This is a genomic window from Paraburkholderia sp. SIMBA_054 (assembly GCF_046534875.1).
Classification (GTDB): Bacteria; Pseudomonadota; Gammaproteobacteria; order Burkholderiales; family Burkholderiaceae; genus Paraburkholderia; species Paraburkholderia hospita.
Window position 1 is genome coordinate 1 of record NZ_JAWRXV010000083.1, and the last position, 41,515, is coordinate 41,515.

The window sequence follows — 41,515 nt, forward strand, 5'->3', positions numbered from 1 at the left end:
GTAATAGCGTGTGCCGCCCGCCGTCTTGCGAGCGGGCACCAGTTCGCCAGTCTCCTCCCACTTCCGCAGGGTGGAGATTGCGACGCCCAACATCGCCGCCGCTTCGCCAATCTTTACAAGTCTCCTTTCAATAACAACAGATTCTAGTAGATTCTGTTAGAAAACGCGACTCTGCCCCACACCCCGTCGTGCGAAGGCACGTTCGGGCGGGCCGCCGGGCAGCCGCTGCCACTCCAGGCCGGGGCTTCTGCCGCCGTGGCAGCGCGCCGGCCGGCTCGGTTGCCTCGGTTGCCTATTCGACCCGGTTCCAATAAACTAACGCGCTCACCCCTGCGTGACTGGCGATAGAACCCCATGCTGTCAAGCCTGACGGGTTCAAGGTGGAGCGTCCCACCGTGAAGCGCAGGGTGCCGTTTTGCCGTTCGCCTGGGCAGCCATGTTTCGCGCGCGCCGTCGTTTTGCGCTGCCGGTGGTTGTCCTGACTCGCGTGTGCGGCACCTCCTTCATACGCCGCGTCAAGGCTCCCACCATCAGCGGTGGCCAGCAGTGCTGCGTACCCAATACGCTCCCGGCACACGACCTGCGCACGATCCGGTCAACCTGAACACACTTAACGGAACCAGCATGTTTGACAAAGCCCAAAGCACTATCGCCAATGTCGATCCGGAAATCTGGAAGGCAATCCAGGACGAAGACCGCCGTCAGGAAGCGCACATCGAACTGATCGCGTCGGAAAACTACACGAGCCCGGCCGTGATGGCCGCGCAGGGCTCGCAGCTCACCAACAAGTACGCCGAAGGCTACCCGGGCAAGCGCTACTACGGCGGCTGCGAATACGTCGACGTCGTCGAGCAGCTCGCGATCGACCGCGTGAAGCAGCTGTTCGGCGCCGAAGCCGCGAATGTCCAGCCGAACTCGGGCTCGCAGGCGAACCAGGGCGTGTTCTTCGCGATGCTCAAGCCGGGCGACACGATCATGGGCATGAGCCTCGCGCACGGCGGCCACCTGACGCACGGCTCGCCCGTCAACATGTCGGGCAAATGGTTCAACGTCGTCAGCTACGGTCTGAACGAGGCTGAGGACATCGACTACGACGCCGCTGAGAAGCTGGCTCAGGAGCACAAGCCGAAGATCATCATCGCGGGTGCATCGGCGTTTGCGCTGCGTATCGACTTCGAGCGCCTGTCGAAGATCGCCAAGTCGGTTGGCGCGTACCTGATGGTCGATATGGCGCACTACGCCGGTCTGATCGCAGCGGGCGTGTACCCGAACCCGGTGCCGTTCGCCGACTTCGTCACGACGACCACGCACAAGAGCCTGCGCGGCCCGCGCGGCGGCGTGATCCTGATGAAGGCCGAGTTCGAGAAGCAGATCAACTCGGCCATTTTCCCGGGCATCCAGGGCGGGCCGCTGATGCACGTGATCGCGGGAAAGGCGGTCGCGTTCAAGGAAGCGCTGGCGCCGGAATTCAAGGAGTACCAGCAACACGTGGTCGACAACGCGCGCGTGCTGGCTGAAACGCTCGTCAAGCGCGGCCTGCGCATCGTGTCGGGCCGTACGGAAAGCCACGTGATGCTGGTCGACCTGCGCGCGAAGAAGATCACGGGCAAGGCGGCGGAAGCGGCACTCGGCGCGGCGCACATCACCGTGAACAAGAACGCGATTCCGAACGACCCGGAAAAGCCGTTCGTGACGAGCGGCATCCGCCTCGGTTCGCCTGCCATGACGACGCGCGGCTTCGGCACGAAGGAAGCCGAGCAGGTCGGCAACCTGATCGCCGACGTGCTGGACAACCCGGAAGACACGGCCACGATCGAGCGCGTGCGCGCGCAGGTCGCCGAGTTGACCCAACGCTTTCCGGTCTACCGCTAAGCCACTATGCGCTGCCCCTTCTGCCGGCATGACGATACACAGGTCGTCGACTCGCGTGTGTCCGAGGACGGCGCCGCGATCCGGCGCCGCCGACGCTGCCCGGCCTGCGACAAGCGTTTCACGACGTACGAGCGGGTCGAGCTGGCGTTGCCGTCGGTCGTCAAGAAGGATGGCAGCCGCACGGAGTTCGATCGCCGCAAGATCGTCGCGAGCATGCAACTGGCGCTGCGCAAGCGTCCAGTTGCTGCCGACGCCATCGACGCCGCCGCGTCGCGTATCGAGTATCAGTTGCTCGGCAGCGGCGAGCGCGAAGTGCGCAGCGAGCGTCTGGGCGAGCTCGTGATGAACGAGCTGCGCGCGCTCGACACCATTGCGTACGTGCGCTTTGCTTCCGTGTACCGGCGTTTCGAAGACGTCTCCGAGTTCGAGGACGTCATTGAAGAGTTTCGCCGGATGAACGCTCCCGCCGCGCCCGCGAAGCCTTCCCGCAAGCGGTGATTTGTCGCGCATCCGCATTTTCTCTCCCTGAACTCGTCGCGGTGGCTGTCGCGGCCGTCACTGTCCTTGGTCTGATCGCCGTGCAGTTGTCGATTGCGCGCGACGCGCGTGCAACGTCTTATCGCGAGCAGGCTACGCTCGTCGCCGACGCGATCGCCGAGGCGGCGCGCGTGCCCAATCCCAAACGACGCGGCGATGGGCCAATGGAAAGCGCGTGCCGCGAATCTGTTGCCGAAGGGTGATGCGGGCACCAGTGGCGGCGGCGCCGATCTTTCCTGCCGGTGCGACATGGGCCTCGCGGGATTACATGCCGCGCAACACGTCGAATCCGGGCGACATGATCGACATGCCTGCATCGTGCGGCGATGCGGATGTGCCGCAAGGCGTTCAATGCGTCGTGATGGCGTTTTCCCGATGAAGTCGTTTCTCTCTTCACGCGTGCACGCAGTCGGCGCGTGGGCTTCGGTCATACGCTCCTCGAAATGACGATATCGATGGCGCTCCGCCTGATCGTGACCGCGGGCGCGGTGTCACTTTACCGCTCGCAGCGAATCGCTTTCACGCAGGCCGCCGACACAGCGCAGATCGACGATGCGGGCATGACCGCGTTGACGTTGATCGGCGAGCATCTGCAGATGGCGTCGTTCCCGCCGGCATGCCTCGCACATTTACCGCGCGGCCGGGGCTGTTCGGCTGCACGGGCGGAAGGCCGATCGGCGCCGACGACAGCCTGCCCTGTGAATCGCTTGCAACCCATTCGGACGGCGTCGCGGTGCGCTACGTGGCCGATAACATTTCGACGTGGTATCCACCGCAGGTCTCGCGACCGACTGTCTCGGGCAGGGCGTCACGAAGACGGATGCCGATGCGCCGGGCGTCACGTTCATACTCGACGCAAGAGGTTCGAACTCGAACAGAAACGCAACGGGCGCTGACCCCGACGATTGCTGGAGCGCGCGTTAGATGATGAAGCGGGATGCGACTCGCGCCCGATCAGGGCGGACTCATATCGGCATCGCCGGACGTGGCAGACCCGGCAGCCGACGTCCCGGACTTGCGCGATTCGCGCTTCACCTGCTGATAGATGCGAAACGCTTCCCACGCGGCGAGGCCGACGCTGCCCCATTTGAGCACGGGCTTCGCGGTCGCGAACACGGTGGCGCGGATCGGTTTCGCGAGCACCAGCGAGGCGATCGAACTGATCAGCGGGTATTCCTTGAGCAGCGCGCCGATCCCCGCCGACACGCCGCGCCGGCGTCCCCAAGGCATCGCGCTTGCGAAGCCCGGCACGATGAACTTGAGCCAGCTGAAATGCGTGACGGCGTTGCGCAGATCGAGCGTCGCCTGCGCGAGTTCCATGCGTTCGACGTCCGCGCGCACGATCAGCAGTTCCTTGCGCAGCGCGCGCAGATGTGGCGCGCTCAAGTCTTTGGCGATCGGGCGGCGGCTGCGGAATGCATTCTCGGAATGGACCTGACTCATGGTTGATCGATGGCAATGGACAGCGAAAAGAGCTGCGCTGCGTTCAGCGTTTGCGGAAAATCTCGCGGTCTTTCTCGAATTCGTTGAGCGTGGCTTCGAAGATCATCGGCGAGTTGTGCAAGCCGCTGCGCGCCCGCAGCGCACAGCCGATCGCCGCGATGGCATAGACAATCGTGATGCCCGCGAGCGACTGCCACCGGTAAGTGTCCCAGAAGGCAATCGCGATCAGCGCAGTCAGCGCGATCAGCGCCATCGTTGCGAGCATCATCGCGGCCAGGCCCATGAACAGCACCATCAGCAGCCGGTCTTTTTCTTCGGCCAGCTCGATGCCGATCAGTTCGAGCCGCGTCTGCAGGATCGAAAAGAACGAACTGAGAATGCGCCGCAATGGCCCGCGGTCCCCGCTCTGCGTTTGTGTATCGATCATGGCTTCAGCGTATTGCGCGCGAGGATGCGCGAAGAAGGTGCGGACAGGGCGCGTGCGCCCGTCCGCCTGTCAGCGAAGCGCACCGGCCGCTCGACTTCGCAGCCGGCTGCTTCACGCGCGCTTTTCACACGCGTTACTTGCGGTTGATCAGCAGGCCCACCAGCACGCCGACGCCGGCTGCAATGCCAATCGATGCCCACGGATGTTCGTGGACATAGTCGTCGGTGGCGCGCGCGGCCTTCTTGCCTTTCTCGACGACCACGACCTGCACGTCGGCTGCCTTTTCCTTCGCCTGCTTGAGACGCGAGAGCGCCGTCTCGCGCAGTTCAGAAGCGCGTTCGCCTGTGGCGCTCGCGGCCTGCTTCAGCAGATCTTCCGCGTCTGCGAGTACGGTTTTGATATCCGACATCAATCTCTCCTTGTTGACTTCCGACATTGACTGCTCCCTTCGTGCACGCTACGCGTGAATCGTAAACCATCGAAACGGCCGCTGGCGAGCCAGCAGACCTTACGACTGACCGTGCGTCTTGGGCTTTGCGTGAAGCGCGCAATACCCGAACGCCGTTGCATGAAGCGTTCCCGAACGTCACAGGCGTTTCATATTGCCCGCTTCGGACGGTCCCGCTCAACGTGCAGAACACGCCATCGTTTGATGGAGTTGATCTGTCCCGCTAAGTTTCGTACATCCGGAAGAAAATTACAAAACCTGATAAGCGTCGCAGCCAATGTTCGTTAGAAGTGCACGTCCTGATCCCTTATGCTCTAATTTGTACCCCTCGTCCGGCCGGACGGGCAATCATTCGAACAACTTCAAGGAACTGCACTATGAGTCTACGTCTTGGCGATGTCGCACCTGATTTCGAGCAGGAGTCGAGCATTGGCCGCATCAGGTTCCACGAATGGCTCGGCGACAGCTGGGGCGTCCTGTTTTCGCACCCCGCCGACTTCACGCCCGTCTGCACGACGGAACTCGGCCTGACCGCGAAGCTCGCGAGCGAATTCGACAAGCGCAGCGTGAAGACGATCGCATTGTCTGTCGACAGCAAGGAATCGCACAGCGAGTGGATCAAGGACATCAACGAGACGCAGGCCGCGAGCGTCGGCTTCCCGATTCTCGCCGACGGCGACCGCAAGGTGTCGGAACTGTATGACATGATTCATCCGAACGCGAACGCCACGCTGACGGTCCGGTCGCTCTTCATCATCGACCCGCAGAAGAAGGTGCGTCTGATCATCACGTACCCGGCCAGCACCGGCCGTAACTTCGATGAAGTGCTGCGCGTGATCGACTCGCTGCAACTGACGGACAACTATCAGGTCGCGACGCCGGGCAACTGGAAGCATGGCGACGACGTCGTGATCGTGCCGTCGCTGAAGGACGAGGAAGAGATCAAGCGCAAGTTCCCGAAGGGCTACAAGGCGCTGCGTCCGTATCTGCGGATGACGCCGCAGCCGAACAAGTAAGCTTCCGCTTCTTGCACGGTTCAAAACAAAAAGCCCGCGTTCTTCACGGGCTGCCCGTTCCACAAAGGTGTTGAAAACGGGCAGTGTCTCACTCTCGCTCGCGCGATAGTCATGCGCCGCGAGGGCATTTCCCGACTCGCAAGCCGAACGGAATTATCCCTTGCAATTCAATATCGAGGTATAAGTTTGACGGACAGATCTTTATACCTTAGTATAAAATTATAGGGTATAATGGGTCTCCTTAGCCATGGCCAGTTTCCACAACGACGCACTGCAGACGTTGTATTCCTCTGTTACCGAGCGCGCCAGCACGCAATCACACATCCCGCTGCATTCTCCGGGCTCCGCTGCGCAGAAGACCGTCGACGGGAAAACGTACATCTACTGGCGGGTTTATCTGGCGTCAGGAAAGCATAAGGAAACCTCACTGGGCCGCGCGGGAGAACCTGCCACCGACGCTGCGCTCGAGGCGAAACTGCTGGAGAGCACGGAGATGCGCGTGCTTGCCACCGACGTCCAGATTCTGCGCAAAGCAGGTTTTGCTGCTGCCGACAATTCTTCGGCGCTAACCGTCGCAACGCTCTTTAACGCCGGCATCTTCAGCCACGGCGGACTGCTCGTCGGCTCCCACGCATTCGGCGCGCTCCTGAACAGCCTCGGTGTTCGTCTGCCTGCAAACTACAGGACCGAGGATATCGACATCGGCAGCGCGGGGACAATTTCGGTGGCCATCCCGGACGACCGTAGCTTTCTCGACATCCTGCGTGACAGCAGTATTCCCTTTCTCGAGGTGCCGGAGCTGGACTCACGAAAGCCCTCAACCTCGTTCAAGGCTCGAGGACAGCCCCTCAAGGTGGATCTGCTCGTGCCGGGTACCGAGGCGTACGAGACGAAAGCCTTGCCCCAGTTGCGCGCACACGCAACGGGACTTCCGTACTTCAAGTATCTGGTATCAAACCCGGCGCGCGGTTTTGTCCTCGGCAAGGAACACGTCGTCCCAGTGATGCTGCCGGACCCCGCGAGGTTTGCTCTTCACAAGCTAATCGTCAGTACGCTTCGCGACCCGTCGCATGCGCTCAAAGCCGATAAGGACCGACGGCAGGCCGCGGTGTTAATTGACGCGCTGACAGACAAGTTTCCAGACTGGTTGACGACAGCTGCCAACGAGCTGGAGGAGAGCGCGCGTCCCCGGGTTGCCATGGCGGCCACCCGGGTCCTGAGTCTCGCCCCCAGCTTGTCGGAGCGCACCCGAGATTTTCTGACTGATTTGGGCGCCCGCGCTTAGCTTGGGTGATTCCAGATGAACAAAGAGTGAGAGGCATGCGCGGCAAACCTGCTTTCGGCGACGCCTCGCCCTCCGGCAGCCGCGTCACCCTCATCTGGAGATTCTTGTTGCACAGAAAAATCCCGCCAACGTTATGCGGCGGGATTTCCAGTCAATCAACATCCCTTTTACCAACACCTTTGTGGAACGGGTAGCTTCAACGGGAACGCGGGCTTTTTGCACGTGCAGCCTGCCGGAACGCTTTGCGACGAATCGCGGAGCGTCAGAAGAACGCCTGAATGCCCGTCTGCGCGCGTCCGAGAATCAGCGCGTGAATATCGTGCGTGCCTTCGTACGTGTTCACGACTTCCAGATTCACCAGATGCCGCGCGACGCCGAACTCGTCCGAGATGCCGTTGCCGCCCAGCATGTCGCGCGCCATGCGCGCGATGTCGAGCGATTTGCCGCATGAATTGCGCTTCATGATCGACGTGATTTCGACGGCAGCCGTGCCTTCGTCCTTCATGCGGCCAAGGCGCAGCACGCCTTGCAGGCCGAGCGTGATTTCCGTCTGCATGTCGGCGAGCTTCTTCTGGATCAGCTGGTTCGCGGCGAGCGGCCGGCCGAACTGCTTGCGATCGAGCGTGTACTGACGCGCGGTGTGCCAGCAGTCTTCCGCCGCGCCGAGCGCGCCCCACGCAATGCCATAGCGCGCCGAATTCAGACAGGTGAACGGTCCGCGCAAGCCCTTCACACCGGGCATCAGATTCTCTTCCGGCACGAACACTTCATCGAGAACGATCTCACCCGTGATCGACGCACGCAGGCCGACCTTGCCGTGGATCGCAGGCGCGCTCAAGCCCTTCCAGCCTTTCTCAAGGATGAAGCCGCGAATCTCATCCTTGCCGTCGGTTTCGAGCTGCGCCCAGACGACGAACACATCCGCGATCGGCGAATTCGTGATCCACATCTTCGAGCCGGACAGCGAGTAGCCGCCATCGACTTTCTTCGCCCGCGTGACCATGCTGCCCGGATCGGAGCCGTGGTTCGGCTCGGTCAGGCCGAAGCAGCCGATCCATTCGCCCGTCGCGAGCTTCGGCAGATATTTGTCCTTCTGCGCGTCGGAGCCGAATTCGAAGATGGGGACCATGACCAGCGACGACTGCACCGACATCATCGACCGGTAGCCTGAATCCACGCGTTCCACCTCGCGCGCGATCAACCCGTAGCTCACGTAGTTGAGGCCGGGGCCGCCGTATTGCTCGGGAATGGTCGGGCCGAGCAGGCCCAGTTCGCCCATCTCGCGGAAGATCGTGGCGTCCGTTTTCTCGTTGCGGAACGCTTCGAGCACGCGCGGCGCGAGCTTGTCCTGCGCGTAGGCGTGCGCGGCGTCGCGCACCATGCGTTCTTCTTCCGTGAGCTGCTGGTTGAGGAGCAGCGGGTCTTCCCAATTGAATTGCGCGGCGGCTGCCATGACGTATCTCCTGAATCGATCAGAGCGGAGCACCGAAACGCCGCATTCTGATCTCATGCTTGACTTGAGTTCCGCTCTGCGAAACAATGTTTTGCAAAACGACGACTGAGTTTAGCACCCGATGTCGAAACCTGCATCCATAACATCCCCAACTTCCGCTTCGACGCGCATTGCCGATCCCGTCGACGAACGCAAGTTCGTCGTCGCATTGGCGCGCGGCTTCGATCTGCTGCGCGCGTTCCGTCCGGGCGAGACACTGCTGGGCAATCGCGACTTCGTCGAGCGCACGGGTTTGCCGAAGGCGACGGTGAACCGGCTCGCCTACACGCTGACCGTGCTCGGCTATCTGCGCTTCGACGAAGCGCTCGGCAAGTACGCACTCGATGCCGGTGTGCTGTCGCTCGGCTTCGCATTGCTGTCGGGCACCGACACGCTCGAGCTCGCGCGTCCGCATATGCGCGACTTCGCGCGCGAGGTGGGCGCGGCTGTCTCGCTCGGTTGCCGGGACGGTCTGGACATGATCTACCTGGAGACGATCCGCAGCGAGACGGCGCTCACGCTCGGGCTCGCATCCGGTTCGAAGCTGTCGATGCTGACGAGTTCAATGGGCCGCGCGTATCTCGCCGTGCAGTCCGCCGACTCGCGCGCCGCGCTGCTCGCCGAACTGGAGCGCGCAGCGGGCGACGAAGGCGCGCAACTGGTCGCCCAGGCGCAAGAGGAAATCGACACGTTCGCGCGAGAGGGCTGCTGCTATTCGTTTCGCGACTGGCACGACGACGTCAATGCCGTGGCCGTACCGTTCAGTGACCCGCGCGATGGGCGGCTGCTGGTGCTGAGCTGTAGCGGCCCGGCGTCGTCGATGGGGGAGAGCGTGTTTCGGGAGATGGTCGCGCCGCGTCTGAAAGCATTGGCGCGCCGTCTGGGGCCGGCCCCAGAACAAGCTTAAGCCGTCCCGTTGTCGTGCACGACGAACAACGGCCCCTGCACGAACCGCACATCGTATTGCTGCAACAGATCGAACTGCGCTTCAGTCGCCACGCGATTGAAGATCAACGGAATTTTTAGCCGATTCGCATAGCTGACCAGCGGCTTCACCATCGAATCGCGCAACGCCGAAGCGGCATCCATCTTGATAAAGTCCAGCCTCGCCATGTCCGACACGGACAGGATCTGCCCCGCGTTCGGCAGATTGCCGGCGACCTTGAATCCGTAGTGTTGATAACTCTTGGTCAGATAGCCAAGAAACGTCTTATGCGCGACCGCCGCAGCCGGCAGCTCGATCACGACTCGCGACGGATTTAACCCAAACGACATCAGCACAGCCGAGAAATGCCGGCCGTGGTCGTAGCGCACGCTTTTCAGCAACCGTTCGTGCACGCGCAGGAACAGCAGGCCGTGCCGCTGCGGGCCGAAGAAGTTGACGGCGTGCATCGCGCGTGACATCCGGTCCAGCGCGACCAGTTGCTGGTCGTCGGGTACATGGTCGAACGGGTCGAAGCTGTCGAGCGGCGTGCCGTCGGCCAGTTGCGTGACGGCCTGGACCCCGAGTTCGTCGCCGAAACGGTCCGCGCTATCGGGCGACGAAGACAGCGACTGCGCGAGCGCATGCACCGAGATGTCGAAGATCGGTTCATAGCTGCTGCCGAGCTCGACGTCGCCGTAGGTCGCGATGGCTTCGCCGCTGCGTGGGCCTGTGCCCATTCTCAGATGCTCGCCGAGAAACGGGTGAGTGGAAGCGCGGTCGACGAGTTCGGGAATGGTCAGCGGGATCATGAATACGTGGGGAGCGGACTTGGATCGCGGCGGGGCGCCGCACGCTTCGATGGTAGCAGCGGCGACCGCTCTTTCATGCACCAAATACTGATATGGATTTCGCCATTCGTGTGGCGATCGATGTCTGATCGAGGGTTTACGTTAATTTCACTAATCGGAATCTGTTTTACTATTCGTAAATCCGTGCTGTAGCCTTTTTACCCCGTTCCGCAGGAAGCGAAAGATGAGCGAGTCCCACCGTTCTGCCGATGTGATCGAAGTCGAGCGCGCGCTGGCCGATGCGCATCGGCCGACGTTTCAGTTGATGCTGCTCGTACTGTGCGGGCTGTGCCTCGTCATCGACGGCTTCGATGCGCAAGCCATGGGCTACGTCGCGCCGAGCGTGATCGGCGAATGGCATGTATCGAAGGCCGCGCTCGGGCCGGTGTTCAGCGCGAGCCTGTTCGGCATGCTGCTGGGCGCGCTCGGGCTGTCGGTGCTGGCGGACCGGATCGGACGGCGCCCGGTGCTGATAGGCTCGACCTTCTTCTTCGCGCTGTCGATGCTCGCGACGCCGTTCGTCTCGACCATTCCCGCGCTGATCACGCTGCGTTTCATCACGGGGCTGGGCCTCGGCTGCATCATGCCGAATGCGATGGCGCTGGTCGGCGAGTTCTCGACGCCCGCGCACCGCGTCAAGCGGATGATGCTGGTGTCGTGCGGCTTCACGCTCGGCGCGGCCATCGGCGGCTTCATCAGCGCGGCGCTGATTCCCGCGTACGGCTGGCGCGCGGTATTCTGGGTCGGCGGCGCGGTGCCGCTCGTGCTCGGCGTGGCGATGCTCGCCGCGCTGCCCGAGTCGCTGCAATTTCTCGTGCTGAAGGGCCGCAATGAACGCGCGCGGCAGTGGCTGGCCAAGTTCGATCCGTCGCTTGGCGTCGGCCCTCACACGCGCCTCGTCGTGCAGGAAAAGGCCGGCGGCGGCGCACCCGTCGCGGAACTGTTCCGTGCGGGCCGCGCGCCCGTCACGCTGATCCTCTGGGGCATCAGCTTCATGAACCTGATCGATCTGTACTTCCTGTCGAACTGGCTGCCAACCGTGATGCGCGACGCCGGCTATTCGCCGTCCACAGCCGTCATCGTCGGCACCGTGCTGCAGACGGGCGGCGTGGTCGGCACGCTGCTGCTCGGCTGGTTTATCGAACGTTTCGGCTTTGTGCGCGTGCTGTTCGCGTGCTTCGCGCTCGGCGCGCTGAGCGTCGGTGCGATCGGCGCGGTGTCGCATGCACTCGCGTTGCTGCTCGTTGTGGTCTTCGCGGGCGGCTTCTGTATCGTCGGCGGGCAGCCGGCCGTCAATGCGCTCGCCGGACACTTCTATCCCACCACGCTGCGTTCGACGGGCATCGGCTGGAGCCTCGGCATCGGCCGGATCGGCTCGGTGATCGGGCCGCTCGTCGGCGGACAACTGATTGCGCTGAACTGGAGCAACGCGCAGCTGTTTCACGCGGCCGCCTTGCCCGTGCTGTGTTCCGCATTGCTGGTGCTGACGCTCGCCGCCGCCACGCGTCGGCGCGGCGGCCTGGCCAAAGCGCAGACTGCTTGAGATTCATTGGAGACTTTGCATGGAATCATCCACACGACGCGAAATCCAGCCGGGCTATCAGTCCGGCTTCGCTAACGAATTCGCTACCGAGGCCTTGCCCGGCGCGCTGCCGCAAGGCCGCAACTCGCCGCAGCGCGCGCCCTATGGCCTGTACGCGGAGCAGCTGTCGGGCACCGCGTTCACGGCGCCGCGCGGCCATAACCGCCGCTCGTGGCTGTATCGCATTCGTCCCGCTGCCGTGCATCAGCCGTTCACGGCGCTGCCGTCGCACCGGCTCGTCGCGAATTTCGCCGACGTGCCGCCCACCCCGCCCAACCAGCTGCGCTGGGACCCGCTGCCGATGCCGACCGAGCCGACCGATTTCATCGACGGCTGGGTGACGATGGCGGGCAACGGCTCGGCGGAAGCGATGAGCGGCTGCGCGATTCACGTGTACGCGGCCAACCAGTCGATGCAGGACCGCTACTTCTACAACGCCGACGGCGAACTGCTGATCGTGCCGCAAGCCGGGCGTCTCGCCATCTTCACGGAGATGGGCAAGCTCGACGTCGAGCCGTTCGAAATTGCGGTGATTCCTCGCGGCGTGCGTTTTTCGGTGGCGCTGCCGGACGGCCGCGCGAGCGGCTATATCTGCGAGAACTTCGGCGCGCAGTTGCGCCTGCCGGATCTCGGGCCGATCGGCTCGAACGGTCTCGCGAATCCGCGTGACTTTCTCACGCCGCACGCCGCCTATGAAGACCGCGAAGATGACTTCGAACTGGTCGCCAAGCTGAACGGCCACCTGTGGCGCGCGGACATCGGCCATTCGCCGCTCGACGTGGTCGCGTGGCACGGCAATTACGTGCCGTACAAATACGATCTGCGCCACTTCAACACGATCGGCTCGATCAGCTTCGATCACCCGGACCCGTCGATCTTCCTCGTGCTGCAATCGCTGAGCGACACGCCGGGCGTCGATACGATCGACTTCGTGATCTTCCCGCCGCGCTGGCTGGCCGCCGAAGATACGTTCCGCCCGCCGTGGTTCCATCGCAATGTCGCGAGCGAGTTCATGGGCCTCGTGCACGGCGTGTATGACGCGAAAGCGGAAGGCTTCATGCCGGGCGGCGCGAGCATCCACAACTGCATGTCGGGCCACGGTCCGGACGCCGACACGTTCGAGAAGGCGTCGAACATCGACACCAGCAAGCCGAACAAGGTCGACAACACCATGGCCTTCATGTTCGAGACGCGCACGCTGATCAAGCCGACCCGCTTCGCGCTCGAAACGGCGCAGCTTCAGGCGCATTACTACGAGTGCTGGCAAGGTCTCAAGAAACACTTCAATCCGGAGCAACGATGAACGCATCGAGCGATCTTCAGGCGACGCTCGACGCGTCGCGCAAAAGTTGGGTCGAGTCAGCGAACGATCCGTCCTGCGATTTTCCGATCCAGAACCTGCCGTTCGGCATCTTTAGCGATGGGCTGAATGCCACGCGCCGCGCGGGCGTCGCGATCGGCGACTGCATCGTCGATCTGGCCGCGCTCGAAAGCGCAGGCCTGCTGACGGTGCCGTCGTCGGGCGCGGGCGACAGCGTGTTCGTGCGCGAGGCGCTGAACGATTTCATCGCGCTTGGCCGTGATACCTGGCGCAGTGTGCGCGTCCAGTTGAGCAAGCTGCTGTCGCGCGATCACGCGACGCTGCACGACGACACCGAACTGCGAAGCCGCGCGCTAATTCGCCAGACCGACGCGACGCTGCATCTGCCCGTGCAGATTCCGGGCTATACGGATTTCTATTCGTCGAAGGAACATGCGACGAACGTCGGCTCGATGTTCCGCGATCCGAAGAACGCGTTGCTGCCGAACTGGCTGGAGATTCCGATTGGGTACAACGGACGTGCTTCGTCGGTGGTGGTGAGCGGCACGCCTGTGCGCCGCCCGAACGGCCAGTTGAAGCTGCCCGATCAGGAGCGCCCCGTGTTCGGCGCGTGCCGCAAGCTCGATATCGAACTGGAGACAGGTTTTATCGTCGGTCGCGGTAATGCGCTTGGCGAGTCTATCGCGTGCGGTGAAGCGGAAGATCACATCTTCGGCATGGTGCTGCTGAACGACTGGAGTGCGCGCGACATCCAGCAATGGGAATACGTGCCGCTCGGGCCGTTCAACGCGAAGACTTTCGGGACGACCATCTCGCCGTGGATCGTCACACTCGACGCGCTCGAACCGTTTCGCGTCGCGCAGCCCGTGCAGGACCCGCAGCCGCTCGAGTATCTGCGCCACGCCGGCGAACACGCCTTCGACATTTCGCTCGAAGTGCTGCTCAGACCGCACGGCGCGAAAGAAGCGACCACCATCGCGCGCACGAACTTCCGTCACATGTACTGGACGATGGCGCAGCAACTCGCGCATCACACGGTGTCGGGCTGCAATACGCGCGTCGGCGATCTCATGGGTTCGGGGACGATCAGCGGACCGACCGACGATTCGTTCGGCAGCTTGCTCGAACTGACATGGAATGGCAAGAATCCGCTGCGACTGAAGGAAGGCGGCACACGCGGATTCATCGAAGACGGCGACCAACTGACGCTCGCGGGATGGTGCCAGGGCGACGGCTATCGCGTCGGCTTCGGCACGTGCGTCGGCGAGATTCTTCCGGCGCACAAGTAACGCTGTAGCGGCGCGTCACACTCGATGCGCATTCAACCAGGAATCCGCGCGGCGTCACGCCTGCGTGGATTCTGGCGTGATCTTCACGACGCCGCGTTCACCACGCCGCGCCGCTTCTCCCACAACGCCGCCGCGAGAAACGCCAGCGCGCTCGCGAGCACCACGCCGATCATCGCGTCATTGCCGACGCTCTTCATCAGCGCGCCCGCAATCAGCGGCCCGCCGAAGCTAGCGATACTCCACGACGCGCCGACCAGCGAACTCGCCGACACCAGCGCCACACCGCGAAAGCGCTCGCCACACGCGACGAGCGACAGCGTATAGATCGCGCCCGCCGCCGCGCCGAGCACGTAGAGCAGCGGCCAGCACAGCCACGGCGACTGCACGGCCCACGGCAACAATGGCAGCAGCACGACGACCAGCACCGCGCAGCCGATATGCACGCGCTCGCGCCCGAGCCGGTCCGCGAGCCAGCCGATTGGAAACTGCATGGTCGTGTCGCCGAGCAGCAGCGCGGATGCGAACAGCACGGCCACTTCGCTCGGAATGCCATGCGCCATCGCGAAGAGCGGCATCAGCGACAGCGCGATCGTATCGAACAGCGCGAAAAAGCCCGTGCCGATCACGAGCGCGGGCATCTGCGGCAACACGTGTCGCCAGCTACCGTGCGGCTCGTGTTCGTCTGACGCGTGCGGCGCCGAGCGGATCATCGACAGCACGGGCAGGGCGATCAGAAAGATCGCGCCGCAGATCAGAAAGCGCCATTGCTCGAACTGCGCGATCTGACTGACGAGCACGGGGCCCGCCATCTGGAACAGCGTGAAGTTCGTCGCGTAGATCGCGACGACGCGGCCACGCGACGCATCGTCGGCAAGCTGGTTGACCCACGCTTCGCCGATCGTGAACAGCAGCATCAGCGCCGCGCCGCACATCGCGCGCAGCACGGCCCAGACGAACAGATTGGCGGTGAGTTGCATCAGCGCGGTGGCGATCGCGACGATCAGCACCGAGCCGATGATCGCCTGACGGCCGCCGCAGCGCGCGGCGAGCCAGCCAGCGATGGGCACGACGAGCAGGCCGCCGCCCGCCTGCGCGGCCGTCAGCAGGCCGACGACATCGGTGCCGTAGCCCGCTTGCGTCAGCGCGAGGGCGGTGAGGGGAAGTGTCGCGCCGCTGCCGAGGCCGACCACGGCCACGCTCAGGATCAGCGCCAGGAAATCACGGGAGAAGACGACTTTCATATCGGGCGAGATGCTACACCGCCCGCATGTCACGCGCACCCTGTGATGGCAGGGTGTGCGCCTCGAATATGTCGCGAAGTCGGCTCAGCCCGCCACGGGCAAGCGCCGGTCGAGCGACACCGACCACCACGTCAGCGCGACGGCGCCTGCTGCCGTCGCGACGCCGACCCACGGCAACGACGTGAGCGGCGCGCCTGCGCCGATTGCCATGCCGCCGAGCCACGCGCCCGTCGCGTTGCCGAGGTTGAAGGCGCCTTGATTCAGCGTCGAAGCCAGGTTCGGCGCGCTGCTCGCGCGATCGACGATCAGCATCTGCAGCGGCGGCACGATCGCGAACGCGAGCACGCCCCACAGGAAAATCGTCAGCATCGCGGGGATTTCGCTGTGCATCGTCATCGCGAAGACGGACAGGATCGCGACGATCGCCAGCAGGAACGACAGCAGCGACTGCACCGGGCGCCAGTCGGCGAGCTTGCCGCCAATCGTGCTGCCGACCGTCAACCCGAGGCCGAACAGCAGCAGCACCATCGTCACTGCATGCGGCGTGAAGCCCGTCACGTCTTCGAGAATCGGCGTGATGTAGGTGAAGGTCGAGAACAGGCTCGCCGACGCCAGCACGCTCGTGCCGAGCACCATCAGCACCTGCGGGTTTTTCAGCACGGTGAATTCGTGGACGAGGCTCGCCTTCTGCATTTCAATTTTCGACGGCAGGCACACTGCGAGCGCGATGGCCGCGATCACGCCGATGCCTGTCACGGCCCAGAACGTCGCGCGCCAGCCGACCGCCTGGCCGAGCGCCGTGCCGAGGGGCACGCCGAGCACGTTGGCGAGCGTGAGGCCCGTGAACATCAGCGCGATGGCCTGCGCGCGGCGGTTCGGCGCCACGAGGCCAGCCGCGACGACCGAGCCGATGCCGAAGAACGCGCCGTGGCAGAACGCGGTGACGATGCGTGCGGCCATCAGCACCGCGTAGCCCGGCGCGATTGCACACAGCAGATTGCCGAGAATGAAGATGCCGATCAGGCTCATCAGCGCTTTCTTGCGCGGCATGTTGGCGACCGCGATCGCAACGATCGGTGCGCCGATGGTCACGCCCAGCGCATACGCCGACACGAGCATGCCCGCCGCCGGAATCGACACGCTCAGATCGCGCGCGACGTCGGGCAGCAACCCCATGATGACGAACTCGGTGGTACCGATTCCGAACGCGGCAACGGCTAGTGCAAGCAGGGGCAAAGGCATGATGGGACTTTCACGGGAGGGTCGCGGCGGCGGACGGGAGGGCCGTTCGCGTTGCCGTCGCGCGTATTCGGGACGAGTGCGCGTGCGCCGGCAAAGGGTAAATCAGTAGGGGATTGTACCTAAGCCAATTCGGCTGTGCGGTCTGCTTCGCGCACTGTTGTATTTCGTCGATTGCGGCGCGAATCCGGCGCGATTTCGCTGCGAGAACCCCTTATTTCAAGGGGCTTTTTCCTCTAGCGCGCCGCCGTGACGGCCCGCGCCCGCGGTGAACGCGGCCGCTCCTGCAACGCCTTGCGAGAACACGGCCGCGTAGCCGCCCGCACCTTCGCGGCGCAGCGCATCGGGCAGATCGTCGAGCGGCGAGTTTTCATGGACGGAGCGGCGGTCCGCCAACAGCGCCGCCTGCGGGAGCGCGGCCAGTTCGGCGGCGAGCTGCTCGGCGGCGGCGCGCGCGGCGCCCTTCGGCACGACGCGGTTGGCAAGGCCGAACGCGAGCGCTTCGTCGGCCGTGACGGCACGGCCCGTCAGGATCAGATCGAGCGCGCGCGACTGGCCGATCAGACGCGGCAGCCGGATCGTGCCGCCATCGATCAGCGGAATGCCCACACGCCGGCAGAACACGCCCAGTACGGCATCCGCTTCGACCACACGCAGATCGCACATCGCCGCGAGTTCCAGGCCGCCCGCCACCGCATGGCCCGCGATCGCCGCGATCACGGGCTTGGTGAACATCATGCGCGTCGGTCCCATTGGACCGGGGCCGCTGCCGTCGGCGTGCAATTCGTTGCGCCGTTCGTCGTCTTGTAAAGCAGTGAGGTCCGCGCCGGCGCAGAAGGTGCCGCCCGCGCCCGTCAGCACGGCGGCGCGCCACGCGTCGTTCGCCTCGAAGCGGCGGAACGCGGCGGCGAGCGCTTCGGCCGTCGGACGGTCGACGGCATTGCGGCGCGCGGGGCGGTCGATGACGATCGTTGCGACGGCATCGACCGGGAGCGCGACTTGCTGTTTCTGTGCAGTTGGGTTTTTTTGTGTAGTTTCGATTCGCACGAATTCGCCGAACTGTTCGCTAGCCATCGTTCTCTCCGTTTCGGGCCGCATTGCAAGACCTAGACTGGATGAAGAGCATTGAAAAAACCGGTTGCGCGTGCGGCGACACCCTAAAGAACCGCGCAAAACGACCGCTAAAGCAGTAGCAAAAGCCTGCGCGACGATGCGCGGCGCACGGGCGGCGATGCAGCGCGAATCGCTTGCCGCCAAGTCACGTGGTTTTAACAATCGACTCGTAGCTTAGGCGAATTTTGAACAGCCAGGGCGCACGCACGCACCGGCGCATGGAGTACGCCCGATGTCCACACTGATGCAACTACCGACTCCGTCTCCCGCGGCAGCGCCGTCGTCCGGCAGCGAGCCTGTCTGGATCGTGCCGCTTCAGGAGCATCCGCCGTACGGTCACGTACGCCTGAAGCGCGTCTTCACAACGGACGGCACGCGCCATCAGGTCGTGCTCGTCGATGCGCGCAAGCTCATTGCGTGCGCCGATCGCGACGACACCGACTACGTGCTGCCTCCCGTGCAGGAATGGCACCCCGGGAAGCTGCGCGGCATCCGCGAGTTTCTCGATCCGTCGAACGCGCGCATTCCGCAGATGCCCTACGTGACGATCTCGACGCGCCGCGCGCCGGGGCTGCTCGGCTGGCTCCGGCTGGAACATGAAGGCGTAGTTGCATTCCGCAACGGGCAGCATCGCGCGCGCTACATGATGGCGGCGGGCGCCGTGTGGTTTCCGGTGGAAGTGCACGAGCGCGAGGCCGCGCTCTTGCGCCAATACTGCGGCGCGTCCGACGACGCGCGCACGGCATTGCGGCCCACCTCGGCCAACAATGTGGCTGGCGCGCCGCGCGCCTGAGCGGAGCGCGCTCGCCGTCATCGACGGCTGACGGGCGAAGCGTCGATGCGCTTCGCGGCCGCGCCGCATTCAGGCGAGTATTCAGCCGTTCGCCGGCGGCGCCTCGACGACATTGCGCGGCGTGCCGTCGCGCCACGCTTCGACATTGCCTAACGTCGTCTGCGCGATTTCCGTCATCGCCTCGCGGGTAAAAAAAGCCTGGTGCGCGGTGACGATCACGTTGGGGAACATCAACAGACGCGCGAGCACGTCGTCCTGTAGCGGCAGATTCGAGTGGTCCTCGAAAAAGATCCCGCCTTCCTCCTCGTACACGTCGAGCCCGAGATGCCCCAGCTGGCCGCTCTTGAGCGCGCCGACCAGCGCGTTGCTTTCGACCAGCCCGCCGCGTCCCGTATTGATCAGCATCGCGCCGCGCTTCATCTTCGCGAGTGCGTGGCGATCGATCATGTGATACGTCGACGGCAACAGCGGACAATGCAGGCTCACGATGTCCGAGTCCGCGAGCAGCGTGTCGAGCGGCACGTAGCGCCCGCCGAGCGCCATCAGTTCGGTGGCGGGCGGGCCGGGATCGTGTGCGAGCACCTGCATGCCGAAGCCCGCCATGATGCGTGCGAAGCAGCGGCCGATGATGCCCGTGCCGATCACGCCGACCGTCTTGCCGTGCAGGTCGAAACCGAGCAGCCCGTTAAGCGAGAAGTCGCCTTCGCGAGTGCGGGCCACGGCGCGCGCGAGCTTGCGGTTCAGCGCCAGGATCATCCCGACCGCGTGCTCGGCGACCGCGTGCGGCGAATAGGCGGGCACGCGCACGACGCTGATACCGAGCCGCTGCGCCGCCGCGAGATCCACATGATTGAAGCCCGCCGAGCGCAGTGCGATGAGCCGCGTGCCGCCCGCATGCAGGCGTTCGAGCGTGGCGGCGTCGACCAGGTCGTTGACGAACGGGCACACGACGTCGAAACCCTCGCCAAGGATGGCCGTGTCCGCTTCGAGATGCGACTCCTGGAAGTGCAACTCGTAGCGGTACGCGGCATTCGCCTCGGTGAACGTCTCGATATCGTACTGGCGGCTGCTGAACAGAATCATGCGCATGGTCACTGGCCTCCTGATGGACGCCCGTGGGGCGTCATCGATGCGTGAGCAACCGTGCGCAACTCACGAAGCGTGCTGCGCGGCGGGATGCAGGTCGTGCGCGATGATCGCATGCGCGTGCGCGGACAGTGCTGACGCTGGACAACTCGCATGCTCGAGCGTGTAGTCGACGAACGCGCGCGTTTTCGCGGGCAGATGACGGCGGCGCGGATAGACGAGCGACACCTTGGCCTGCGATTCGTCGACGGTGTAGTCCTGCATGATGCGCTTTAGCGCGCCCGTTGCGAAGTCGTCGGCGACAAGCGGCTCGGGCAGCACCGCGACGCCCATTCCGGCAATCGCCGCGAGACGCACCAGCAGCGGGCTGTTGACCATATACGACGGATCGAGCGTGACGGGCTGCGCGTCGCCGTCGCTTTCGATGAAATGCCAGACGGTCGGGCCGCGTTGCTCGGAAGGCGTCGCGATGCACGAATGGAGCGCCAGATGATTGGGATGGTGCGGCTCCTCGCGCGCAGCCAGATAAGACGGCGCGGCGCATGGCACGAGGCGTTGCGTCGCGAACGACAGCTCGACGCTGTCGGTATCCGCCGACGCGCCCGCTGGCGTCGGGCCCGCGATGAAGAGGCCGACGTCATAGCCGTCTTCGATCAGATGCGGCAGGCGCTCGGCGAGCGTGAGGCGGATGCGCACCTTCGGAAAACGCCGGCGGTAACCGTCGAGCAGTTGCGTGAGCGCCTGCGGCGACAGTGCGCCCGTTGCGACGACGCGCAGCGTGCCGCCCGGCTCGCGTTCGGTGCCCGCGACCGAGCCTTCCAGATGGTCGAGCTCCTCGAGCAGTCCGCGGCAGCCTTCCAGATAGTGCGTTCCCGCCTCGGTCAGCGAAAGGTTGCGCGTCGTGCGGTGGATAAGGCGCGCATGCAGGTGCGCTTCGAGTGTGGCGATCGAGCGCGTCACGAGCGCGTTCGATACTTTCAGCTGCTGGGCCGCGCGCCTGAAGCTCTGTGTTTCGGCGACCCGGACAAAGACCCGCATGGCGTAGATCTGATTCATGGTGGCGCCCTCGTCAAGCGCGGTGCTGCCGCGCGTCGTTAACCCGGCTATGGCGTGCGGCAGCGTTCTGCGTCGGCCTTTGCGGGTGTCATACCTTCAGATTACAGACAATCTGAGGGTTCGGAATTTTCCAGATCCGCTCCAAAAATAATATTGATAGTTGCTGGTAATTACAATATCTATAAAAACGACAACGCTATCTCGCAATTATAAAAATGCTGGCGTTTTTGTCATATGGCGGAATCTGCCTATACGTTTTCCGTGTGCTTCAAATGCGGGCAAAAAAGCCATCAGGCTGCCAGAAGGCGTGTTCCGGGTTGTTCGACAACTTTGCGAGGATCTCTGTCAACAGAAGTAGTGCAAGCTGCTTCAAGGCTTCCCGCCGATCGCGCCGTCTCGTCTGACGTAAATCCGTCAGCGCGGCGCATCACATCCGCTTCGAATATGGCCGGTTAATTCCGGCGGAGATTCGCGCGCTTCAATTAAACGCGACAAAATGCCGTGCGGATTATCGCGGTCTAGTTTCTTAAGAAGATTCATACAACGACCCGTCTTGCCGGGAAATCCGAACATGGTCGCCGAATTGCTTAAGTCTCAGCTGGAGATTGCGCTGTTCGCGATTTTCCCGAGCAGCGGGCCACCCGTCCTGGTCGGCGGACGACGCGAGGCCCTGGTTGCCGCTGCGCCGTCGCTTGGCGACGAAGTCGTGTCGGGCCACCACTTCTCGACGGCGCTCGCCGACAGGGTCCACATCGTGCTCACGCGCAAGGACGCGCACGGCGCAACGATCCTCCAACTGAGCGAGCGCGCGGACCCGGAGCAGGGGCGCGGCATCCGACGTGCTGCGCGGCGGGATATGAAGAAGGTTTTGCACAAACGCTACGAGTCGATCACGACGGAGCCGGATAAGCTGAAGTTCATCGACCGGCTGGTCGCCGACAGCCGCACAGTCGCGCTGAATCGCACGGCGGGTCTGTCGACACCGCAACAGGTGCAGATGGTGCTCTCCTCGCTGTTCTCGCTGATGGATACGCCCGATGCCTACAAGGACGCGCTGAACTGAAGCGCCTGATCCGCAGCCTTAAGCGCGCGCTCTATGAAGAGATTGGCATTTCGTTCGACGAGACGGACGCGAACCAGGTCGACTACTACTCGATCATCGACATGGAGTACTTCGGCGAGCGTGCGTATGGCCGCGAGTTCGTCGACTGGCTGCTCAAGCACACCGAGGCATCGCAGCTGCTGTCCCGTCTGGCGACCGATGCGCGCGTCGTGCCATTGCCGGGCATGGGAGGCCTCGGCACCAAGCACCCTTCAGGGCGGTATCGCTCGCGAATTTCAACGAGTCCGACTACCGCATGATCGGACGTGCGATCCGCAAGTTCACCGACGAGTACGTCGAGGGTTACAAAAAGGAGACAGGCAAGAAGGAGACAGGCAAGAGCATTCAACGCAAGGAGGTCAAGTGACAATCCGGCAGGCAAAGACCGGGATGCATCTCTTGCGCAATCGGACATATGGGTGAATGATCGAAAGACGGCCCGCCGCCCGCAGGTGCTGCTGCGCGCGGCGGGCCGTTTTCCTTTTCCTTTTCCTGTTCCTGTCAATCGTTCCATGCGTTCCGATCATGACCATTACAACGTCCAACGTCGTTCCCTGTCCTGAAGTCGAATCGCTCGACGCGATTCTTCCCGAAGAGCCACTCCTGATGATGGGCGCCGGTCCTGTGCCGATTCCCGCCGCCGTCGCGAAGGCCAATGCGATCGTCATCAACCATCTGGGCAACACGATGGCCAAGGTGGTCGGACAGGTGAAGACGATGGCGCGCTACGTGTTCCAGACGAACTCGAAATGGGTGCTGGGCGTGGCGGGGCCGGGCTCGGCGGCGATGGAAATGGCGATCTCCAACCTCGCCTGGCAGGGCACGCGGGTGCTGAGCATCAAGAACGGCTTTTTCAGCGCGCGGATGGCGGAGATGGGTCGGCGCGTCGGCGCCGATGTCTCGCTGCTGGAAGTTGGCGACCGTGCGGTCGCGACGCTCGAGCAGGTCGAGGAAGCGATCCGGCGCACGCGCCCGGAGATCGTGACGATCGTGCAGGGCGAGACGTCCAACACCGTCTGGAATTACCACCTGAAGGATATTGCGGCGCTGGCGAAGAAGGCGGGTGCGCTGGTTGTTGTCGATGCCGTCTGCACGCTGTCGACGATGCCGCTTGAAATGGACGCGTGGGGTATCGACGCTGTGATCACGGGTGGGCAGAAGGGGTTGTCGTCGATTCCGGGTGTTTCTCTGATCGCGTTTTCGGATGCGGCGTGGGAGCGGGTGAAGGGGCGGCCGCATGCTAGTGCGCATTGGTGTCTCGATGCGTCGCTGGCGGAGAATTTCTGGCACAACGCGGGGTATCACTACACGGCACCTGTGTCGGGCGTGCTTGCGTTGCACGAGGCATTGCGGCTTGTTTGCGCGGAGACGCTGGAGAAGCGTTTTGCCCGGCATTTGAAGTGCTCGCTTGCGTTGCAGGCGGGGATCAGTGCGATGGGTCTGGCCTTATATGCGCCGCCTGAGTGCCGGTTGAATTCTGTTGTTGGGATCGAGGTGCCCGTCGGGCAGAAGGCCGGGCTGACGCCGGCGGATATTTGCGCGCATATCTCGCGGTTTCATCAGGTCGAGATTTCGGGCTCGTTTGGGTTGCCTATTGTGCGGATCGGGCAGATGGGCGAGCAGGCTCGCGCTCATAATCTTTTTCGTACGCTGCATGCGTTTGGGCGGACTATGGTGGAGCTTGGCGTTGGGGTTGATTTGCCGGCTGGCGTGGCGGCGCTTGAGCGGGCGCTGGCTGGGAGGGATTGAGGGGCTTTTTTGTCTGCGACGCTGGGGTGGTGTTTTTGCTTTTTGCTGGCATCCGCGCTACGGTGTTTGATGTCCACGCGTCCCCCCGCACAGGGGCGACGCTTGAAGCACGAAGGCATAAGCGGATGTCAGCGCAAAGGCTAGAACAACCAAACCAACCGCGCCACGAAGACAAAACGCGGATGCCACCGCAAAGGCCAGATCAACCAAGCCGCCCGCGCCACGAAGGCAAAACGCGGATGCCGGCGCACAGGCTAGAACAACCAAACCGGCCGCGCCACAAAGGCAAAACGCGGATGCCAGCGCACAGACTAGAACAACCAAACCGGCCGCGCCACGAAGACAAAACGCGGATGCCAGCGGCAAAACCATAAACAGCCCAACCGCTACGGCACCGAACGCACAAACCTAGACGCCCCCGCTGCAAGCGCCAACATCAAGCCGCCGCAGGCGCATTCGGGGTCCGCGCATTGCGCAAATAAAGCATAGTAGACAGCGCAACAGCCGCCGCCGCAGCAACAGCAGCGAACAGGAACACTGACCCATATCCAAACTCACCAGCAATAAACCCGGCCAGCGGCCCAGTAATCCCCAACGACAGATCGAGAAAGACCGAATAAGCCGACAACGCCGCGCCCCGGCTAGCGGGCGGCACAAGCCCAACCGCCTCGACGCCGAGCGCCGGAAACACCAAGGCAAACCCGAACCCGGTCAACGCAGCGCCCGCAAGCGCAACATGCGGCTCAGGCGCGAGCCACAGCAACAACAGCCCAACGCACTCAAAAGAAAACGAAGCAATCGCGACGCGAAAACCGCCATACGTCTTGATCGTATTAGCAAACAGCAACCGCGCACCGATAAACAGCGTGCCAAACACGGTCAACGACAACGCCGCGTTAGGCCAATGATTCGCCGCATAAAACAGCGTGATGAACGTCGCGATAGACCCAAACCCAGCCGACCCAAGCGCAAGCCCAATCCCGTGCGGCAGCACACGGGTAAACACACTGCGATACGACATCCGCTCGCCATGCACAACGGGTACAGCCGCAATCAGGCGCGCCAGATAGAACCCCAGCGCCGCAAGCACAATCACCACAACCCCAAGCGCAAAAAACCCCACGCTATGCGCAATCGCGACGCCCAGCGGCGCCCCAATCGCGAGCGCGCCATACGTCGCGATGCCGTTCCACGAGATCACGCGCGCATTGTTCGTCGTGCCGACCCGCCCGATGCCCCACAGGATCGCGCCCGTGCCGCACAGGCTTTCGCCGAAGCCCAGCACGAGCCGGCTTAGCACCAGCAGACTCAGACTCAGCGTCGGCCACCGGCCAAGCAGCACGGCCAGCAGCAACAGCACGCCGCTCACGCCGCAGCCGATCAGACCAATCGTCACCGTCTTCTTCGGCCCGAGCGTATCCGCCGAACGTCCGGCGAGCGGACGCGAAGCAAGCGTCGCGAAGTACTGCACGCTGATCGCCAGACCCGCGATCACCGCGCTGTAGCCAAGGTCGTCGTGGACGTAACCCGGCAGCACCGCGAGCGGAATGCCGATCGTCAGGTAACAAAGAAAGGTGAAAAAAACGACCGGAATGATCTGCAAAGTGGTCGCAAATTCGCTGCGCGGTGTAGCGGAGTCGGCGGACATGGGGAAAACGAGACTTGAATTTGGCGGGAAGCCGTGATTTTCCCATGGAACCGATTCACTTGCAGGGTTTGCTTAATAATTTTCTGGTCTGAACAACGGGCTTAAACGGATATTTGACGGTTTTCCTTCAATTTTTCTGACGTTCAGACACTCTTTCCGACAACACAGGTTCAGCATTCTGTGTCCGATTAAAGCTATATTTGATAAAAATACAACTAAACAGACATTTACATATAAGCCAAACCGTCCGCGCCCGTCTCAATTTATCGCTCCAGCTATATGTCCTCCATGCGATCGGACCTATGGGTTGTGAATATTGATGATGCTACTTTTCGAACCATCAGCCGCACCGTCCGCACGCCCCACGTGGACGCGAACAACCGAAACGAGCACGAGACATGAGCCAGCCGATCCGCTTCTACCATCGCAACGCGATCCGTGAGATCACCGACGCACCCGTCACCCGCACCGTCCTTCAATACCTGCGCGAAGACGCGCGCTGCACGGGCACCAAGGAAGGCTGCGCGGAAGGCGACTGCGGCGCGTGCACCGTCGTGATCGGCGAGCGCAACGACGCGGGCGGCGTCAGCTTCAAGACGGTCAACGCGTGCATCCAGTTCCTGCCGACGCTCGACGGCAAGGCGCTCTTCACCGTCGAAGACCTGCGCCAGCCAGACGGCAGCCTGCATCCCGTGCAGGAGGCGATGGTCGAGTGTCACGGCTCGCAGTGCGGGTTCTGCACGCCGGGTTTCGTGATGTCGATGTGGTCGATGTACGAGAAGCACGGCCACGAGCATTCGTGCGCGAACAAGACCGTGCCGAACCGCGCCGATATCGCCAATGCGCTGACGGGAAACCTGTGCCGCTGCACCGGCTATCGCCCGATCATCGAAGCGGCCGAGCGCATGTTCGAGTTGCCCGCGCCGAAAGCACCCGTCGACGTCAAGGCGCTCGCCGACAAGCTAGCAACGCTCGAACGCGGCGAAACCTTCCACTACGAACGCAACGGCCAGCAGTTCGACGCGCCGCGCACCGTCGCCGCGCTCGCGAAGATCAAGGCCGACGCACCCACAACGCGCATTCTTGCCGGCAGCACTGACATCGGCCTGTGGGTCACGAAGATGATGCGGGACCTCGGCCATATCGTGTACGTCGGCCAGATCGCGGAAATGCAGAAGATCAACGTGACGGACGATTGGATCGAGATCGGCGCGGGCGTCACGGTCGAAAGCGCGTACGCCGAACTGGCGAAGCAATACCCCGAACTCACCGAGATGTGGCAGCGCTTCGCGTCGCTGCCGATCCGCAACGCGGGCACGATCGGCGGCAATGTCGCGAACGGTTCGCCCATTGGCGACTCGATGCCGGGACTGATCGCGCTCGGCGCGCGCGTGGTGCTGCGCGGCGGCGAGATCGAACGCGAACTGGCGCTCGAAGACCTGTATCTGGCGTATCAGAAGAAGGATATGGCCGAACACGAGTTCGTCGTCGGCCTGAAGGTGCCCGCGCGCAACGAGGCACGCAAGCACTTCCAGTTCCGCACGTACAAGATTTCGAAGCGCTTCGACTCGGATATTTCCGCCGTGTGCGCCGCGTTCTCGTTCATCGCCGATGGCGAGACGATCCGCGAGCCGCGCATCGCGTTTGGCGGCATGGCCGCGACGCCGAAGCGCGCGGCGCATGCGGAAGCCGCGCTCGCCGACAACGAGTGGCACGAAGCAACCGCGCAGATCGCAATGCTCGCGCTCGCGAAGGACTATCAGCCGCTCAGCGACATGCGCGCGACCAGCGACTATCGCCTCGAAGCCGCAACGAACACGCTGTACCGCTTCTGGCTTGAGACGCGCCCGAACAATCCGCTGCAAAAGAGTGCACTCGATGTGCGCGCGGTACTGGCAGCAGGCGCTGCGGCCTGACGGACAAAAAGGAAACGGAGAACCAACAGAATGAACCAGCAAGCCGAACCGTTCCTGAAGGACGCGAAAGAACTCGCCGATTTCACGCAAGTCCACGTGTCGCGTCCGCATGAATCCGCGCATCTGCACGTGAGCGGCCGCGCGACCTACACCGACGACATCCCCGAACTCGCCGGCACGCTGCACGCGGCGCTCGGCACGTCGCCGAAAGCGCACGCGAAAATCCTGTCGATGTCGTTCGATAAAGTGCGCGCGACGCCCGGCGTCGTCGCCGTGTTCACGGCGGGCGATATTCCCGGCCATAACGACTGCGCGCCGATCGTCAAGGGCGACGATCCGATCCTCGCCGACGGCATCGTCCAGTATGTCGGGCAGCCGATGTTCATCGTCGTTGCGACGTCGCACGATGCGGCACGGCTCGGCGCACGTCGCGCGGACATCGAGTTCGAGGAACTGCCCGCCGTGCTGACGGCGCAGCAGGCGCGCGCCGCGAACCAGAGCGTGATTCCGCCGATGAAGCTTGCGCGCGGCGATGCCGCATCGAAACTGCAACGCGCAGTGCATCGTGAAGCGGGCGAAATGCTGCTCGGCGGCCAGGAGCAGTTCTATCTGGAAGGGCAGATTTCCTACGCGGTGCCGAAGGACGACGACGGCATGCTCGTGTATTGCTCGACCCAGCACCCGACCGAAATGCAGCATCTCGTCTCGCATATGCTCGGCGTTCATTCGCACAATGTGATGGTCGAGTGCCGGCGCATGGGCGGCGGCTTCGGTGGCAAGGAATCGCAATCGAGCATGTTCGCATGCTGCGCGTCGCTCGCGGCGTGGAAGCTGTTGTGTCCGGTGAAGCTGCGCCCGGACCGCGACGACGACATGATGATCACGGGCAAGCGCCACGATTTCCACTACACGTATGACGTCGGCTACGACGACGAAGGGTTGATCGAAGGCGTGTCCGTCGACATGACTTCGCGCTGCGGCTTCTCCGCCGACCTGTCCGGCCCCGTGATGACGCGCGCCGTGTGCCACTTCGATAACGCGTACTTCCTGTCCGACGTCGCCATCGACGGTTTCTGCGGCAAGACGAACACGCAGTCGAATACGGCATTTCGCGGTTTCGGCGGTCCGCAGGGCGCGTTCGCGATCGAGTACATCATGGACGACGTGGCGCGCTCGCTCGGCAAGGATTCGCTCGACGTGCGCCGCCGCAACCTGTACGGCAAGACCGAACGCAACCAGACGCCGTATGGGCAGATCGTCGAAGACAACGTGATTCACGAACTGATCGACGAACTCGAAGCAACCAGCGATTACCGTCGGCGCCGTGCCGAGATTCTCGAATTCAACCGCAACAACGAAGTGCTGAAGAAGGGGCTCGCGCTCACGCCTTGCAAGTTCGGCATCGCGTTCAATGTGACGCACTTCAACCAGGCGGGCGCGCTCGTTCATATCTATACCGATGGCTCGGTGCTCGTGAATCACGGCGGCACGGAGATGGGTCAGGGCTTGAACACGAAGGTCGCGCAGGTCGTCGCGCATGAGCTTGGCGTGAACTTCAGCCGCGTGCGCGTGACGGCGACGGATACGTCGAAGGTGGCGAATACATCGGCGACGGCGGCATCGACGGGTTCGGACCTGAACGGCAAGGCCGCACAGGATGCCGCGCGCCAGTTGCGCGAGCGTCTTGCCACATTCGCCGCCGGGAAGTTCGGCGCGGGCGAGGTGACGTCGGCGCAGGTGCGTTTCGCGGGCGATTGCGTGCTGGTTGGTGACGCCATCGTGCCGTTCGAGGAAGTGATCGCGAAGGCGTATCTCGCGCGCGTGCAGTTGTGGTCCGATGGCTTCTACGCGACGCCGAAGCTCTACTGGGATCAGGCGAAGCTGCAAGGCCGGCCGTTCTTCTATTACTCGTATGGCGCGGCTGTGTCGGAAGTCGTGATCGATACGCTGACGGGCGAAATGCGCGTGCTGCGTGCCGATGCGTTGCATGACGTTGGCGCGTCGCTGAATCCTGCTATCGATGTCGGCCAGGTCGAAGGCGGCTTCATTCAGGGCATGGGTTGGCTGACGACGGAAGAGTTGTGGTGGAACGCGGGCGGCAAGCTGATGACGCACGCGCCGTCCACCTACAAGATCCCGACCGTCAACGACACACCGCCCGATTTTCGCGTGCGGCTCTTCAAGAACCGCAATGTGGAGGACAGCGTCCACCGTTCGAAGGCGACGGGCGAGCCGCCGTTGTTGCTGCCGTTCTCGGTGTTCTTCGCAATCCGCGATGCCGTTGCTGCTGTTGGCGATTACAAGGTGAATCCGCCGCTGAACGCGCCCGCGACCGGCGAGGAAATCCTCAAGGCTGTCCGTGCTGTTCGCGCTGCTGGACACTAAACTTCAGAAGAGGGCGTTCGCCATGATGCACGTTCCGACTTTCGCGCAGATACCGGTTCAGGTTGGCCGGCGCAGTGGCCACGCGACGCAGCTGCCGCCGCCGATGCACATCGTGCTGTTCGGCGCGGGCCATGTCGGGCATGCGCTCGTCGCGCTGCTTGGCCGCCTGCCGTGTGTCGTGCAATGGGTGGACGAACGCGACGAACTGTTCCCCGACGAAGTGCCCGCGAACGTGCAGATCGAAGCGACGGACACGCCCGATGCTGTCGTCGACGAAGCGCCTGCTGGCGCGTTCTTTCTCGTGATGACGCACAACCACGCGCTCGATTTCGCGCTTACCGAGCGCATCATGCGGCGGCGCGATTTTGCGTACTTCGGGATGATTGGCTCGAAGACGAAGCGCGTGAAGTTCGAGCGGCGTTTGCTCGATCGCGGTGTCGATCCGCAGCGGCTGTTCGAGATGACGTGCCCGATTGGCGTGCCGGGTATCGTCGACAAGGCGCCGATGTCGATTGCGGTGGCGGTGTGTGCGGAACTGTTGCAGGTGAGGTCGCAGCAAGTTTCGCTGGCAGATTTTGCGTCGGTTCAGGAAGCGGATTGCGTCGACGCGTGATTTACTGACCGGTTCCTCCAACGGGCGCAGCGGGCAAACTCGCGGCGTCCGTTTTTTTCTCCCCCTTAAGTTCCTTCGCCGCTCCCCGCGCACGCCTTGCCTTCTTCGCCACCAGCATCTCCGACACCTGCGCCATCAAGCTGCGCAACCATTCAATATCGCTAGGCCGGTCCGGCTGCGGATGCCACATCTGATAGCACTTGATGCGCGGAAACGGAATCGGCACATCGACGACAGCCAGCGGCAGCATCTCCGCGTAATGCAGCGCGAAGCGGCGCGTCGTCGTGAAGATGAGATCCGATTGCAGCAACACTTGCGGCACGAGCCCGAAGTACGGAAGTGTCGCGACGATGCGCCTCGCCGCATGCGCGCGCGCGAAGCCCGTATCGATCGCACCGCCGCGCGCGCCGCTGTAATGCGCGGGCGCGAGATGCGGCGCGGCGAGATAGGCGTCGCGCGTGAGCGGCGCTTTCGCAAGCGGATGATCGGCACGCATCATGCACACGACGGTATCGGAGAACAGATCGCTGCGCTCGAAGCGCGCGTCGGGCTTCGGCCAGTTGCCGATCACCAGATCGAGCTCGCCCGCATCGAGCGCGGACGCATGATCGAGCAGCGGCCCGAGCGACTCGATCTCGAGCCGCGCATGCGGCGCCGCCTCGCGGAATTGCGCGATCACGGTCGGCATGAAGAAGTCGTTCAGATAGTCGGGCGCGGCGATGCGGAACGTGCGGCGCGAGCGCTCCGGCTCGAAGTCGCCATGCGGCGTCGCGACGAAATCGACATCGCGCAATACCTTCTGCACCGACGCGAGCAGCGATTCGCCGTATTCCGTCGGCACCATGCCCGACTTGCCGCGCACGAGAATCGGATCGTTCAGCGTCTCGCGCAGCTTGCGCAGCGCGGTGCTGATAGCCGGCTGCGTCTGGTTCAGCCGTAACGCGGTCTGTGTGACGCTGCGCTCGACGAGCAGCGTGCGCAGCACGCGCACGAGCCAGATATCGAGTGATGCGGCGTTGTCGTCGTCCATGAATCGGCGGGGCGGGAGGCCCGTTGAAGGCTTTCGAATGCTTGTGTCGAACGGTGCATTGCGATGCAGCGGCGTGCTTGTGCCCGACGCCTCGCCGCATGCGCGCGCGAAGCTATAACCTTAGGCCGTTTTGCCCTGCGCGGGCCATAGCGCATGCCCTATGACGGGCATCACGGCCGGCGATCCGCCCACTTGCTGGGCGCGACGCTACATCACACCATGAACGGCGGCGAACCCGCCGCGTGCCCGTCGCCGATTTGCGGACGACGGCATGCGCGCTCAGGCCTTCACCAGCGCCGATGGCAGCGACGTGATCCGCTTCACTTCCTTCGAATCAAGCCAGTTCGGCGTACGGGCGCAATAGAGCACCATGGGCAGCGCGTCTTCGCCCCAGAACAACTGCTTGTTCAGCCAGAACGTCGGCACGCCGAACACGCCGATCGCGATGGCGTCGGTACTCTGGCGCATCAGCTGCGCGCGCGTCGCCTCGCGCTCGATCAGCTCCTGGCCATTCGGCACGTTCAGCTTTTCGCACAGCGCGGCGAAGCCATCGGCGCTCGACGGGTCGCGTCCGTCCCGCCAGATGAAGCGGAAAATTTCTCGCACCGTTTGCAGGTCCGAGCCGAGCGCAATGGACAACAGCATGGGCTTGGTCGAATCAAATGGATGCGCGGGCGGCATGCGGAACGGAATACCCAGTTGCTCCGCGCGAAAAAGCGCATACCGGTACGTGAAAATGCGTTTCGCGGGCACGTCGTAGGCGATTCGCTGGCCCCAGTGGCGATATAGATCGTTCAGCAACACGGGCGTCAGCACGAACGGCAGCCCAGGCCATTTGTCGTGCTGTTCGAGCAGCAGATACGAGAACGGTGAGACAAAGTCGTAAAACCACAGTGGCTGCGTGGCGTCGATGCCATCGGTCATGATGTCTCCCGGTTGCCGGAGTCGGCGGGCCGTCGGCGATGCAGCGCTCCGGCCCGTTCTGATTGTTTCGATCTTACGCGGAGCAAGCCGGGTGCGCACCATTGACAAAATGGCGTTGCCCCGGCCAGCGTTGCTGCGGCGCGGGTTCGGCGTACGCGCCAACGGCGGTCATGAGGTGTGGGCAGGACGGTCGCCGCCGGGCCTGGCGTCGCTATCGTGGCTTTGGTGGCTGTCGGGATTGTCGTGATGTTCTTGCGCCGCGTGGCTCTCGTGCATTGCCGAACGGGCTTCGGCGCGGCCGACGGCGGGGGGGCCTTCATCTGCCGCAGCACGCTTGTCAGCCGCACCTGCCGCGTCCGATGCTTCGCGCGCCGCCGCCGCGTCAGAATCGCGCGTGAGGCGCGCACGCACGAAGCCGATATGCTCGCGCAGCACATAGAACTGATCCGCATACGCAAGCGGCATCTTCAGACCGTTGACCGATTCCTCGATCTTGTCGAGCCGCACGATGAGTGCCTCGCGCTCGGCCGCCGATGTTTCGTTGAGCGCCTCGCGCTCGATCGCGATCAGCGCGCCGTACCAGCGGTAGATGCGCGACTTCACGCGCCACGCATACAGCGACGGCACGAGCCGCAGCCCCGGAATCAGCACGACGATGATCGGCACGAGCACGACCAGCAGCCGGTCCGCGAGGCTCGCCAGCCAGAACGGCAGCACGCGGTACAGGAAGCTCTTGCCCGACTTGTAGTAGCGGGCGGCGTCCTCGCTGATCGGGAAGTCCTGTGCGAGCGGCGCGGGGAATTCGCCCGCCCGCTGCAACGCCGTCGCCTTGCCGTGCACTTCGTGCGCCGCGTCGATCAGCAGATCGGACAACGCGGGATGCAGCGAATCGCGCGCGACCAGTTCGGCCGTCGGCGCGATCATGTGCAACGTGGTCGACGGCAGGTTTTTGCCGAGATCGAACGATCCCATCGGCATCTCGATCTGCGTCAGATACGGGAAGCGCTTCGCGTAGGCGGGGGCCTGAGTGAAGTCGTAGAACTGCACGCCCGCCGTGCGATACAGCTTGCCCATCACGGGCGGCTGCGCGGAGTCGCCCGTCAGGATCGCCGCGTCGATTTTGCCTTCCGTCAGCGCTTTGGCAGCGTCGTCACCGGACAGCGGCAGCAGCTTCGTCGGGCCGTCGGGCGTGATGCCATTTGCCTTCAGGAGCTGCAGCGCGAGCTCGCGCGTGCCGCTGCCTTCGGCGCCGATCGCGATGCGCTTGCCCTTGAACTCGGACAGCAGCGTGATCATCGGCCCGCGATAGAAGATCGCCACGGGCACATACGAGACGCTGCCGAGCGACATCAGATCGTCAGTTGTTTTCGACGGCGCGATGCCGTCCTGTACGAAGCCGACGTCGATGTCCGCGTGCGGGTCGGTCAGCCGGCGGTAGTTGTCGAGCGAGCCTTCCGTCTCCAGCACGTTGAGCGTGATGCGGTTGCGCGCGAGGATTTCCTTGTACTTCTGCGCGGCGACCCAGAAGGTGCTGCCCTTGGGGCCGGCTGCAATCGTCAGCGTGTTGGGCGGGGCGGGTTGGATCAGCCGCACGGCGACGTAGATCGCAATTGCGCTGATTATCAGGATGGGGCCGAACGATACAGCGAGATCGCGCCACGAGATCGCCACGAAGCGGGCGACGAGGCGGGGCGGTGGCTTGCGGTCAGAGGGGCGTTCCGGGCGACGTCCGTCGGAAGGCTTCATGGAAATGATTGTGCGGTCGGATGAATTCGCGCCGATGGTACAGGAGATTGATGCTGCGGCGGCGCGTGCGGCGGGCTCGCGGGGTCGTAAACGCGTAACAAAAAGTGACCTGGAAAGATGGGATGCAGCTTTCGGCGCACACACGGCGGGCCGTTGAAGCACGCCCGGCACGGCCGTTTCGTTTTGCACTGGACGGGAACAGGCTGCAACAGGAACCGTGCAGGACGCGCGATATCCTTTGCAGAACTTGCGCGGCTAGATTACATTGGCAACGCTGCCGCGCATCGACGTTGGCGCAGCGCGACCCGGCGAGACTGACGAGACCAGGGCACGCTGCCAACTGCGCGGCGCACGGCCGGTGTCATGCACCGCTGCGCGCTGGATCGCGCCGGCCGTCATCCTTTCCAATGCCTCTCTCGCAGACCGTGTCAACGCTCCTGGCTCGCCATGCCTCGTCGCGCCTTCGCGCGCGCGTGCAGTCGGGCCTCTCGTAGTCGTAACCAAGCCGCAGTCAAACGCGGTCCAAACCAAGCAAAAAGGAGAAGGTATGAAATCGGTCGATTTTCTGAAGGCACTGGGTGGTGTTGTCGCAATGGTTGTCGCATGCCACACGTATGCCCAGGCAAGCGACTCCACGTCCACCGGCACGACAGCAACTGCACCCGCCGCCAATTCGAAGGCCGCCAAGTCGGAAAACCGCGCGCTGGGCAAGAGGGTCCGCTCGGCCCTCGCGAAGGCGCAAGGCCTCGACGTGTCGAACATCAACGTTCGCGCCCGTGGCGGCGCAGTCACGCTGACGGGCACGGCCCCCGACAACAACCAGATCCAGCAGGCTGGCGAAGTCGCGAAGGGCGTGGCTGGCGTGACGTCGGTGTCGAACAAGATCAACGTCCAGCAGCAATAAGCGGCTAGGGCCGCGCCGGCGCAGGCCGGACCATGATCCGGCTCGCGGGCAGCGGCCAGCCGGTCACCTGACGAACGGCACACTGCAATGTTGCGGCATGCTTACCGGTCAGAATGACAAGCGGGCTCCCGTTTCCAACGGGAGCCCGTTTCGTTTTGGGCGGCGCTTCGTTGCGCGCGCATCCAGCGCGGGTGTCAAGGCGTGCGCGGCAATACGCAAGCGAAGGCAGCCTTGGCTCTACGAAACGGGACCACCCGCGTAGCGTCTCTTTGCGTGGACATCGCACGTGCAGACGCGGCGAGCCTCGCGTGGCGGGCGTTTTCGGCTGTTTTAGGGTAAGTGCGGCGGGCGTCGCCTGCCTATGAATGTCTCTGGATCACGACGACGCGGGTGTTGACCACGCATGCCCATGCGTCGCGCGCGTATCTGGCGATGAACAGCATCACGGAAGGCTCGAAGAGCCAGCTCGCGTTCTATGAAGTGCTGAACGGCCAGCACTTCGACGCGTTCCTGAGCGTGTCCGGCTTCGATACGCGCTTCATCCCGGTGCATTACTACAACATCCAGGCGCTGAACCTGATGTGGAATCACCTGAAGGGCGGCGCGGCGCTGCCGCCGTCGCAGGTGATCCGAACGGTGCCGCGCGGCGGCACGGCAGGCGCCGCGCCCGCGCTGACGACAGCCAACCTCCCCGCGATTTCGGCGAGTCCGGGTTCGGACGCGATTCAGGTGGGAGCGGGCGCGGTGAACGTGCCGAAGTGATGTGATAGAGGAAGCGGCTCGCCATCCATTGCACCAGAAACGGCGGGTCGCGTGACATGCGCGTGACAGGAATCGGGGCGTATCGCGCAAGCTGGGAACCGACTGTGCGCTAGCCGTCGCCCAAACGCGACGGACGTTCGTTCTTGTGCGCCGTGACACACTATTTACCCGTCGGGTGCAGTACTGTGAAGTTATCGACGATGCTTCACGGAGCGACGGCCATGGACACGATCCGCTTCACCTACACCGACCTTCCCATCGGCGAGCGCGCGGCGTTCGAGCTGGTGTGCGCGCGGCACGGCTTCGCGCCCGCGCATTTCGACATCAGCGCGAGCGATGATCCCGACGACGCGTCGCATCGCTCGCGTCTTCTGACGATCCGGCGCGGCGGCTGGGCGCAGTCGTATCACGAGGACACGGCTGGCCACTGGGTCCGGCAGTTCGAAACCGACCTGAACTGCCGCTTCTTCAAGTGATGCAGGTGATCCGCCACGCGCGGCGGGCGTACGGGCCCGCTCGCCGTCAGGACAGGACGAGTCGCGCGCCGACGAGCGTCAGCGTCGCGGCGAGGAGATTGCGCAACAACTTTTCGGGGGCTTTCGACGACAGAAAGCTGCCGATCACGATGCCCGGCAGCGAGCCGACCAGCAGCGACAGCAGCATCGACCAGTCGATCGAACCGAGCAGCCAGTGCCCCGCGCCCGCGAGCAGCGTGAGCGGCACGGCGTGCGCGATATCGGAGCCGACGATGCGCATGGTCGGCAGCATCGGATAGAGCAGCAGCAGCACGGTGACGCCGATCGCGCCCGCGCCGACCGAGGTCAACGACACCAGCACGCCGAGGATCGCGCCCGTGAGCATCGTCAGCCCGAGCGTGCTGCCCTGACCCGTCGCGCGCTTGCGCGAAGCCGCGAGCTTCGTCAACTGCGGCCGGAATATCAGCGCGATCGCGGTGATCAGCAGCGCCACGCCGAGCACGAGAGAGATCAGATGTCCGCCGCGCGTCGAGGTCATCCCGTAGCGGTGCAGCAGGATCAGCGTGATGGTGGCGGCGGGCACGCTGCCCGCGGCAAGGCGCAAGGTCACCTGCCAGTCGATCGAACCCTTCACCCCATGCACGAGCGTGCCCGTCGCCTTGGTCGCGGCGGCGTACAGCAGGTCCGTGCCAACGGCCGTCGCCGGATGGACGTTGAACAGCAGCACGAGGATCGGCGTCATCAGCGAGCCGCCGCCTACGCCCGTCAGTCCGACCAGAAAGCCGACGAACAGACCCGACGCGGAAAACAGGAGATCGATATGGGGAAGTGCCATTGCGCGGACCGCGGACGGTCGTAAAGGGTTGCGGGCGAGCTTGCCGGTAGCCGTGCGTCTTGCTGCCTTTCAGATGATCCCATCGGGCGTTCATGCTGGCTGGCGGCGCGGCGAAAGACCGCTATTGTCGCAAAACCGGCGCTATCGCGTACGAACCCGGGCGGATGCTGTGTATCAGGCTGTCCCGACAGACGGCTTACAATAAGCGATTCGGGCGCCGAGGCTTTGCCGAATGGCACGTCAGCGCGCCGCTTCTGCCTCTGCTGTCCCGTGCCTTCCCATCCGCAGATCGATAAAAATGAATCCCGGCGTCGCCTACGCATTGCTCGCGTTCACCTTGTGGGGACTGTTCCCCGTCTACTTCAAGTCGCTGCATCAGATTTCGCCTGTCGAGATGCTGGCGCACCGGATGGTGTGGTCGATGCTGTTTCTCTTCATCGTGCTCACTGTGCGGCAGCAGTGGCGGTGGCTTGCGCCTGTGCTGCGCGATCGCCGGCTGCTGGTTCGTTTCGCCGCGAGCGCGCTGTTGCTGTCGACGAACTGGGGCATCTATATCTGGGCCGTCAACGCGGGGCATATCGTCGAGGCGAGTCTCGGCTATTTCATCAATCCGCTGATCAACGTGCTGTTTGGCCTTGCGTTTCTCGGCGAGCGGCTGCGGCGCGTGCAGTGGCTTTCCGTCGCGGTAGCGGCGTGCGGCGTGCTGTACCTGACGTGGGAAAACGGCCATCCGCCGTGGATCAGCCTTGCGCTCGCGTTCAGCTTCGCGGGCTATGGCCTGCTGCGCAAGACGGCGCAGTTGGGCGCGCTCGAAGGGCTGACGCTGGAAACGGTGCTGCTCTTTCCCGTCGCTGTGCTTTACCTGTTTTTTGCGTCGTCGCATGGCGAGAGCGGGTTCGGCGCGGCGTCATTCGGCGTGAAGGTGCTGCTTGCGCTGGCCGGGCCGATCACGGCCGTGCCGCTTTTGCTGTTCGCGGCGGGCGCGCGGCGCATTCCGCTGTCGATGCTCGGTCTGATCCAGTATGTGACGCCGTCGCTGCAGCTGATCATTGGCGTGCTGATCTACCGCGAGCCGTTCGGGCAGGCGCAGCTGATCGGCTATGGCGCGATCTGGATTGCGCTCGCGCTGTATTCGCTTGATGGGTTGTGGCGGGCGCGGTTTGCGCGGGCGTGAGGGCGGACCGCCCGCGCGTGAATTGCCTCTTATAGCGGTCAGATTGCGCGCTTGACCTCGATGATGCCGAACACGGCCAGTGCCAGCCCCGCGATGCGGTCGATGATCACGCGCAGCTTGTGGCCGATCGCATGCCGCGCGAGCGACACGGCCGTCACCAGGAAGCACCACCACGCGATCGATCCGCAGAACACGCCGAGCACGGTCGTGAACGCGACACTCGATGAAAACGGTCCGCGCGGCGCGAGCGTCGTGAAGAGGGCGGCGAACATGATGACCGTTTGCGGATTGGTCAGAGTGAGCAGCAGGGCGCTTGCAAACGCCTTCACTGCGCCTGAGTGACCGATGTTCGCGAGCTTGCCTTCGCCGTTGTTGCCGTTGTCGGCGGGGACTTTTTGTAGCATCGTGCGGATGCCGAGATAGAGCAGGAATAGTCCTGCGATGATGTGGAGCGGCTTGTCGTAGGCCAGCATGAAATGCGATACGCTCACCAGGCCTAGCGCGGCAATCAGGCCGTAGATGGCGTCGCCGCCGGCTATGCCCAGGCCGATTGCGAGCCCCGCACGGGGGCCGTCCGTGAGCGTCCGGCGGATGCAGAGCATGCCCATGGGGCCGACTGGTGCGGCTACTGCGAGGCCTACGCCTGCGGTGGTGAGGAAGAGTGATGCGCTGAACATTTTTGCTCCTATGGTTTTTGTCTGCGACGCTTTTGGCTTTGGGTTTTTGGGGCTTTGCGCTGGCATCCGCGGTTTGCCTTCGTGCTTCAGGCGTTGCCCCCTGTGCGTTTGGCTTTTCGCTGGCATCCGCGAATTGCCTTCGTGCTTCAACCGTTGCCTGTGCGGTGTGACACTACTCCATACGGATCAACGACTTAGCCGCGTATACGGTGCAGTCCTGTGCAGCGTCGCGGGAAAATTGTAGCTGTGTCGGAAGGCAACGAATCTGTGTCATGTAGCGAACGATCGAATCTGCGCTACATCACATGGCGTCGCCCTGCGTTCCGGGCACGCCGGATGCTCGAACGAATGAGCATGGCAGCGGGTGCTGGCGGCTCTAACTCCTCGCCGCCAGCACCGCCTTGAACGGGCCAGACGCAGTATCGGGACGCCTGGCCTATTTTCGTGGGCGTCGCTGTAATCAACCGTCCGCCCCAACCCTCAATCGATGCCGTACTGGTGCATTTACCAGTGGCGTACGTAAGTGTGTCGCCCATAATTTGGCTATTCACCCACGTTAGGCGAACTGACCTCATCCTGGTTAGCATCAGGTGGCACTACCACCCGATGCTACGCTCGACCAACCAGCCCGAGTGGAAGCGACCAAATGCATCGCACTTATCTTTACAAAAGCTGCATGGTCCGGGTCACAGTCGAGCCGCATGCTGAGCCCTCTCCCCATGGACTGTTGATAAGAGAGGCGGGATTTACGAGCCTCGTGGAGATATTTGACGGGAGCATGGCGGGCAGGATCTCGCCGCTTCGAGTTACAGACGCGGACGGCGGACGGTTTGGCACGGAGGCAGACGCCCTCATGCACGGGTTCAGCGCCGGGCAACGTATAGTGGATGACTCGCTGCGCGGCACGGCGTAGTCATCCGGTCAATTGCTAATCATCTCTCGGGTTCTGACTGGCCCTCGTAGTCAGAATCCATTGGCCGACGCTGTATCAGGACGTCGGCTTTTTTTAGGCTTCTTTCTCGTCGCTCCTTTTGACGGGCGCATGTAGCGGCTGCGTCGTATCGGTTCCGGCTCGCTGCAACGCGGCGTCGATACGCTCAAGCTCGGGCCGGAAAACAAGTTCCCACTTTCGCCTTCGGCGCTGCATACGCGTTTGCACGGTGCGTTGCCATACAACGCGCGGCTTGCCCGACACCGCCGCCGAACTTCCCTAGCTGACCCGTATGAGCCGCTCAGTCAAAGTTGGCGAGCGTCGGCTCCCGGGCCGACGCGCGACAATCCGGGATGACACTGAAACTTTCCGCCCGGCGACCTTTGTGGCCGTTCGGAACATTTTGAAGCAGAGGGATCAACGCGTGTCAGTCAAGACTGCCTAACCCCTATGCCAGCTCGCTAGATTGCGAAGATTTTCCCCACCGCTACCGGGACGACCACGTTTTCCCCAAACGCCCCGACAAGCGCGTTGACAGCGCGCCAGCCCGTGCAGTGGCCGGGCGCGATCAGCTTGAGGCCGAACTCGCCCAAGTCGCGCACCGATTCGGCGATGATCTTCTCGTTCACGCCTGCGAGGTGAAAGCCGCCCGCGACGGCGTAGAGGGGCACCGAGGGAAAGCACGTCTGCGCGTGCTTCAGGACATTGACCACACCCGCATGCGAGCACGCCGTAAAGACGACGATCCCTTTGTCCTTCACATGTGCGGCGACGAATCGCTCGTCCATGATCAGCGGATCGGGTTCCCAGGACTTTCCGTCTTCACTCCGTCGCATATGTCCGGGAAAGCCCTTCTCGTAGGGCGTGACGCGCGGGATCTCGCCACTCACGAAGAACATGTCGTCCAGGAACGTCTGGGGTTCCACCGTAGTAATCACGGCGGCGCCGCGCGCGGACAGTTCGTCTGCCGACGGGATGTCGTGGATGGGCAACAGTTCGCCGCCCGGCAGCGGTAGTGCGCGCTTGCGGAACATGCCGGGGTGCAGGTAGCAAGCAACCGGCCGACCGCCGTTGCCCTTCTGGATGAGATCGAATGCCATCGGCAGGCCGCCCGCATGATCCCAGTGGCCGTGCGACAGGACGACAGCTTCAATGGCGCCGAAATCGATGCCGAGGCGGGTGCCGTTGTACTCGATCGCAAACTCCACGGGTCCGCCATCAAACAGCATCGTGTGTTGCGTACCGCCTCGATAAGCGGTGATGACGTGCGCCAGGCCATGGTTGGCGCAGCATTGACACGACCCTGCCAATTCCCGCATTCCTGCGCGCATCAACGCAGGCCATTCGAGCGTCACGTTTGACGGGGCAGTGGAAAGGCTATCGGTGACATTGTCGACGAGGACTTGGACTTCGATCCGGTCAACCGCGTTCAAGATCTGCATCGCGATCCCCCTTCGGCACACGAAGCCCGGATTCAAGGCACTCATGCAGTGCACAAGGCCTAAAGGAATAAAAAAGTATAGCCATTTCCTGAAGCCTCGGCGCTCGCTCTTTAAGGCAACACTGATCAAGCCCGGTAAACACGCCTGAGTTGCGACCAGGACATGTGTAAACTTCCGAGATCGGTCAC

Annotated in this window: 38 protein-coding genes, 2 pseudogenes and 1 riboswitch; of the genes and pseudogenes, 22 read left to right on the plus strand and 18 right to left on the minus strand. The window is 63.5% G+C overall.

The window, feature by feature from the left end; translation table 11 throughout:
• A partial coding sequence (locus SB822_RS48965; protein ID WP_410858162.1) for a MerR family transcriptional regulator occupies window positions 1–132 on the minus strand: 132 nt, incomplete at its 3' end.
• A 192-nt stretch (window positions 133–324) separates the two neighbouring features.
• Window positions 325–439: riboswitch (ZMP/ZTP riboswitch) on the plus strand.
• A gap of 185 nt (window positions 440–624) precedes the next feature.
• On the opposite strand from SB822_RS48965, the gene glyA reads away from it, so the two are divergent.
• The 5 genes from glyA (at window position 625) to SB822_RS48990 (ending at window position 3,333) form a co-directional block, all read left to right on the plus strand.
• Window positions 625–1,872, plus strand: a complete 1,248-nt coding sequence (gene glyA / locus SB822_RS48970) for a serine hydroxymethyltransferase (RefSeq protein ID WP_410858138.1) — start codon at window positions 625–627, stop codon at window positions 1,870–1,872.
• Window positions 1,873–1,878: 6 nt separating this feature from the next.
• Window positions 1,879–2,370 carry a transcriptional regulator NrdR gene (nrdR, locus tag SB822_RS48975; RefSeq protein ID WP_007584925.1) on the plus strand — a complete coding sequence of 164 codons (492 nt, stop codon included), beginning with the start codon at window positions 1,879–1,881 and terminating at the stop codon, window positions 2,368–2,370.
• Window positions 2,371–2,411: 41 nt separating this feature from the next.
• On the plus strand, window positions 2,412–2,612 hold the full coding sequence (locus SB822_RS48980; RefSeq protein WP_410858139.1) for a hypothetical protein: 201 nt from the start codon (window positions 2,412–2,414) through the stop codon (window positions 2,610–2,612).
• Window positions 2,612–2,788: a hypothetical protein gene (locus tag SB822_RS48985; protein WP_410858140.1), complete on the plus strand. Its 177-nt coding sequence runs from the start codon at window positions 2,612–2,614 to the stop codon at window positions 2,786–2,788. Before SB822_RS48980 ends, SB822_RS48985 begins: the two co-directional genes overlap by 1 nt.
• Before the next feature lie 383 nt (window positions 2,789–3,171).
• Window positions 3,172–3,333, plus strand: a complete 162-nt coding sequence (locus SB822_RS48990; protein ID WP_410858141.1) for a hypothetical protein — start codon at window positions 3,172–3,174, stop codon at window positions 3,331–3,333.
• A gap of 30 nt (window positions 3,334–3,363) precedes the next feature.
• Here SB822_RS48990 and SB822_RS48995 read toward each other — a convergent pair whose 3' ends face one another.
• From SB822_RS48995 to SB822_RS49005, 3 genes are all read right to left on the minus strand, one after another.
• A complete protein-coding gene (locus SB822_RS48995; protein ID WP_410858142.1) occupies window positions 3,364–3,852 on the minus strand; it encodes a DUF3318 domain-containing protein in 489 nt (162 codons plus the stop codon).
• 43 nt (window positions 3,853–3,895) lie between these two features.
• Window positions 3,896–4,279 (minus strand): phage holin family protein, encoded by a 384-nt coding sequence (locus tag SB822_RS49000; protein ID WP_036003961.1) that lies wholly within the window; start codon window positions 4,277–4,279, stop codon window positions 3,896–3,898.
• A gap of 133 nt (window positions 4,280–4,412) precedes the next feature.
• Complete coding sequence (locus tag SB822_RS49005) at window positions 4,413–4,715, minus strand: YqjD family protein (protein WP_007584918.1); 303 nt, start codon at window positions 4,713–4,715, stop codon at window positions 4,413–4,415.
• A gap of 389 nt (window positions 4,716–5,104) precedes the next feature.
• Between SB822_RS49005 and SB822_RS49010 the strand changes: the two genes are divergently transcribed.
• Both SB822_RS49010 and SB822_RS49015 read left to right on the plus strand, forming a co-directional pair.
• Window positions 5,105–5,743, plus strand: coding sequence for a peroxiredoxin (locus SB822_RS49010; RefSeq protein ID WP_007584917.1), 639 nt, complete (start codon window positions 5,105–5,107; stop codon window positions 5,741–5,743).
• A 247-nt stretch (window positions 5,744–5,990) separates the two neighbouring features.
• Window positions 5,991–7,028 carry a GSU2403 family nucleotidyltransferase fold protein gene (locus SB822_RS49015; RefSeq protein WP_410858143.1) on the plus strand — a complete coding sequence of 346 codons (1,038 nt, stop codon included), beginning with the start codon at window positions 5,991–5,993 and terminating at the stop codon, window positions 7,026–7,028.
• 262 nt (window positions 7,029–7,290) lie between these two features.
• Here the strand turns inward: SB822_RS49015 and SB822_RS49020 are convergent, their stop codons facing one another.
• Window positions 7,291–8,481 (minus strand): acyl-CoA dehydrogenase, encoded by a 1,191-nt coding sequence (locus SB822_RS49020; RefSeq protein ID WP_007738163.1) that lies wholly within the window; start codon window positions 8,479–8,481, stop codon window positions 7,291–7,293.
• A 121-nt stretch (window positions 8,482–8,602) separates the two neighbouring features.
• Here SB822_RS49020 and SB822_RS49025 point away from each other — a divergent pair, with 121 nt between their 5' ends.
• Window positions 8,603–9,427, plus strand: coding sequence for an IclR family transcriptional regulator (locus SB822_RS49025; protein ID WP_410858144.1), 825 nt, complete (start codon window positions 8,603–8,605; stop codon window positions 9,425–9,427).
• Here SB822_RS49025 and SB822_RS49030 read toward each other — a convergent pair.
• Complete coding sequence (locus SB822_RS49030; protein ID WP_079498930.1) at window positions 9,424–10,254, minus strand: EAL domain-containing protein; 831 nt, start codon at window positions 10,252–10,254, stop codon at window positions 9,424–9,426. The two genes, SB822_RS49025 and SB822_RS49030, sit on opposite strands and share 4 nt — an antisense overlap.
• 223 nt (window positions 10,255–10,477) lie before the next feature.
• Between SB822_RS49030 and SB822_RS49035 the strand changes: the two genes are divergently transcribed.
• The 3 genes from SB822_RS49035 to fahA are packed head-to-tail and all read left to right on the plus strand — an operon-like array spanning window position 10,478 to window position 14,485.
• Window positions 10,478–11,836 (plus strand): MFS transporter, encoded by a 1,359-nt coding sequence (locus SB822_RS49035; protein ID WP_410858145.1) that lies wholly within the window; start codon window positions 10,478–10,480, stop codon window positions 11,834–11,836.
• Between the two features lie 19 nt (window positions 11,837–11,855).
• On the plus strand, window positions 11,856–13,178 hold the full coding sequence (gene hmgA / locus SB822_RS49040) for a homogentisate 1,2-dioxygenase (RefSeq protein ID WP_410858146.1): 1,323 nt from the start codon (window positions 11,856–11,858) through the stop codon (window positions 13,176–13,178).
• The gene (gene fahA, locus SB822_RS49045) at window positions 13,175–14,485 is read left to right on the plus strand and encodes a fumarylacetoacetase (protein ID WP_410858147.1); all 1,311 of its coding nucleotides are present in this window, start codon (window positions 13,175–13,177) and stop codon (window positions 14,483–14,485) included. The genes hmgA and fahA overlap by 4 nt, the downstream gene beginning before the upstream one ends.
• An 83-nt stretch (window positions 14,486–14,568) precedes the next feature.
• Here fahA and SB822_RS49050 read toward each other — a convergent pair whose 3' ends face one another.
• The 3 genes from SB822_RS49050 to SB822_RS49060 all read right to left on the minus strand — a co-directional run bounded on the left by SB822_RS49050 (window position 14,569) and on the right by SB822_RS49060 (window position 18,039).
• Window positions 14,569–15,726: an MFS transporter gene (locus tag SB822_RS49050; RefSeq protein WP_410858148.1), complete on the minus strand. Its 1,158-nt coding sequence runs from the start codon at window positions 15,724–15,726 to the stop codon at window positions 14,569–14,571.
• An 84-nt stretch (window positions 15,727–15,810) separates the two neighbouring features.
• Window positions 15,811–16,968, minus strand: coding sequence for an MFS transporter (locus SB822_RS49055; RefSeq protein ID WP_007738175.1), 1,158 nt, complete (start codon window positions 16,966–16,968; stop codon window positions 15,811–15,813).
• A gap of 216 nt (window positions 16,969–17,184) precedes the next feature.
• Window positions 17,185–18,039 (minus strand): crotonase/enoyl-CoA hydratase family protein, encoded by an 855-nt coding sequence (locus SB822_RS49060; RefSeq protein WP_410858149.1) that lies wholly within the window; start codon window positions 18,037–18,039, stop codon window positions 17,185–17,187.
• 271 nt (window positions 18,040–18,310) lie between these two features.
• Between SB822_RS49060 and SB822_RS49065 the strand changes: the two genes are divergently transcribed.
• The gene (locus SB822_RS49065) at window positions 18,311–18,871 is read left to right on the plus strand and encodes a plasmid fertility inhibition factor family protein (protein WP_410858150.1); all 561 of its coding nucleotides are present in this window, start codon (window positions 18,311–18,313) and stop codon (window positions 18,869–18,871) included.
• An 81-nt stretch (window positions 18,872–18,952) separates the two neighbouring features.
• Here the strand turns inward: SB822_RS49065 and SB822_RS49070 are convergent, their stop codons facing one another.
• Window positions 18,953–19,960 (minus strand): 2-hydroxyacid dehydrogenase, encoded by a 1,008-nt coding sequence (locus SB822_RS49070; RefSeq protein WP_410858151.1) that lies wholly within the window; start codon window positions 19,958–19,960, stop codon window positions 18,953–18,955.
• Window positions 19,961–20,023: 63 nt separating this feature from the next.
• Window positions 20,024–21,013: a LysR family transcriptional regulator gene (locus tag SB822_RS49075; protein ID WP_410858152.1), complete on the minus strand. Its 990-nt coding sequence runs from the start codon at window positions 21,011–21,013 to the stop codon at window positions 20,024–20,026.
• An 841-nt stretch (window positions 21,014–21,854) separates the two neighbouring features.
• Between SB822_RS49075 and SB822_RS49080 the strand changes: the two are divergent.
• A pseudogene (locus SB822_RS49080) lies at window positions 21,855–22,482 on the plus strand (bifunctional aspartate transaminase/aspartate 4-decarboxylase); the annotation flags it as partial.
• 158 nt (window positions 22,483–22,640) lie between these two features.
• On the plus strand, window positions 22,641–23,864 hold the full coding sequence (locus SB822_RS49085; RefSeq protein WP_410858153.1) for a pyridoxal-phosphate-dependent aminotransferase family protein: 1,224 nt from the start codon (window positions 22,641–22,643) through the stop codon (window positions 23,862–23,864).
• 436 nt (window positions 23,865–24,300) lie between these two features.
• Here the strand turns inward: SB822_RS49085 and SB822_RS49090 are convergent, their stop codons facing one another.
• The gene (locus SB822_RS49090; protein ID WP_007738195.1) at window positions 24,301–25,512 is read right to left on the minus strand and encodes an MFS transporter; all 1,212 of its coding nucleotides are present in this window, start codon (window positions 25,510–25,512) and stop codon (window positions 24,301–24,303) included.
• A gap of 398 nt (window positions 25,513–25,910) precedes the next feature.
• Between SB822_RS49090 and xdhA the strand changes: the two genes are divergently transcribed.
• The 3 genes from xdhA to xdhC are packed head-to-tail and all read left to right on the plus strand — an operon-like array spanning window position 25,911 to window position 30,426.
• On the plus strand, window positions 25,911–27,428 hold the full coding sequence (gene xdhA, locus SB822_RS49095; protein ID WP_410858154.1) for a xanthine dehydrogenase small subunit: 1,518 nt from the start codon (window positions 25,911–25,913) through the stop codon (window positions 27,426–27,428).
• Between the two features lie 30 nt (window positions 27,429–27,458).
• Window positions 27,459–29,813 carry a xanthine dehydrogenase molybdopterin binding subunit gene (gene xdhB / locus SB822_RS49100; RefSeq protein ID WP_410858155.1) on the plus strand — a complete coding sequence of 785 codons (2,355 nt, stop codon included), beginning with the start codon at window positions 27,459–27,461 and terminating at the stop codon, window positions 29,811–29,813.
• Window positions 29,814–29,835: 22 nt separating this feature from the next.
• On the plus strand, window positions 29,836–30,426 hold the full coding sequence (xdhC, locus tag SB822_RS49105) for a xanthine dehydrogenase accessory protein XdhC (protein WP_410858156.1): 591 nt from the start codon (window positions 29,836–29,838) through the stop codon (window positions 30,424–30,426).
• 1 nt (window position 30,427) lies between these two features.
• Here xdhC and SB822_RS49110 read toward each other — a convergent pair whose 3' ends face one another.
• The 3 genes from SB822_RS49110 to SB822_RS49120 all read right to left on the minus strand — a co-directional run bounded on the left by SB822_RS49110 (window position 30,428) and on the right by SB822_RS49120 (window position 34,126).
• Window positions 30,428–31,456: a LysR substrate-binding domain-containing protein gene (locus SB822_RS49110; protein ID WP_086909542.1), complete on the minus strand. Its 1,029-nt coding sequence runs from the start codon at window positions 31,454–31,456 to the stop codon at window positions 30,428–30,430.
• 279 nt (window positions 31,457–31,735) lie between these two features.
• Window positions 31,736–32,380, minus strand: coding sequence for a 2-hydroxychromene-2-carboxylate isomerase (locus SB822_RS49115; RefSeq protein ID WP_007586181.1), 645 nt, complete (start codon window positions 32,378–32,380; stop codon window positions 31,736–31,738).
• A gap of 168 nt (window positions 32,381–32,548) precedes the next feature.
• Window positions 32,549–34,126: a TAXI family TRAP transporter solute-binding subunit gene (locus SB822_RS49120; RefSeq protein ID WP_410858157.1), complete on the minus strand. Its 1,578-nt coding sequence runs from the start codon at window positions 34,124–34,126 to the stop codon at window positions 32,549–32,551.
• Between SB822_RS49120 and SB822_RS49125 the strand changes: the two genes are divergently transcribed.
• From SB822_RS49125 to SB822_RS49140, 4 genes and pseudogenes are all read left to right on the plus strand, one after another.
• Window positions 34,125–34,283, plus strand: coding sequence for a hypothetical protein (locus SB822_RS49125; RefSeq protein ID WP_165778941.1), 159 nt, complete (start codon window positions 34,125–34,127; stop codon window positions 34,281–34,283). The two genes, SB822_RS49120 and SB822_RS49125, sit on opposite strands and share 2 nt — an antisense overlap.
• 390 nt (window positions 34,284–34,673) lie before the next feature.
• Window positions 34,674–35,030: a BON domain-containing protein gene (locus SB822_RS49130; RefSeq protein ID WP_410858158.1), complete on the plus strand. Its 357-nt coding sequence runs from the start codon at window positions 34,674–34,676 to the stop codon at window positions 35,028–35,030.
• A gap of 408 nt (window positions 35,031–35,438) precedes the next feature.
• Window positions 35,439–35,792: pseudogene (locus tag SB822_RS49135) on the plus strand (3-hydroxybutyrate oligomer hydrolase family protein); the annotation flags it as partial.
• A gap of 221 nt (window positions 35,793–36,013) precedes the next feature.
• The gene (locus tag SB822_RS49140) at window positions 36,014–36,268 is read left to right on the plus strand and encodes a hypothetical protein (protein WP_007589174.1); all 255 of its coding nucleotides are present in this window, start codon (window positions 36,014–36,016) and stop codon (window positions 36,266–36,268) included.
• 46 nt (window positions 36,269–36,314) lie between these two features.
• Here SB822_RS49140 and SB822_RS49145 read toward each other — a convergent pair whose 3' ends face one another.
• The gene (locus SB822_RS49145) at window positions 36,315–37,103 is read right to left on the minus strand and encodes a sulfite exporter TauE/SafE family protein (RefSeq protein WP_410858159.1); all 789 of its coding nucleotides are present in this window, start codon (window positions 37,101–37,103) and stop codon (window positions 36,315–36,317) included.
• Between the two features lie 298 nt (window positions 37,104–37,401).
• Here SB822_RS49145 and rarD point away from each other — a divergent pair, with 298 nt between their 5' ends.
• Window positions 37,402–38,277: an EamA family transporter RarD gene (gene rarD, locus SB822_RS49150; RefSeq protein ID WP_007589170.1), complete on the plus strand. Its 876-nt coding sequence runs from the start codon at window positions 37,402–37,404 to the stop codon at window positions 38,275–38,277.
• A gap of 38 nt (window positions 38,278–38,315) precedes the next feature.
• Here the strand turns inward: rarD and SB822_RS49155 are convergent, their stop codons facing one another.
• A complete protein-coding gene (locus SB822_RS49155; RefSeq protein ID WP_410858160.1) occupies window positions 38,316–38,954 on the minus strand; it encodes a LysE family translocator in 639 nt (212 codons plus the stop codon).
• A 1,392-nt stretch (window positions 38,955–40,346) separates the two neighbouring features.
• On the minus strand, window positions 40,347–41,327 hold the full coding sequence (locus SB822_RS49160) for an MBL fold metallo-hydrolase (protein ID WP_410858161.1): 981 nt from the start codon (window positions 41,325–41,327) through the stop codon (window positions 40,347–40,349).
• Window positions 41,328–41,515: the final 188 nt, after the last annotated feature.

Bases quoted from the DNA above. Each gene is read 5' to 3' on its own strand.
- glyA (WP_410858138.1), top strand. From the start codon at position 625: ATGTTTGACAAAGCCCAAAGCACTATCGCCAATGTCGATCCGGAAATC.
- nrdR (WP_007584925.1), top strand. From the start codon at position 1,879: ATGCGCTGCCCCTTCTGCCGGCATGACGATACACAGGTCGTCGACTCG.
- SB822_RS48985 (WP_410858140.1), top strand. From the start codon at position 2,612: ATGCGGGCACCAGTGGCGGCGGCGCCGATCTTTCCTGCCGGTGCGACA.
- SB822_RS48995 (WP_410858142.1), bottom strand. From the start codon at position 3,852: ATGAGTCAGGTCCATTCCGAGAATGCATTCCGCAGCCGCCGCCCGATC.
- SB822_RS49000 (WP_036003961.1), bottom strand. From the start codon at position 4,279: ATGATCGATACACAAACGCAGAGCGGGGACCGCGGGCCATTGCGGCGC.
- SB822_RS49005 (WP_007584918.1), bottom strand. From the start codon at position 4,715: ATGTCGGAAGTCAACAAGGAGAGATTGATGTCGGATATCAAAACCGTA.
- SB822_RS49010 (WP_007584917.1), top strand. From the start codon at position 5,105: ATGAGTCTACGTCTTGGCGATGTCGCACCTGATTTCGAGCAGGAGTCG.
- SB822_RS49015 (WP_410858143.1), top strand. From the start codon at position 5,991: ATGGCCAGTTTCCACAACGACGCACTGCAGACGTTGTATTCCTCTGTT.
- SB822_RS49020 (WP_007738163.1), bottom strand. From the start codon at position 8,481: ATGGCAGCCGCCGCGCAATTCAATTGGGAAGACCCGCTGCTCCTCAAC.
- SB822_RS49025 (WP_410858144.1), top strand. From the start codon at position 8,603: ATGTCGAAACCTGCATCCATAACATCCCCAACTTCCGCTTCGACGCGC.
- SB822_RS49030 (WP_079498930.1), bottom strand. From the start codon at position 10,254: ATGATCCCGCTGACCATTCCCGAACTCGTCGACCGCGCTTCCACTCAC.
- SB822_RS49035 (WP_410858145.1), top strand. From the start codon at position 10,478: ATGAGCGAGTCCCACCGTTCTGCCGATGTGATCGAAGTCGAGCGCGCG.
- hmgA (WP_410858146.1), top strand. From the start codon at position 11,856: ATGGAATCATCCACACGACGCGAAATCCAGCCGGGCTATCAGTCCGGC.
- fahA (WP_410858147.1), top strand. From the start codon at position 13,175: ATGAACGCATCGAGCGATCTTCAGGCGACGCTCGACGCGTCGCGCAAA.
- SB822_RS49050 (WP_410858148.1), bottom strand. From the start codon at position 15,726: ATGAAAGTCGTCTTCTCCCGTGATTTCCTGGCGCTGATCCTGAGCGTG.
- SB822_RS49055 (WP_007738175.1), bottom strand. From the start codon at position 16,968: ATGCCTTTGCCCCTGCTTGCACTAGCCGTTGCCGCGTTCGGAATCGGT.
- SB822_RS49060 (WP_410858149.1), bottom strand. From the start codon at position 18,039: ATGGCTAGCGAACAGTTCGGCGAATTCGTGCGAATCGAAACTACACAA.
- SB822_RS49065 (WP_410858150.1), top strand. From the start codon at position 18,311: ATGTCCACACTGATGCAACTACCGACTCCGTCTCCCGCGGCAGCGCCG.
- SB822_RS49070 (WP_410858151.1), bottom strand. From the start codon at position 19,960: ATGCGCATGATTCTGTTCAGCAGCCGCCAGTACGATATCGAGACGTTC.
- SB822_RS49075 (WP_410858152.1), bottom strand. From the start codon at position 21,013: ATGAATCAGATCTACGCCATGCGGGTCTTTGTCCGGGTCGCCGAAACA.
- SB822_RS49085 (WP_410858153.1), top strand. From the start codon at position 22,641: ATGACCATTACAACGTCCAACGTCGTTCCCTGTCCTGAAGTCGAATCG.
- SB822_RS49090 (WP_007738195.1), bottom strand. From the start codon at position 25,512: ATGTCCGCCGACTCCGCTACACCGCGCAGCGAATTTGCGACCACTTTG.
- xdhA (WP_410858154.1), top strand. From the start codon at position 25,911: ATGAGCCAGCCGATCCGCTTCTACCATCGCAACGCGATCCGTGAGATC.
- xdhB (WP_410858155.1), top strand. From the start codon at position 27,459: ATGAACCAGCAAGCCGAACCGTTCCTGAAGGACGCGAAAGAACTCGCC.
- xdhC (WP_410858156.1), top strand. From the start codon at position 29,836: ATGATGCACGTTCCGACTTTCGCGCAGATACCGGTTCAGGTTGGCCGG.
- SB822_RS49110 (WP_086909542.1), bottom strand. From the start codon at position 31,456: ATGGACGACGACAACGCCGCATCACTCGATATCTGGCTCGTGCGCGTG.
- SB822_RS49115 (WP_007586181.1), bottom strand. From the start codon at position 32,380: ATGACCGATGGCATCGACGCCACGCAGCCACTGTGGTTTTACGACTTT.
- SB822_RS49125 (WP_165778941.1), top strand. From the start codon at position 34,125: ATGGAAATGATTGTGCGGTCGGATGAATTCGCGCCGATGGTACAGGAG.
- SB822_RS49120 (WP_410858157.1), bottom strand. From the start codon at position 34,126: ATGAAGCCTTCCGACGGACGTCGCCCGGAACGCCCCTCTGACCGCAAG.
- SB822_RS49130 (WP_410858158.1), top strand. From the start codon at position 34,674: ATGAAATCGGTCGATTTTCTGAAGGCACTGGGTGGTGTTGTCGCAATG.
- SB822_RS49140 (WP_007589174.1), top strand. From the start codon at position 36,014: ATGGACACGATCCGCTTCACCTACACCGACCTTCCCATCGGCGAGCGC.
- SB822_RS49145 (WP_410858159.1), bottom strand. From the start codon at position 37,103: ATGGCACTTCCCCATATCGATCTCCTGTTTTCCGCGTCGGGTCTGTTC.
- rarD (WP_007589170.1), top strand. From the start codon at position 37,402: ATGAATCCCGGCGTCGCCTACGCATTGCTCGCGTTCACCTTGTGGGGA.
- SB822_RS49155 (WP_410858160.1), bottom strand. From the start codon at position 38,954: ATGTTCAGCGCATCACTCTTCCTCACCACCGCAGGCGTAGGCCTCGCA.
- SB822_RS49160 (WP_410858161.1), bottom strand. From the start codon at position 41,327: ATGCAGATCTTGAACGCGGTTGACCGGATCGAAGTCCAAGTCCTCGTC.